The following is a 54,456-nucleotide window of genomic DNA, read 5'->3' on the forward strand; positions in this document are numbered from 1 at the left end:
CCTTCAGCGGGCCATGAACGACACCGTCGACGAGGTCATCAGGGCCGCCGGTGAGGAGGGCATCGAGGCCGACGTCCACAAGGGCGGCGTCCTCGAAGTCGCCCGCACACCCGCCCAGCTGGCCCGCCTGAAGGCGTTCCACGCGCACGAGCTGACGTACGGCGAGAAGGACCGCGAGCTGTACGACGCCCGCCGGACCGCCGAGCGGATCAGGGTGGCGGGCGCGGTCGGCTCGTCCTGGACGCCGCACGGGGCCCGCATCCACCCCGTGAAGCTGGTGACCGGCCTCGCACGCGCCGTCGAGGCCCTCGGGGTGACCCTCCACGAGTCGACGCCGGTCACGGAGATCCGCCCCAAGCACGCGGTGACCCCGTACGGCACGGTCCGCGCCCCCTACGTGCTGCGCTGCACCGAGGGCTTCACGGCGTCCCTGAAGGGCCAGCGGCGCACCTGGCTGCCCATGAACTCCTCCATGGTCGCGACCGAGCCGCTCACCCCGCGGCAGTGGGAGGCGATCGGCTGGGACGGCCGCGAGACCCTCGGCGACATGGCCCACGCCTACATGTACGCCCAGCGCACCGCCGACGGCCGGATCGCGCTCGGCGGCCGCGGGGTGCCGTACCGCTTCGGCTCCCGCACGGACAACGACGGCCGCACCCAGGAGGCCACCGTCGTGGCGCTGCGCGAGATCCTGGAGGGTTTCTTCCCGGCCCTGACCGGCGTCCGCATCGAGCACGCCTGGTCCGGCGTCCTCGGCGTACCCCGCGACTGGTGCGCCACGGTCACCCTGGACCGCGCCACGGGCCTCGGCTGGGCCGGCGGCTACGTCGGCTCGGGGGTCGCCACCGCCAACCTCGCCGCCCGCACCCTGCGCGACCTGGTCCAGCTCGACTCCGGCCAGGGCACCCGCACCGACCTGACGGACCTGCCCTGGGTCGACCACAAGGTCCGCAAGTGGGAACCGGAACCCCTGCGCTGGCTCGGCGTCCACGGCATGTACACCACCTACCGCACCGCCGACCGCCGCGAACTCACCACCCACACCCCGAAGTCGTCCCGCCTGGCCCACCTGGCGAACCGCGTGGCGGGCCGCCACTGAACGACCAAGGGGACGCCGCGCGAAACCAGTTGGTGCAGGGCTGACACGACAGCCGTCCAGACCGACGGCCAACCAGGCATGGCCGTCGTCAGAATCTGGCCACGGACGCTGGACTCACTGCACTGCTCGGCGCCGCCGTGGGCTCCCTTGCCACCCTCGACTCCGCGATGGTCACCGGGCGTGTGACGGCGCACTGCGTGTGGGCGGCGTACCGGCATGTGACGTCGGACACATGTCCCCCGTAGATGCCGAACGCCCCGGACCGGTGGCCGGGGCGTTTGTGCTGCTCAGGAGAAGAGCCCCCTGTCGGATTCGAACCGACGACCTTCGCTTTACAAGAGCGGCGCTCTGACCAGCTGAGCTAAGGAGGCCTGTCACGCGCGCGTGGCGGCGTGCCCGAGCAGTGTACCCAGCTCCCACCCCGGCCCTGTCGAAAATTTCCGCGAAGTTCACAGGGGCTGGACTACTGACAGAACAGGTGAACGCGGGGTACGGTCCTGACGCAGTTCACTCACGTGGACTAAACCACCACCTTCCTACAACGGATCGTCCGGCACGTTCCTGCCGGTAGAAGGGGGCCCATTCACCATGGCCACTGTCTCGTTCGACAAGGCGACCCGGATCTACCCGGGTTCCGACAAGCCCGCCGTCGACGCACTCGACATCGAGATCGAGGACGGGGAGTTCCTCGTTCTGGTCGGTCCGTCCGGCTGCGGCAAGTCCACCTCCCTGCGGATGCTGGCCGGCCTGGAGGACGTGAACGCCGGCGCCATCCGCATCGGCGACCGCGACGTCACGCACCTGCCGCCGAAGGACCGGGACATCGCCATGGTGTTCCAGAACTACGCGCTCTACCCGCACATGACCGTCGCCGACAACATGGGCTTCGCGCTCAAGATCGCCGGCGTCAACAAGGCGGAGATCCGGCAGAAGGTCGAAGAGGCCGCGAAGATCCTCGACCTCACCGAGTACCTGGACCGCAAGCCGAAGGCCCTCTCCGGCGGTCAGCGCCAGCGTGTCGCCATGGGCCGCGCGATCGTGCGTGAGCCGCAGGTCTTCCTCATGGACGAGCCGCTGTCCAACCTGGACGCCAAGCTCCGCGTCTCCACCCGTACGCAGATCGCCTCGCTGCAGCGCCGCCTCGGCATCACCACCGTCTACGTCACCCACGACCAGGTCGAGGCCATGACCATGGGCGACCGGGTGGCCGTGCTCAAGGACGGTCTGCTCCAGCAGGTCGACTCCCCGCGCAACATGTACGACCGCCCGGCGAACCTCTTCGTCGCCGGCTTCATCGGCTCCCCCGCGATGAACCTCGTCGAGGTGCCGATCGCGGACGGCGGTGTGAAGTTCGGCAAGAGCGTGGTGCCGGTCGACCGGGACGCGCTCTCGGCCACCACCGACAAGACGGTCACCGTCGGCGTCCGCCCCGAGCACTTCGACGTGGCCGGCGCGGAGGCCGAGCAAGGCCTCGCGATCACCGTGAACGTGGTCGAGGAGCTCGGCGCCGACGCGTACGTCTACGGCACCGCCCAGCTCGACGACAACTCCAAGGACCTGGTGGTCCGCGTCAACGGCCGTGACGTCCCGGAGAAGGGCAGCACGCTGCACGTCGTGCCGCGCTCCGGCGAGACCCACGTCTTCTCGACCTCGACGGGTGAGCGTCTCTCCGACTGAGCCGCCCGCCGGCCCGCCCGGCCGGACCGTCCGACGAAACACCCGACCCGGGTAATTCACCCAGGTTGACGAATGGGGCCCCGCAGCCTGGCCGCGGGGCCCTTTTCCGTGTCGACAAATACCCCGGCACACTGGGCCATTTCGAGCAATGTGCGTCAACCCGGCACCCGGAAGAAGTCGCCACTTCGTCACCCGTACCGGTGACCAAATGTCGCCAAATCATTACCGGGCGCTACCCTCACTCGCGTGAAGCACTCCACCACCTCACAGATGCGACGCGGCCAGAGCCCCGCCCGCCGGATCGGCCGCTCCCTCGCCCTCGTTCTGCCTGTCGTCCTGGTGCTCTCCGGGACTCTCGCGGTCACGCGGGTCAACTGGTCGGGAGACCCCGAGAGCTCGGTGCTCACCGCAGCGGACGTCTCGGCCTCCGGCCCCCACGGCCGCACCGCGCCCCGCGCCCCGCACGAGGTGCTGCGCGACCAGCTCCTCACCGAGCTCCAGGAGACCGACCCGGGCACCGCCCTCACCCACCTCCAGCAGGCGGTGGACGAGCGTCCCTCGCTGGCCCGCCACTGCACCTCGATCGCCCGCGCCCTCGGCCGTGCCGCGGTCCGCATCTACGGCCCCACGCGCGCCCAGTCCTACTCCCGCCCCGTCTGCGACACCTCGTTCGCCTCGGGCGTCCTGGCGGCCCACGGTTGACCCCCCTCGGCACCGGAAGCCACGTGAGCCCCGCCCCGGCCCCCACAGGCCGCAGGCGGGGCCCCACGCCCCGTCCAGCACGCGCACATGAGCCGCGTCGCCCCGAGGCGGGCCTCTCCGGGTCCGGGACCAGTACCGCCGCCGGCCTGACCCATGCACCCGCGTCGGCCCCCGTCCCGCCGCCGTGACGCCCCCGCGGGCCGTCGCGCACCGACACCGGCTCGCGCACCGGCACCGGTCACTTCGGCCTACCACGGCCTTCCGCGCCGCAACACGGCCCGCCCCGCTCCTCAGCGAGCCGCTCCGGCCAGGCACCCCACCAGAAACCCCAACAAGCCCGCCCCACCCCCAGCCGCCCCGCCAGGCCCCGCCCCCAGCCGCTCCCCGCCCCACCCAGCGCCCGCCCGCACCGGGCCAGGTGAACGCCCCCGGCCACCGCACCCCGCGCCCACCAGGCCCCCCGGATCACCGATGCCCGTGCCGCGTACAGTGCCGGGCATGACCGATCCGAACGCCGCCTCCCGCCCCGTCCAGGCCGTGATCCTGGCCGGAGGCCAGGGCTCCCGGTTGCGCCCCTACACCGACGACCGTCCCAAGCCGATGGTCGAGATCCCCGGCACGGGCACACCGATCATCGGCCACCAGCTGAACTGGCTCGCCGAGGAAGGCGTCACCGACGTCGTGGTCAGCTGCGGTCACCTCGCCGAGGTGCTGCAGGAGTGGCTGGACTCGGCCGACCTGCCGGTCCGTGTCACGACCGTCGTCGAGTCGGAGCCCCTCGGCCGCGGCGGCGGCCTCAAGTACGCCGCCGCCCACCTCCCCCACCCCGATCGCGCCTGGTACGCCACCAACGGCGACATCTGGACCCGCTTCTCGCTGCGCGACATGGCGGACTTCCACATGGAGCGCGACGCCATAGCGACCCTCGCGCTGGCCCGCCCCCGCATCCCCTGGGGCGCGGTGCAGACGGACGGCTTCGGCCACATCACGGACTTCATCGAGGCCCCTCCGACGACCTACGAGGTCAACGCGGGCGTCTACGTCTTCTCGCCGGAGTTCGCAGGCCTGCTCCCGGAGCGCGGCGACCACGAGCGCACCACGTTCCCGCACCTGGCCCGCGAGCACCGCCTGGCCGGCTTCCCGCTTCCCCAGGGCTCGTACTGGCGCGCCATCGACACCGCGAAGGACCTCACCGAGGCCGCGAAGGAACTGGCCGCGCTCGGCCGTTGAGCGCCGGGCCGCCGAAGCCCCCCTCGCGGCAGGCCGGTTACGCCGACGGGGCCCCGCGCCTCATGCGCGGGGCCCGTTCTCGTGTCGTCGTCCGTGACGGCCGGCCTAGCCCAACAGCCCGCCGACCAGCCCGGGCTGACCGGACGTCGACTCGCCGCCGCCTCCGGACCCCGTACCGCCCGTGGAGCCGGAACCGCCGCTCGTCGAACCGTTGCCGCCGCCCCCGGACGTGGGACCGGCGCTGGTGCTCGGCACCTCTTCCACCGGCGCCGACTGCTGCGGTGGCGCCTGCCCCGCCGTGCCCTGCGTCTCGCTCGGCGAGCCACCGGTCTCCGTGCCGGTGTCGCGGGTGGCGTCCGGAGTGGTCGCGGCGCCCGCGGTGGGCGCCGCCGAGGTCGCGCCCTGCGTCGGTGAGTCGGCCGAGGCCGACGGCGTGCTGCTCTGCCGGCGCTCACCGGGCGTGGACGGCAGCGGCGAGCCGGGCAGTTCGTTGCGCGGCGCCTCGCCGGGGCCCGGGACGACCACGCGGTCGGAGTCCCGCACCGCGCCGCCGAGCAGTGAGCCGACCAGCAGCGTGAGTCCGGTGACGACCGCCGTGACGAGGGCGCCCCGGCGCAGGACGTAACGTCGCAGGTCCCAGATGTCGGAGCGCGGCCCGAGCCGGCGCCAGGCCAGTCCGGCCAGCCGCCCGTCGATGGAGTAGACGGGCGCCCCCGCGATGATCAGCGGTGACCAGGCGGCCAGGTAGATGATGTCGGGCGCGTCGTACACGGGGACGCTCTTCCAGCTGACGGTGACGAGCAGCGCGGCGGAGAGCAGCGCGCCGCCCACCGCGGCGACCCGCTGCCAGCAGCCGAGGACCGTCAGCACGCCCACGACGACCTGGGCGAAGGCGATCACGAGCCCGGATCCGACGGGGTGCTGGAGCGCGAACTGGCGCAGCGGCTCGGCGACTTCCCAGGGGTGCAGGGTGTTGAGCCACTTGACCATCGAGCCGCGGTCGCCGCCGTCGAAGTAGACGGGGTCGCAGAGCTTGCCCATGCCGGCGTAGATGGAGATGGCGCCGAGGAAGATGCGCAGCGGCAGCAGGACGACGCCGAGGTTCATCCGGCGCCCGGGGAAGTAGGCGTGCCGCGCGGGATCGTCGGCGTGCCGTCGGGCACGCGACTCGCCGCTCTCGTCCGGCTCGGCGCCCTCCGCGTCGTCCTCGTAACCGTCGTAGTCGTCGTAGCCGTCGTGGCGCTCGGGGCCGTCGGGGCCTTCGTCGAAGCGGTCGCCGGCGTAGGCCGGCCGGTCGTACGCGCCCTCGACGGTCCGCATGGCCGGCAGGAGCCGGGTACCGGCGCCGTCATGGGTGGTGCGCTGGGCGCCGTCATGGGTGCGCTGGGCGCCGACGACGGGGGTCTCGACGGTCTGGTCGAAGTCGTCGTAGCCGTCGTAGCCCTCGTAGCGGCCGTAACCGGGGTCCGTGTCGACACGCGGGATGACCTGGGTGGCCCCGGTGTCGGCGGACGCCTCCTCCGGGTGCCGGACGCCCGCACCGCGCACGGCCTGCAGCAGGCGGTGGGCGCCGGTGTCGTCGGGAGCGGACCGGCCGCTCCACACGACCGGGCGGCGGCGGGCCTCGCCGGCCTGGGTCGCTCTGCCCGTCGTACCGACGACCGGCATGCGGGCGGTGTCCTCGGTGGCGCTCAAGTGCCGTGCGACCCGCGGCGACTGGGTGTGGCGCGAGGAGGCGCCCAACTGCACGCGGAAGCTGGCGTGATTGACGATGATCTGCGCCGGGTCGCTCGGCACCTTCACCATGCTCAGCGCGGGAGCGTCGTCGAATCCCGACGAGCGGTCCCCCGTGGGTGTGCGGGGTGTTCTGGTGTCCACACTCATCTAACCGAGTGACGTCTGTTTAGGACACTGCTTTGACCCGCCGGATCTGTCCGGACCGCGTCAAGCTTGTCCGGACAGCCCGGAACACCCCTTACGGGGGACGGCGCCGAACGGGTGTTCAGGCCCGCCGACGCGCCGCCTCGTACAGCACGATCCCCGCCGCCACACCGGCGTTGAGCGACTCGGCGCCGCCCGGCATCGGGATCCGCACCCGGTGGTCGCAGGTCTCGCCGACCAGCCGCGAGAGGCCCTTGCCCTCGCTGCCGACCACGATGACGACCGGTCCGCCCAGGGCGTCGAGCTCACCGACTTCGACCTCGCCGTCGGCGGCGAGCCCGACTACGACGACGCCCGCCTTCTTGTACGCCTCCAGGGCCCGCGTCAGGTTGGTGGCCCGCGCGACCGGCGTACGGGCGGCCGCGCCGGCCGACGTCTTCCAGGCACCGGCGGTCATGCCGGCCGCACGCCGCTCGGGCACGACGACACCGTGGCCGCCGAAGGCGGAGACGGACCGCACGACCGCGCCGAGGTTGCGCGGGTCGGTCACCCCGTCCAGGGCGACGATCAGCGGGTCCTCGCCCTCGTCGGCGGCGGCGTCGGCGAGGTCCTCGGGGTGCGCGTACTCGTACGGCGGCACCTGGAGGACGAGGCCCTGGTGGTTGAGCCCGTTCGTCATCCGGTCGAGTTCGGGGCGCGGCGCCTCCATGAGGTTGATGCCGCCGCGCTCGGCCGCGAGCTGGAGCGCCTCGCGCACCCGCTCGTCGCTGTCGATGAACTGCTGGACGTACAGCGTGCTCGCGGGCACGCCCTCGCGCAGTGCCTCGACGACCGGGTTGCGCCCGACGACCAGTTCGGACGTGCCCTTGCCCCCGGCGCGCCGCTGCGGCGGACGCCCCTGCGCGCGCCGCGACTTGGCGGCGGCGGCGCGCTGCTTGGCGTGGCCCTTGCGCATCTCGGCGGGGGGCGTCGGCCCCTTGCCCTCGAGGCCCCGGCGCCGCTTGCCGCCGCTGCCGACCTGCGCGCCCTTCTTGCCGGACATGCGGCGGTTGTTCGCGGCCATGATCTACCCGTCTGTGGTGAGTACGTACGTCTATGAAGTGTGCCGTCCGGATCCGCGGACGGCACACCGTGGTGCCGGTGCCCGGCCGCCGCTCAGCGCGGCCCGAGGCTCCAGCGCGGCCCGTGCGGGCTGTCCTCGATGACGAGCCCGGACTGTCCCAGCTGGTCGCGGATGGCGTCCGCGGTGGCCCAGTCCTTACGGGAGCGGGCCGCCTCACGCTGGTCGAGGACGAGGCGTACGAGGCTGTCGACCACGCCGTGCAGATCCTCGCTGCGGTCGCCCTCGCCCGCCCAGTGCGCGTCGAGCGGGTCCAGTCCGAGGACGCCGAGCATGGCACGGACCTCGGCGAGGCGGGCGACCGCGCTCTCCTTGTCGTCGGCGGCCAGGGCGCTGTTGCCCTGCCGGACCGTGTTGTGCACGACCGCGAGGGCCTGCGGCACGCCCAGGTCGTCGTCCATCGCCTCGGCGAAGGCGGGCGGCACCTCGGTGGCCGGCTCGACCGGACCGCCGGCCAGCTCCACCACGCGCTGCACGAACCCCTCGATCCGCGCGAACGCGGACTCGGCCTCCCGCAGGGCCTCCACGCTGTACTCGATGGTCGAGCGGTAGTGCGGCGTGCCGAGGTAGTAGCGCAGCACGATGGGCCGCCACTGCTTGACCATCTCCGACACCAGCACCGAGTTGCCCAGCGACTTGGACATCTTCTCGCCGCTCATGGTGACCCAGGCGTTGTGCAGCCAGTAGGCGGCGAAGTCGTCGCCGAAGGCCTTGGCCTGGGCGATCTCGTTCTCGTGGTGCGGGAAGATCAGGTCCAGGCCGCCGCCGTGGATGTCGAAGGCGCTGCCCAGGTACTTGTGCACCATGGCCGAGCACTCCAGGTGCCAGCCGGGACGCCCACGGCCCCACGGGGTCTCCCAGTCGGGCTCCCCCGGCTTGGTCGCCTTCCACATGGCGAAGTCGCGCGAGTCACGCTTGCCGGTGATGCCGTCCTCGGGGGGCTGGCGCATCTCGTCCAGGTCCTGCCGGGACAGCTCCAGGTACGCGGGCCAGGACCGCACGTCGAAGTAGACGCTGCCGTCGGCCTCGTAGGCGTGCCCGCGCTCGATGAGGCCGCGCATCATCTCGACCATCTCGGTGATGTGACCGGTGGCACGCGGCTCGTACGTGGGCGGCAGGCAGCCGAGCGCGCGGTAACCGTCGTCGAAGGCGCGCTCGTTCTCGTACCCGATGGACCACCAGGGGCGGTTCTGCTCGTCCGCCTTCTTGATGATCTTGTCGTCGATGTCGGTGACGTTCCTGACGAACGTCACGTCGTACCCGCGGTACTCGAACCAGCGGCGCAGGATGTCGAAGTTGAGCCCGGAGCGGATGTGCCCGATGTGCGGGGCCGCCTGCACGGTGGCACCGCACAGGTAGATCGAGACACAACCCGGCGTGAGCGGGGTGAAGTCACGGATCTGCCGGGCGCTGGTGTCGTACAGGCGAATAGTCACCACTCCAGGGTAGTGGGCCGCAGGCGATGCCTCGTGCGCCTTGTGGACAAGGTGCACGCATTCGTGACGTCCCGTTCCCGGTCCCGTCAGCCGGTGCGCACCACCAGCGCGGTGGCCACCGCCATCAGTCCTTCGCCGCGGCCCGGGAAGCCGAGCCCGTCGGTGGTGGCGCCGGAGACGGACACCGGGGCGCCGGCCGCCTCGGACAGGACCTTCTGGGCCTCGTCCCGGCGCTTGCCGACCTTCGGCCGGTCCCCGACGACCTGCACCGCCACGTTGCCGATCCGGAAGCCCGCCGCCCGCACGATCCGGGCGGCCTCGGTCAGCAGCGCCACGCCCGACGCGCCGGACCACTGCGGGCGCCCCGTGCCGAAGTGCTGCCCGAGGTCACCGAGGCCGGCGGCGGAGAACAACGCGTTGCACGCGGCGTGCGCCACGACGTCCGCGTCGGAGTGCCCCGCCAGCCCCGGCCCCTGGCCCTCCCACTTCAGGCCGGCGCACCACAGCTCGCGGCCCTCCTCGAAGGCGTGGATGTCGGTGCCGATTCCCACCTGCGGAAGCGGAGTCTCAGAAGCCATCGTTCAGCCTCCGGCGGGCGAGGACCGCCTCGGCGAGCACCAGGTCCAGCGGCCGGGTGACCTTGAAGGCCTCCTCGTGCCCGGGCACGACCACGACGCGCTCGCCGAGCTGCTCCACCATGCCGGCGTCGTCGGTGACGTCGTTCTTGACGGTCTCGTGCGCCCGCACCAGCGTGGCGCGGTCGAAGCCCTGCGGCGTCTGCACGGCACGCAGCCGCGCCCGCTCCGGCGTGGCGAGCACGGGCTCCGGCTCGCCCGGGGCCGGCGCGGGCTCGACCTCCTTGACGGTGTCCGCCAGCGGCAGCGCCGGCACCACCGCGGGCGCGCCGTCGCGGACGGCCTCGATCACCGCGTCGACGGTGTCGACCGGGACGAGCGGGCGGGCGGCGTCGTGCACCAGCACGATGTCGTAGCCCGGCGGCAGCGCGTCGAGGCCGAGCCTGACCGACTCCTGCCGCGACTCGCCGCCGGGGACGACCAGGAAATCGGTGCGCTCGGGCAGCGCGTGGGCGTCGAGCAGGGACTTGACCTCGGCGGCGCCGTCGGGCGGGGCGACGACGACCACGAGCGAGACGGCACGCGAGGCGGCCAGCGCGCGGACGGCGTGGATCAGCATCGGCGTGCCGTTCAGCGCCCGGAGCGCCTTGGGGGCGCCCGGGCCGAGGCGTACACCCCGGCCGGCGGCCGGGATGACCGCGGCGGTACGGACTCCTGCGGGCGAAGGGCGCGAAGCGTCAGACATCGTTTCCTGTCAGGTTTGTGTGCTCGGCCTACGTGGGTATGGCCTCAGCGTGCAAGAGCGCGGGCGCGCACCGCTCCGACCGGACCCTTCCGTGACCCTGGTCGAGCCGGCCGCCCGGGCACGGCACGCACAGTACCGGGGGGAGTCTCCCCGGCGTGGGGCGGTCGTACGGGACGTACGGACAGCCATCCGGCGGTGGGGGCGCGCGGATGGCTGAAATACGACCGTGACGGCCATGTGGCCCGAGTACGGCGAGGTTGTTCGGGTACGAACATGCCGCAGCGCCCGGCGACTGGGTGGTGTCATCGGGCACCGCGGCATTTCGATGTGCTGAGCGGGGCGAGCCTGCCTCGCGTCAGGAGGCGAGCACCTCGTCGAGCAGAGCCTCGGCCTTGTCCTCGTTCGTGTTCTCCGCGAGGGCGAGCTCGCTCACCAGGATCTGGCGAGCCTTGGCGAGCATGCGCTTCTCACCGGCGGAGAGTCCACGCTCGCGCTCACGACGCCACAGGTCACGTACGACTTCCGCGACCTTGATGACATCGCCGGAGGCGAGCTTCTCCAGGTTTGCCTTGTATCGACGCGACCAGTTCGTGGGCTCCTCGGCGTACGGCGCGCGCAGCACCTCGAAGACCCGGTCCAGCCCGTCCTGACCGACCACATCACGCACGCCGACGAACTCCGCATTGTCCGCTGGCACACGTACCGTCAGGTCACCCTGGGCGACCTTCAGCACCAAGTAGGTCTTGTCCACGCCTTTGATCTGGCGAGTTTCGATGGCCTCGATCAGCGCGGCCCCGTGATGGGGATAGACCACGGTGTCGCCAACCTTGAACGTCATGTGACAGGTACCCCTTCCGTGGCTATCCAGAGTAACACGGAAACGGCGGCTTCTGAATGGCGTTTTCGCAGGTCAGGGCATATCTCGGGGCTTGACAACTGCAACAGGAACGTGCTTCGGCCAACGGTCGGAACAAGGTATTCGCAGGTCGGAGCGGCTCTCCGGGCCGACTGAAACGTGCACGTCACGTCCGTCCGGCGCCCTCGCCGAGCTACTGAACGTCCCCATATGTCCGGTTCCAAACGCTCGACTTCCGCTACTCCGTTCGGCGCCGGGTGGCCGGTACGAGACGTTTCCAAAATTGATCACGACACTCCCGGAGCGACTCTCGGGTGATCAATTCCCGGGTCGGCCGCGCATTCCTTCACGTAAATTTCGCGAAGGCTTATGTGAATGCCCTACGAGCGCCGGACGCGCCCGAACAGGGAGGCTCTCCGTACCCCCTGCTGAGGGAAGCCGGGCCCTCGCGGGGGAGGGTCGGGTGCGGGCGGCGGGGAACGGCTCGGTAACCTAAGGCCGCTGACAGCCACTTAGGGCGGCTTTACCAGGAAAGCCGCCCCTGCGTTCAAGGAGTTGCCGCCGCCGTGAGCAGCAGCCTTCGACGCGGCGCCCTCGCCGCTTCCGCCATCGCGTTCTCGATCGCCTCGCTCGCCGCCTGCGGCGCCGGCAACAACTCGCAGACCCTGCAGATCGTGCCGGACAACGCGGCCACCAGTGTCGGCGACATCAAGATCCAGAACGCCGTGGTGATCACCGAGGCCGACCGGGAGGCGACCGGCCCCGCCGCCGTCTCCGCCACCGTCTTCAACTCCAGCGACCGCGCCCAGACGCTGGAGTCCATCACCCTCGACGGTGCCCAGCAGGTCACGCTCTCCCCCGCGTCGGGCAAGGGCCCGCTCAGCATCCCCGCGGGCGGCTCCGTCGTCATCGGCGGCAAGGGCAACGCCTCGGCGGTCCTGCAGAACTCCGAGTCCCTCACCGACGGCGACGCGCACAAGGTCACCTTCGCCTTCAGCGAGACCGGTGACGTGAGCCTGCAGGCGTTCATCGTGCCCGCGGAGGGCTTCTACGCCTCCTGGGGTCCGAGCGGCTCCCCCGCGGCGAGCACGTCGCCGTCCCCGTCCGCGACCGGTGAGGCCGCCGAGGGTGGCGAGACCGGTGCGCCCGGCCAGACCGGTGAGCCGGGTGACGAGGGCGCGACGGGCTCCGCGGAGGGCTCGGCGTCCGACGCCGACGCCGACGCCGGTACGCCGTCCGACGCCGCGTCCGGGTCGGCGTCCGGGTCTCCCGAGGACGACGAGGCCGGTCACTGACCGACGCATCCGGCCGACCGCGCCGTACCTACGTACACAGAAGGGCGGGACCTCACGAGGAGGTCCCGCCCTTCAGTGCTGGTGCGTGAGCGGTTTACGGCTCGAACTTGTAGCCGAGACCACGGACCGTGACCAGGTAGCGCGGCGCGCCCGGGTCCGGCTCGATCTTGGCGCGCAGACGCTTGACGTGGACGTCGAGGGTCTTGGTGTCACCGACGTAGTCGGCACCCCAGACGCGGTCGATGAGCTGCATACGGGTCAGCACCCGGCCCGCGTTGCGCAGCAGCATCTCCAGGAGGTCGAACTCCTTCAGGGGCAGGTCGACCTTGGAGCCGGCGACCGTGACCACGTGGCGGTCGACGTCCATGCGGACGGGACCGGCCTCCAGGGCCGCCGGGGTCACCTCCTCCGGCTCGCCGCGGCGGCGCAGGACGGCCCGGATACGGGCGACCAGCTCGCGCGAGGAGAACGGCTTGGTGACGTAGTCGTCGGCTCCTATTTCCAGCCCGACAACCTTGTCGATCTCGCTGTCCTTGGCGGTCACCATGATGACCGGGACATTGGAACGGCCGCGCAGCTGGCGGCAGACCTCGGTGCCCGGCAGGCCGGGCAGCATCAGGTCGAGGAGGACGAGGTCGGCGCCGTTGCGCTCGAACTCGTCGAGTCCGTCGGGCCCCGTGGTCGCGACGGCGACCTCGAAGCCCTCCTTGCGGAGCATGTACGACAGGGCGTCGGAGAAGGACTCCTCGTCCTCGACGACGAGCACACGGGTCACGGAAGGACCTCCGGGGCGGGAAGCGATGCGTACGGGGGTGTTGCGGGGGACTGGTCGGCGGACTGCCCGGCCTCGTCGTCGAGGGCGGGGTGCTGGTGCGCCCGGTCGCGGGCCAGACCCGCCTCCGGCAGCCGCAGCGTGAAGGTGGAGCCCTGTCCCTCGGAGCTCCACACCGTGACCTCCCCGCCGTGCGAGGCGGCCACGTGCTTGACGATGGCGAGCCCGAGACCCGTGCCACCGGTGGCACGGGAGCGGGCGGGGTCGACGCGGTAGAAGCGCTCGAAGATGCGCTCCTTGTCCTTGTCGGAGATGCCGATGCCCTGATCGGTCACGGCGACCTCGATGGTGTCCCCGCCGGAGCCGCTGACCCGGCGGGCGGCGATGCCGACGCGGGTGCGGGCGGGGGAGTAGTTGACGGCGTTCTCCACCAGGTTGCCGAGGGCGGCGGCCAGCTGGCTGCGGTTGCCCCAGACGTGCAGGTCGGCGGTGCCGCCGGCGGCCATGGTGATCTGCTTGGTGCCCGCCTGGTGCCGGCACCGGTCGACGGCCTCGGCGACCAGCTCGTCCACCCGGACCGGCTCGGCGTCCTCCAGCGGATCGTCGTTCTGGACCCGGGAGAGGTCGATGAGCTCCTGCACCAGGTTGGTCAGCCGGGTCGCCTCGATCTGCATGCGGCCGGCGAAGCGCTCGACGGCCTCCGGGTCGTCCGAGGCGTCCATGACGGCCTCGGAGAGCAGGGAGAGCGCGCCGACCGGCGTCTTGAGCTCGTGGCTGACATTCGCGACGAAGTCCCGCCGCACCGCCTCTATCCTGCGGGCCTCGGTGAGGTCCTCGACCAGCAGCAGCACCAGCCGGGAGCCGAGAGGGGCCACCCGGGCGGAGACGGCCAGCGCCTCGCCGCGGCCGGAGCCGCGCCGGGGCAGGTCCAGCTCGACCTGGCGTATCTCTCCGTCGCGCCGGGTGTCGCGGGCCATCTGGAGCATGGGGTCGACGGCGAGCTTGCCGCCGCGCACCAGCCCGAGGGCGTAGGCGGCGGAGCTGGCCTTGACCACCGCGTCGGCCTCGTCGAGGACGACGGCCGAGGAGCGCAGCACGGACAGCACCGTGTCCACGCCGGGGGGCAGCACGGGGTCGGTGTGCAGGGAGGTGCGGGTGGGGCGTTTCAGGTCGCGTTCGCTCCAGCGGAACGCCAGCATGGCGATGACACCGGTGAGCACACCGGCGATCGCTGCCGCTGCGGCGACCGCCGCGTTCACGTCCATGCACCCAGGTTAGGCATGCGCTACCCCTTACCCACAGCCGTCCGAGTGGGACCTCGAACACTCGTCGCCCAGAGTTCACCTTGGAGCCAGTACTGATTCATTTGGGGTGGCCGAAACGGACGCGTAGGGACCCGAACGTGGGAGCGTGGGGTTCGCACCACCGGTTCACGACGGGGCCCGGGCACGACCGGCGCTGCGTACGGGGTATCGGAGCGTACCGGGTATCGGACGGGGTATCGGCATGTCCGGCACTTCGGCAGGCCCCCATGAATCCCCTGAAACCCCGAGGACATCGCACGAGAGGGAAACCCAATGCGGGACGCGTACCACGAGGAACTTGACTCGATCGGCGACGGCCTGGTCGAGATGGCCCGGCTGGTCGGGTCGGCGATCGGACGCGCCACGACGGCCATGCTCGACGCCGACCTGAAGCTGGCCGAAACCGTCATCGAGGGTGACAAGAAGGTCGACGACCTGCAGCACGACCTGGAGGCGCGGGCGATAGCCCTGCTGGCCCGCCAGCAGCCGGTCGCGACCGACCTGCGGATAGTGGTCACCTCGCTGCGGATGAGCGCCGACCTGGAGCGTTCCGGCGACCTCGCCCAGCACGTCGCCAAGCTCGCCCGCCTGCGCTTCCCCGAGCGCGCGGTCCCCAATGACCTGCACGCGACGCTGCTGGAGATGGGTCAGCTCGCGCAGCGCCTGATGGCGAAGACGGCCGAGGTCATCATCACCAAGGACATCGACCTGGCGATGCAGCTGGAGCAGGACGACGACGAGATGGACCAGCTGCACCGCACGCTGTTCCAGCACCTGATGGACGACCGCTGGAAGCACGGCATCGAGACGGCGGTCGACGTGACGCTGCTCGGCCGCTACTACGAGCGGTTCGCGGACCACGCGGTGGCGGTGGCCAAGCGCGTGGTGTTCCTGGTGACGGGCGAGCACGCCGATGAGCTCCAGGCGGATGTCGTGCCGGGGGTGGAGGGGGCCTGAAGGCGGGGCGGGGGAGCCTGAAAGGGGCTTCCGAGGTCCGTCAGGGGCGCGTTTCCGCCTCCGTGCGCCGTTGATGCGCCCGGAGAAGCGGGCATGGAATGAGCACAGGCACAGTGCCTTGAGGAGGGACCCATGGCTGAATCCCCCAGCACGCCCCGCACGACCACGCCCGACCCCACGCAGGAGCGCCCCACCGAGCAGCCCGCCGACATCAGGAGCCTGAACCTGATCGGCGCGTGCGGCTGCGGCTCGGGGTGCACGTGCGGGTGCCAGCAGGGCAATCCCTGCCAGTGCGGCTGAAGTCGTACCTGGAGTTCTCACGACGATGAAGGGCCCCCGGCGAGAGTGCCGGGGGCTCTTCGCGTCGCCGAGGGCGCTGTTCCCTCGCTTTCGGCGTCCTCGTAGGGTCCGGTGATCAGCCGTACTTCTGGTGATCAGCCGTACTTCTGGTGATCAGCCGTACTTCTGGGGGGCGCGTGGCAGTTCCTACGGCCTTGGTCCGCTGCGGGCGCGGGCTGCGCCGCTTCGTTTCGTTCTTGCGGGAATGCGTGATCGAGGCTGTCGTCGAGGTGGTCCTGACGGTGATCTGCTGTCTCGCCGTGGCGGTGCTGGTGGTGACGTTCGTCATGGGCTGGGAGCTCAACCGGCTCGCGGCCGGGGGCGCGGGAGGCGCGGTCCTGGTCTTCCTCGGCTACGGCGGCTGGGAGCTGATGCGTTCCTCCGAGACGACGAGGCGGCCCGGCCGCTTGGCCGGTGCGGCGGTCGTCACGTTCGTCGCCGCCGTCGTGTTCGTCGTCTACGGCCTGTCCTGCGGCTGCTCATGAGCGCTCCGGGCCGCCTGGGACCTCGACCTGAGCGAGATGTCACAACGGGCGGGGCTGTCTTGTCCCCAAGGGGCACTGTCTCTCTTGGGAGGAACACATGAGCGCTGAGCACGCCCACCTGCCCCCGGGCGTAGAGATACTCGCCACCCTGCCCGAGGCCGCGGCCCGCATCCCGGCCGGTGCCGAAGCCAGGACCGTCCGGGTCACCCTGTCGCCCGGTGACCCCGGCGCCCCGCCGCACCGCCACCCCGGCCCGCTCTTCGGCTACGTCACCCAGGGCGAGATCCTCTTCGAACTGGAGGGAGAGCCGCCCCGGGTACTCAAGGCCGGCGACGCCCTGTTCGAGCCCGGCGGCGACGTGATCCACTACCAGGGCGCCAACAACCTCCCGGACGCACAGTCCCAGCTGGTCGTGACCATGTTCGCGCCGCCCGGTTCCCCGGTCCTGACGGTGGTCGGCCCGGAGGAACTGGCCGAACGCCGACACCTACGAGCCCCTCAGCCCTGACATCGACCCCGCACTCCGGCAGCCGCGTGGACCCGAAGGAGGCCGTCGCTCTCAGCCCGGCGTCCTTTCCGGCCATCCATGACCTGCTGGAGTGCGAGATCGTCGCCAGGACGGAGTAAACCTTGGCGAGCCGCAGCCCGTGGCCGCCGTCTTCGGCACGGCCCGTTCCGTCCCAGCCCCGCCAAGAAGCCCCCGCCCCGCGAAGAAGGCCCGTGCCTGTCCGGCGTCTCGGCAGGTCAGCGCTTTCCCTTGACGTCCACCGGTACGGCCGACGTGTGGCGAGCGTCCGTGAAAAATGGTGAGCGGGCGAGGCAACCCTGCCCCCGCCCCATGAGTCACACAGGCGTCGCCGTTTCACATGCTTTCCCTTGGTCCAGAAGGGGCTCACTCTCTGTGATGACTCGCACCCGCCTGTCCGCGCTGGCCGCGACAGCGGCGCTCGCCACCACCGGCGGCCTGATCACCGCCGCCCCCGCCTCCGCGGCGGTCACCTGCGCCTCTCCCGCCTGGAGGGCGCAGTACTTCGGCAACACCACCTTCAGCGGCACGCCGAAGCTCACCGCCTGCGACACCGCCATCAGCGAGAACTACGGGTACGGCGACCCGGCCGGCGTCACGCTCCCCAAGGACAACTTCTCCGTCCGTTGGTCCCTCACCCGTGACTTCGGCTCCGGCGGCCCCTTCCGGCTCTCCGCCGCCACGCAGGACGGCATGCGCGTCCACGTCGACGGGGTGCGGAAGATCGACCTGTGGAAGAACGTCTCCACCACAGCCCGCAAGACCCTCGACCTGACGATCCCGGCCGGCAAGCACACGATCCGCGTGGACTACGTCGCGTGGACCGGCGTCGCCAACGCCGCCTTCACGTACACCCCGCGCACCGAGGCCGCCGTCGACACGGTCAAGCCGCTCGCCCCGACCGGCCTCACCGCCGCGTACGACCGGACGACGGCCAGGACCACCCTGCGCTGGACCGCCAACAAGGAGATGGACCTCGCCGGGTACCGCGTGTACCGCCGGCTGAGCGCCACCAGCTGGGCCAAGGTCAGTGGGACGTCCCTGCTGACCACCCGGTCCTTCGTCGACGCCCCGCCCGCCACCGGCCAGACCTTCCTGTACGAGGTCCGCGCCGTCGACAAGGCCGGCCGCGAGTCCACCGGCAGCCCGGACGTGACGGCGACGACCGTCGACCGCACCGGTCCGGCCGCCCCCGCCGGACTCACGGTCGCCACCGGCGACGGGTGGTGGGACACCCTGAACTGGCAGGGCGTCTCCGACGCGGCGAAGTACGAGGTGTACGCCTCGTCCGCGGCTGCCGGACCGTTCGAGCTGCGCGGTACGACGACCACGACGTCGTACCGGACCAGCGGCGGCGTGAACACGAACACGTACTACCGGGTCCGGGCCCTCGACGCAGCCGGCAACCCGGGGGCGTACGCGACGGTCACCAGCGACGGCGTCGACCGGATGCCACCGAAGTCCCCGACCGGCGTCACCGCCGGCGCCCGTCCCGGCTACACCAACGTGCACTGGAGCCAGCCCGACGGTTTCTACGAGGACTGGGACAACGGCGGGCACTACCGCGTGTACCGCTCGCCCGGCAAGACGTTCGACCCGACCGCGCGCACCCAGGTGACCTGCGTCGCGGAGGAGAGCGACGAGGCGAGCAACGGCGGCAACTGCTACGACGTGGACATGCCCGCGAACACGTACGTGACGTACGCCGTCACGGCGGTGGACCCGTACGGCAACGAGTCGGCGTACTCCGCGCCGGTCGTCGTCCGCACCGGCGACACCGTGGCGCCCGGCCCGGTCACCGGCGTGAAGGTCACCCCGCGCAACGACGGCATGCTGGTGAGCTGGGCCGCCTCGCCCGAGGACGACATCGACGAGTACGTGGTGTGGAAGGGCGTCCGGCAGGCCGACGGCACGGTCAAGTGGCTCGGCCCCGACACCTGCTCGGAGGGCACGAGCAACTGGCTCGCGATCCTCTGCGGCGACCTGCCGGACGGCGAGGCGCACGTGTACGCGGTGTTGGCCAAGGACCACTGGGGCAACACGCTGCACCCGAGCGACCCGAAGGTCACCGTGGTCGAGGCCACCGAGCTCGACGTCCGGCCGTCCGTGACCGTCACCCGGGACTGGAGCCTCGGCAGCCTGGGCCACAACCGGACGACCACTCGTCCGTCCGTCGACTGGCAGTGCACCGACACGGCCCGCTGCGCCACGGTCACCGGCTACCGCGTGAGCCGGTGGAACCCGGTGACCAAGGCGTACGAGCCCCAGCACGACGGACTGCTCCCGGCGGACGCCCGGACGTGGGAGGACGCCACGGCGACGAAGGGGAACACGTACTTCTACACGCTCGAGGCCGTGACGGCCGACGGCGCCGTGGTGGGGACGTACCCCTGGTACACCGTCTTCCAGGACCGCGTCTAGCTACAGGTCATACACCTACGCCCACCTCATGAAAATGCCTCCCATCCGCGCTATATGCGCAGCTGGGAGGCATGATCACAAAGGCTACTTCTTCTTGCCTTGGGTCTTGCCGGGGATCTTGGTGACCTGGGTTTTCCCTGCTCAGGAGCGGTGGGCTCGTGCGCCTGGTGGTCGTCATTGGCCACTGTTGAGCGACCTCGGACGGCCCAGGGACGGCCCACCAATCCACCCGACGGCCCTATGAGCTGATGGGCAACTCACGTGCCCGTAGGCGTGCATGGGCCCGTACCTCCTTCAAGCGACTGTGGAACGCGTTATGGCGGTTCTGGTCGAGGTTCAGCGGGAGGTCGAGCTGAGAGATGAGCTGGGACTCCAGATCCCACGGTTCGCTCTGCTCGATCCAGCACACTCGTGCGTTGTCTGCCATCCACTGGCTCACGGTGGCTTCACCAGCCTTGCCGAAGGTCATCCGCTTGCCGCTGCCCACGCGGCGCAGCTCAAGGCCGAGCAGGCAGCCGAGGGTGAGTCGCAGCGTCGAGCCGGCCGCGTTGCCTCGATAGTGGTAGCGCACCCGCTTGCGCAGGTTCTGGGTGCTGGTCCGGTTCGCCATGTACCGCGGGGCTATGCCGACGTAGAGCAAGCGCCCGGCGTCCAGGTCCGGGTGGGGTGATTGCTTGAAGTGCCACCCGTAGACCCCTGCTGCCGCCGGAATAGGGCTTGGACGCGCCAAGACCTCCTGCGCCGACCACAATCTGTCAGGACTGACGAGAGCGGTAGCTTCCACGAAGCCTCCAGGCGTGCCACGGCTGATCGTCGCAGGCTACTGGTCGGCGCTGACATGTGGCATCAGCTTGGGAAGCTGCGATCAGGTGAGGTCGATCGGGGCGCTGAAATGGGCCAACGGCCGAGGCATGGCGTCGTCGGGCCCGGCTGCTTTCACCGTGGTTCCCCGCTGTTCCCCGCTCGATCTGGTGCGCCTGTGGTGCAGCCGTGACTCGCGCGCCACGACCGCACCTTCTGACCCGAGCTCTACAGAGACCGGTCGTTGGAGGCCATACAGGCTGCGGTACAGCTCGTGAGAGTCAGTGAGGGACCCAGCCGGTTGCTGGGGTTGCTACGTTGCTGCTGAACTTCGAGCATGCGCCGGGGGGCCGCGATGGATGAGCGTACCTACGCGATCATGGAAACGATGAGGTCTGCGCAAGCGGACACGATGGTGCGCGCCGTCAAGAAGGCTGTCGACGACGAGCCCGGCATCTCCGGGCGTGAGGTTTTGGCCCTACTTGAAGAACTGGCCCAAGAGGCTCAGAAGCGCGCCACTGAGGCGATGGCGGACAGTGAGCCCGATCGGGACACATGCGCTAAGTGTGGGCAGCCTATTCAGACGGACTCCCGGGACCGGGAACGTTGGTTGCACAGCTCTGATCGAAGCCGGGGCTGCCGAGCAGCCACCTTCGACCAAGAGAACGGTTGGAGCGACGACATCCCGAGGTCTTGGATGGCCATGGCCAGTCGGCGTCACCCCTGACGGGCAGGTAACTCAACGGCCCGGCGTCTCCGGCGGACGCGGAACAGACCAGCACGCTTTCCAACTGTGGTGGTGGGGCGGTGGGCGTCGTCCGGGGACGTTCACCTGGGTTCATGGGCGGCTGGCCGTCGGCAAGGTGGCGGCTCGGGGCCTCGGCTGAACGGTCGTGAACGGGGCTGAATGAGACGGAAACTGAGACGGCGCCCGCGCATAACTCGGGTGACGGTTGGCAGCGGCCGGCGCTAGCGTGCGGCGGTGATCGGCAATGAGGGAGTACGCCTGGGTGCGGAGGCCGCACATCGCCTGGCACAGACAGGCCTCTATGAGTTCGAGGCGGGGCATGACGGAGGCCGAGTTCACGCGCATCGAGCGCGAGTACGGCTTCGAGTTCGCGGACGATCACCGAGCATTCCTTGCGGCCAGGCTCCCGATCAACGTCCCTCCCGAGGACGGGCAGACCTGGTCCAGGCCTTGGCCGGAGTGGCGCGGCGGCGACTTGGACAGCTTGCGTCGACAGCTCGACTGGCCGGTCGAGGGTGTTCTACTCGACGTTGAGCACAATGCGTTCTGGTACGAGGGTTGGGGTGAGCGTCCAGCCGACGGAACGGCGGCTCTGGATAGGGCGCGGCGTCATCTGGCGGAAGTGCCGGTAATGGTGCCCGTGTATGCCCACCGATACCTGCCTGCAGGCCGGGGGAGCTTCGGGCATCCGGTGCTCTCGATGTGGCAGATCGACATCATCTATTACGGCTTGGACCTGGCCGACTACATGCACCAGGAGTTCGACGAGATGCGGGGCGAGGTCGACGACAGCTGGAAGCCGCGAGCGACGGCACCCTTCTGGCGGGACCTTCTCTGACTCTTCGAGGAGCCCGGACACGCGGCGGACGCTTTCAGCTTGGGAAGCTAAGGTGATTTGGGGTTCTCTGTGGGGCTGACCTGCGTCCGAGCCGCGTCGGCGCTTAGATGAACGGGTCTTCGCGGTCCGGGCCGGCATGCCCGAGCGCTACCGAGCCATGGTCGACCTGGGCGGCGGGTGCGGCCTCCGTCAGGGCGAGATCCTCGGCATCGCCGTCGACGCGATCGACTTCGCGTCGCACACGCTCCACGTGGTCCAGCAACTGAAGCTGAGCCGCAGCAAGCCCGTGTTCGCCCCGCCCAAGGGCGGCAAGCTCCGGGATGTCCCACTCCCCCAGCCGGTCGCGGATGCCCTCCGGGCCCACATGACGCGGTTCCCGCCCGTCGAGATCACGTTGCCCTGGAAGGTGGCGGACGGTCCTCCCGTGACCAAGCGGTTGATCTTCACGGGACCGCGCGGCGGGCATGTATGGCGTACGTCACTCAACGAGGAGGCGTGGAAGCGAGCACTCGTGAGCGCCGGAGTGATCCCGGACCGGAAGCCCGGCCAGCCGTACGCCGAGTCCCGCGAGAACGGCATGCACGCCCTCCGCCACTTCTACGCCTCGGTCCTCCTGGACGCGGGCGAGAACATCAAGGCCCTCGCCGAGTACCTCGGCCACTCGGACCCCGGCCTGACGCTCCGCGTGTACGCGCACCTCATGCCGTCCAGCCAGGAGCGCACCCGAAAAGCCGTGGCTGCGGTCTTCGAGGGCGCATACGCTCCGGGACGCTGAGGCAGGAGGGCGAGATGTCCGACGAGGAGTCCACCGAGTACTGCACGCTGCTCTGCGACGACCCGTCCCACGAGGTGGTGCTCGTCGACTGTGGGCCCCGCGAGATGGATGTGATCCTGGCAGTGCGCAAGGTGACCGGGCTGAGCTTGTGGCACAGCCGGGTCCTGGCGCGCCAAGCGCCGGTCACCCTCAAAGGGGGTCTGTCCGCGTACAGGGCCCAGTCAGCTGTCGCTGTGCTCCAGGGCGCTGGCGCCCGAGCAGAGTGGAGACAGGAGCCGGAGCCCCGAGAGCGCACGGCCCCATCGCCCTGACGGCCCGGAGACGGCCCAGAGGCAGCGAAAAGCCCCCTCCCGGTGGAGAACCCGCAGGTAGGGGGCTTATTCGCGCGGGCTTACTTCTTCTTGCCCTGGTTCTTCACGGCCTCGATCGCCGCCGCTGCCGCGTCCGCGTCCAGGTACGTGCCGCCGGGGACGACCGGCTTGAAGTCGGTGTCGAGTTCGTAGGAGAGGGGGATTCCCGTCGGGATGTTCAGGCCCGCGATGTCGGCGTCCGAGATGCCGTCCAGGTGCTTGACCAGGGCGCGCAGGCTGTTGCCGTGGGCGGCGACCAGGACCGTGCGGCCGGTGAGGAGGTCGGGGACGATGGCGTCGAACCAGTACGGGAGCATGCGGACGACGACGTCCTTCAGGCACTCCGTCTGCGGGCGGATCTCCGGCGGCAGGGTCGCGTAGCGCGGGTCGGAGAACTGCGAGAACTCGGCGTCGCGGTCCAGCGCGGGCGGCGGGGTGTCGTAGGAGCGGCGCCACAGCATGAACTGTTCCTCGCCGAACTCGGCGAGCGTCTGCGCCTTGTCCTTGCCCTGCAGGGCGCCGTAGTGGCGCTCGTTCAGGCGCCACGAGCGGTGGACCGGGATCCAGAGGCGGTCGGCGGCCTCCAGGGACAGCTGCGCCGTGCGGATGGCACGCTTCTGGAGGGACGTGTGGACCACGTCGGGCAGCAGGCCGGCGTCCTTCAGCAGCTCACCGCCGCGCGTCGCCTCCTTCTCGCCCTTCGGGGTGAGATTGACGTCCACCCAGCCGGTGAACAGGTTCTTCTCGTTCCACTCGCTCTCGCCGTGGCGGAGGAGGATCAGCTTGTACGGTGCGTCGGCCATGGCTTCGAGCCTACCGAAGCCCCGAACGGGGTGAGCGGCCCGAGGGGCGGCGGCCGAAACGGGTGCCCTGTGGCCGGGAGCACGCACCCGCCGTGTCCACCTTCCGGGCGAATTTTTGGTTAACTCCTACGCAACCTTCCCCCACAGTCGGCTGTCTGGTAATCGCAGGACGGGTGTGGGGGTCCACGAAGAGGAGCTCTGAACGTGACCGTGCGTTCCTTTGCGCGGCGGATGAAACCGCGAGTCGAGCGGAAGGCCGCCGAGCAGGTGTGGCAGCTGCGTACCATGCGGCGGCGCCGCAGAGCGGCGGTCGGCGATCCCGTCCTGCGCCCGGTGGCCGTGCGTGGCCAGCAGCTCTACGGCCGGGTCGTGACGCGGTTCAGCGCCGCCGAGGCCGCCGCCGCCAACCTCGACCTGGTGGTCTCGGCGCTGGAGCAGGAGGGGATCTCGTACTTCCTCGTGCCGGTCTCCCGTACCCGTCACACCGTGGGTGTGAACGCCGACGACCGCGAGCGGCTCCTCACCGCCCTGGAGACGCGGTACGCCGGGCAGGCCGTGTTCATCGGCAGGCCGGTGTCCGGAGGCCAGCTCAAGCACCCCGCGATGTTCCTGGACGGCGTACTGCCGGCCAAGCTGCGCAAGGCCCCCGTGCTGCGGATCGGCGAGAACCACCTCGGTCCCGCCGGCCAGCTGCTCGCCGGACCCGAGCTGGCCTGCGACATCGAGTTCTGGGAGGACGGGGCTGCGCTGCTCGCCACCGAGGAGGGCGAGCAGCGGCTGGCGAAGGTGCAGCCGCAGGCCTCCGAGGAGGTCTTCCGCGAGTCCCTGATCACGCCGCGCAACAACGGCGTCACGGACGTGCTGCCGGCCTCCGAGCAGCAGCCGGTGACGATCCGGGTCGGCGACCGGGAGCTCCCGAGCTTCGCCGCGCTCACCCTGCCGACCGTGAATCGCGTCACGTTCCCGGTGGACGTCGTCTACACCTGGGTGGACGGGGAGCAGCCGGAGATGCGGGCCAAGCGGGCCCGGTACCAGGAGCGCGGCACGGCCGAGATCCTGGACAAGGAGACCAACGCCTCCCGCTACACCAGCCATGACGAGCTGAAGTACTCGCTGCGCTCGCTGGCGATGTACGCGGACTTCGTCCGGCACATCTACATCGTCACCGACGGCCAGAAGCCGCACTGGCTCGACGACTCGGCCGAGGGCATCACGGTCGTCGACCACCGCGACATCTTCCCCGAGGACGTCCTGCCGGTCTTCAACTCGCACGCGATCGAGACCCGGCTGCACCACATCCCGGGCCTGTCGGACCACTACCTCTACTTCAACGACGACGTGTTCGTCGGCCGCCGGATCACCCCGGAGCACTTCTTCCACGGCAGCGGCCTGATGAAGGTCCCGGTGTCCCCGCTGAAGATCGGTATCGGCAAGCCGCACTCCGAGGAGACGGCGACCAACTCCGCCAGCAAGAACGTGCGCGCGCTGCTGCTGGAGAAGTTCGGCCGGATGACGACGAACAACTTCATGCACACCCCGCTGCCGCAGCAGCGCGAGACGCTGCTGGCGCTGGAGGAGCTGTTCCCCGAGGACGTCACGCGCACCATGTCGTCCCGCTTCCGCTCGCCCACCGACATCGCCATGACGGCCCCGCTGCTGTACCAGTACGCGCTGATGACGGGCCGGGGTGTGCCGGGCAGGTTCGGCTTCCGGTACGTGAACATCAGCCGCCCGGACGCCGAGAGCCGTCTGGACGACCTGCGGGAGAACCGCCGCTTCGACTTCTTCTGCCTGAACGACGTCGACGTGCCGCCGGCGGAGCGGGAGCGGGTCAGCGTCCGGATGCACCAGTTCCTGGAGAACTACTTCCCGTTCCCCAGCCCGTACGAGAAGCAGGACGGGCGGCGCGGCGAGCAGCAGGCCGCGGAGCCGGCGCAGGAGCCGGCCGTGTCCTCCGAGCAGCAGAGCTGACCGGGCCACGGCCATGGGAATCCGTCACCGTCTCGCGGCGCCCCCGGGTCTGAGGGCCGCCCGGGACCTCGCGCTGCGCCTTGGGCGCCGGCTGCCGGCCCGGCTCTGGGCCCTGCGCGTGTCCCCGGCCCGCCGACGGCTGCGCGCCGACGTCCCCGGTCTGCGCCGGGTCGTCTGCGGCCCGGTGCGGCTGTACGGGCGCACGGTCACCGGTTACACGGCGGCGGAGGCCGCCGCCGCCGACCTCGAGCGGGTGTGCGCCCTGCTGGAGGCGGCCGAGGTGCCGTACTTCCTGGTGCCTTCCGGCCTCGGGTACGCCGGTCCACGCCGGGTGGTCGGGGTCGCGGAGTCGCATCGCGGCACGGTGCTGGACGCGGCCGCGCGGCAGTTCGCCGGCACGGCGGTGTTCGCCGGTGCCGTCGCCCCGGACGGCACGGTCACCACGGCGGTGCTGTGGGCCGACGGAGGGCTGCCGCGCGCGCTGCGGCGGGCGCCGGTGCTGCGGACCGGCGAGATACGCCTCGGCCCGCAGGGGCAGGTGCTCGGCGGTCCGGAGTCGGGGTGCGACATCGAGTTCTGGCGGCACGGCCGGGACCTGGGCGCGGACCCCGGCCATCTGACCGTGCCCGGCGTACAGCTGCCGGACGCCTTCGGGACGGCGCTCGTCGCGCCGCGCCGCAATCCGGTCTCCGAGGTGCTTCCGCTGTCGGCGCAGCGGCCGGCCGTGGTGGAGGCCGGGCGCCGCAGCGTGCCGACGTTCGCCCCGTTCGCCGGGCCCCGCGTCGACGAGGTGTGCTTCCCCGTCGACGCCGTGTACACCTGGGTCGACGGCGCGGACCCGGCGATGGCCGCCAAGCGCCGCGCCCACCAGGCGGCGTCCGAGAACGTCATCGCCCCGCGCGAGACCGGCGACTCGCGCTACACCAGCCATGACGAACTGAAGTACGCGCTGCGCTCGCTGGAGATGTACGCCGGGTTCGTCCGGCACGTCTACCTCGTGACCGACTCGCAGGTCCCCGACTGGCTGGATCCCGAGGCCGAGGGCCTGACCGTCGTCGACCACCGGGACATCCTCCCGGCCGAGGCGCTCCCGGTCTTCAACTCGCACGCGATCGAGAGCCGGCTGCACCACATCCCGGGCCTGTCGGAGCGCTACCTCTACTTCAACGACGACGTCTTCATCAACCGCCCGGTGGGGGCCGAGCACTTCTTCCACGGCAACGGCATCGCGCGCATCCCGCTGTCCCCGCTGAAGCTCGGGGTCGGCGACCCGCACCCGCTGGAGCCGGCCCCGAACTCCGCCGGGAAGAACACCCGCGAGGTGATCCGGCGCTTCCACGGCCGACAGATCACGCACAAGTCGCTGCACACCCCGCATCCGCAACTGATGGCGGTGATGCGGGAGATGGAGCAGCTCGGCATCGAGGAGCTGGAGCGGACCTCGTACTCGCGCTTCCGTTCCACCGCCGACGTCGCCCCGGCGTCCACGCTGCACCACCACTGGGCGATCGCCACCGCTCGCGCCGTACCGGCCGACTACCGCTTCCGCTACGTCCAGCTGGGCACGCCGGACATGCGGCGGCGGCTGGCCCGTCTGGAGGCGGGCGAGGAGGTCGACTTCTTCTGCCTCAACGACGTGGACACCGACCCCGGTCAACGGGCGTCGGCCCAGGCGGCCATCCATGCCTTCCTGGAGCGGAAGTACCCGTTCGCCAGCCGCTTCGAGCGGGCGGCGGACGTCGCCCCGCGGCCCTCTCGATTGACGCTCCCCGTCAATTGAGTGGCGGGGGCGCGGATCCCGTTTGTAAGTTGTGGGCTCCGCTTGCGCCGCTTACAGCTGTGGGGGATCCGCGATGTCGTCAGCCACCCTGAGACGTGTCGTCCGGGAGAGCGTCTCAGGGCTCCCCCGCGAGTTCTGGTGGCTGTGGACCAGCACCCTGATCAACCGGCTGGGCGGGTTCGTGGCCACCTTCATGGCCATGTACCTGACCATCGACCGCGGCCACTCCGCCTCGTACGCCGGACTGGTCGCGGCCCTCTACGGCCTCGGCGGCGTCGTCCTCTCCCTCGGCGGCGGCGTCATGGCCGACCGGCTGGGGCGGCGGCCCACGCTGCTCATCGCCCAGTCGTCGATGGCGGTGTCCGTCGCGCTGCTCGGGTTCGTGCGGCACCCGGTGGCCATCGCCGCCGTCGCCTTCCTGGTGGGCGCCGCCTCCAGCGCCTCCCGGCCCGCGGTGCAGGCGATGATGGCGGACATCATCCGCCCCGAGGACCGGGTCCGCGCGTTCTCGTTGAACTACTGGGCGATCAACCTCGGCTTCGCGATCTCCTCCACGGCCGCCGGCTTCGTCGCCGAGGTCAGCTACCGCGCCGGCTTCCTGATCGAGGCCGGGATGACCATGGCCTGCGCGGTCGTCGTCTTCGTGAAGCTGCCGGAGTCCCGGCCCGAGCGGACGGCCACGGCGCGGCAGGCGGACGCCGTGTCCCTCGTCACCGTGCTGCGCGACGGCCGCTTCATGGGCGTCGTCGGGCTGTCGTTCCTGCTCGCGCTGATCTTCCAGCAGGGCTCGGTCGGCCTGCCGATCGCCATGGGCGAGGCCGGGTTCACGCCCGCCGACTACGGCATGGCCCTCGCCGTCAACGGGCTGCTGATCGTCGCGCTCCAGATCCCGGTCACCCGCTTCATCGAGCACCGCGACCCCCGGCGACTGCTGATCATCTCCTCGCTGCTGGCCGGGTACGGCTTCGGCCTCACGGCGTTCGCCGGATCGGTCGCCCTCTTCGCGCTGACCGTCTGCGTGTGGACCCTCGCCGAGATCGTCATGGCGCCCACCCAGACCGGCCTCGTCGTCGCCCTCTCCCCGGACCACGGGCGCGGCCGCTACCAGGGCATGCACACCATGTCCTGGTCGGTCGCGGGCCTGATCGCGCCGCTGATGTCGGGCCTCGTCATCGACCGGTACGGCGCGCAGTGGCTGTGGGGGATCTGCGCGGTGGTCGGTACGGCGGCGGCGCTCGGGTACGCCGTCCTGATGCGCCGCCTCCCCCGGCGCGAGCCGGCCGTCCTCGCGGTGCCTTCCCCGGCGAAGTCCGAGGTCGCCGCCTGACCCGGCGCTACGGGTGCATCCGCGCGCCCTTGAGCGCCTTGTCCACGGCGTTGCGCGGGCCGTGGACGGCGAGTCCCACGAGGTCCAGCTCGCCGGTCCGCACGGCCCGTACCGCCGCCCGGTTGTCGCGGTCGTTGCCGGTGGCGAAGAGGTCCGAGGTGAACACCGCGCGCGGCAGGGCGCGTGCGAGCACGCGCGCGTGGGCCGCGGTCAGCGTCTCCTTGGTGCCCTCGAAGACCAGTACCGGCTGGCGGAACATCGGCAGGTAGGGCACGCCGTCGGCGTCCGCGTAGGGCTCGCCGATCACCTCGGGGACCTCCCGGCCGAGGCCGCTGACCAGGAAGGCGGTGACGTTCAGCCGCTGCCAGGTCTCCAGGTCCTCGCGGAGCAGGACGGCGATCTTGGTGTCGAAGCGGCCGGCGCGGTCAGGTGCGGAATCGTTCATGGGAGCAGCCTGCCGACCGTCGTGCGGGCCGGTCTTGTACGTTTTTTGCATGGCCCAGCAGCGGGAGGTCTCCGCCTGGCGACCACCCGTCGCGGGCGTCGTCGAGGTCTTCCACGCCCACTTCACCGAGTACGCCTATCCGATGCACGTCCACGAGGCGTGGACGCTGCTGATCGTGGACGACGGCGCCGTGCGCTACGACCTGGACCGGCACGAGCACGGCACCCCGCACGACACCGTGAGCCTGCTGCCGCCGCACGTCCCGCACAACGGCTCGGCCGCCACCGCGCACGGCTTCCGCAAGCGGGTGCTGTACCTGGACGGCCCGCTGCTCGGCGACGAACTGATCGGGCCCGCCGTCGACGCGCCCGACCTGCGCGACCCGGTGCTGCGGCGGCGCGTCGGGCAACTGCACGCGGCGCTCCGCGACCCCGGGGACGAGCTGGAGGCCGAGAGCCGGCTGGCGCTCGTCGGGGACCGGCTGCGCGCCCATCTGCGCCCACGGCTCGCCACCACCGGTCCGCGCACCGACCCCGCCCTCGCCCGCAGGCTGCGGGAGCTCCTCGACGAGCGGGTCGTGCACGGACTGTCGCTGGACGAGGCGGGCGGGCTCCTCGACGCCCATCCCGCCCACCTGGTACGGGCGTTCAGCGGCGCGTACGGCATCGCGCCCCACCAGTACCTGAACTCCCGGCGCGTCGAGCGGGCCCGGCGGCTGCTGCTGGCGGGTGTCCGCCCGGCCGAGGCGGCGGCCGCGACCGGGTTCTACGACCAGGCGCATCTCACCCGGCATTTCCGGCGGTTGGTGGGCGTGCCCCCGGGCCGTTACCGCGCGGGCCCGCCGTCCTCAGGTCCCTCGCGAGGTCCCTCGCGCTGAGTCAGGTGCGCGAACGCGTCGAGGTTGCGGGTCGACTCGCCGCGCGCGACGCGCCACGCGTACTCCTTGCGGATCGCGGAGGCGAAGCCCTTCTCCAGCAGGGTGTTGAAGGCGCCGTCGGCGGCCTGGAGGATCTGGCCGAGCAGCCGGTCGATCTCGTCGGAGGTGACGGCGGCGAGCGGCAGCTTGCCGGTGACGTAGATGTCGCCGAGCGGGTCGACGGCGTAACTCACGCCGTACAGCTTGAGGTTGCGCTCCAGGAGCCAGCGGTGGACGGCCGGTTCGTTCTCGTCGGGGTGGCGGATCACGAAGGCGTTCAGCGACAGGGAGTGGCGTCCGGCGATCAGGGAGACCGTCGTCGACAGCTTGCGGGTGCCGGGGAGCTTGACCACGTAGTGGCCGGGAGCGGGACTCTCCCACTCCAGCTCGGCGCCCTTGAACACGCCCTCGATGACCTGCGCGGCCCGCTGCTCTGCATCGCCCATGGCGGCAGCGTACGTCAGCCGTGGTGGGCCCGGGAGCGGCGGCGGTGGGACTGCAGGGCCGCCGTGTAGACCTCCGCGGTGGCGGCCGCCGAGGCGTCCCAGCCGAAGGAGCGGGCGTGCTGGGCCGCGGCCTCGCCGAGCCGGTCGCCCAGGTGCGGATCGTCGGCGAAGCCGCGCAGCACGCGCGCGTACGCCGCCGGATCGTGGCCCTGGACGAGGAACCCGGTCCCGCCGTCGCGCACGGCCACCGGCAGCCCGCCGACCGCGGCCGCCAGCACCGGCGTACCGGCCGCCTGCGCCTCGATGGCGACCAGCCCGAACGATTCGCTGTACGACGGCATGACCAGCACGGACGCGGCCCGGAACCAGTCCGCGAGCTGGTCCTGGCCGACCGGCGGGCGGAACCGCACGACGTCGGCGATGCCCAGCCGCGCGGCCAGCTTCTGCAGGCCCTCCGGCTTGGCGAGGCCGCTGCCGCTCGGGCCGCCGACGACCGGGACGACCAGCCGGGAGCGCAGGCCGGGTCGCTCGTCGAGCAGCACGGCGACCGCGCGCAGCAGCACGTCGGGGGCCTTCAGAGGCTGTATGCGGCCCGCGAAGAGGGGGATCAGGGCGTCCTGCGGCAGGCCCAGACGGGCGCGGGCGGCGGCCCGGCCGTCGGCGGGGTGGAAACGGTCGAGGTTGACGCCCGGATGGACCACGGCGACCTTGGCGCGGGCGGCGGCGTAGTGCCGCACCAGCTCGTCGGCCTCCTCGGCGGTGTTGGCGATCAGCCGGTCCGCGGCGGCCACGATCTGGGTCTCGCCGATGACCCGGGCGGCCGGCTCGGGGGTGTCGCCGTCGGCGAGGTTGGCGTTCTTGACCTTGGCCATGGTGTGCATGGCGTGCACCAGGGGGACGCCCCAGCGCTGGGCGGCGAGCCAGCCGACATGGCCGGAGAGCCAGTAGTGCGAGTGGACGAGGTCGTAGTACCCGGGGCGGTGGCCGGCCCAGGCCTGCATCACGCCGTGCGTGAAGGCGCACAGCTGGGCCGGGAGGTCCTCTTTGGCGAGGCCCTCGTAGGGACCGGCGTCGACGTGCCGGACGAGGACGCCGGGGGCCAGCTCCACGGCGGGCGGGAGGGCGCCGGTGGTCGCGCGCGTGAAGATCTCGACCTCGATGTCGAGGGCGGCGAGGCGCTGCGCGAGTTCCACGATGTAGACGTTCATGCCGCCGGCGTCGCCGGTGCCGGGCTGGTGGAGCGGAGAGGTGTGCACGGAGAGCATGGCCACGCGGCGTGCGCGCCGGTGCCCCAGACGGAGCCGCGAGGGGGACACCGGCGAGCGGCGACCGAGCCTGCTGACGTAATGGCTCACGTGCCGTCCTCCTTGCCGTGGGCATGCCTGCCGGAGGACGCCGGGGCCCTCTGAACCTGTGCAACACCGGAGGTCGGTGCTCCATTTCCAGAGACTGGTTTTTTGCTGAATCATTACCGCTCATCGCTCAACCGTTCGAGGCTGAAGCGCGTTCTGTCCGGACCGGGGCGGAACATCCGGCGGGACGCCCGGCCGGACACCCGCCGGGCGCCCATACCCTCGTAGGTATGTCGGCCCGCACCACTCCCCTCCCCCGCCCTCGGCCCCGTCCGGCCGGTGGGGCACCCGTCGTGGGCACGGTGACGCGCGGAACGACCAATCCGAACCGGCTGCGGCGCATGGACCGCTGGATCGCCGCCACGCACGGTCACGAGCTGCGCCGCGCCACCGCCCCGATCGCCGTCGACCTCGGCTACGGCGCCGCCCCCTGGACCGCCGTGGAGCTGCTCACCCGCCTGCGCGCCACCGCGCCGCACGCGCGCGTGGTCGGCGTCGAGATCGAGCCCGCGCGCGTGGCCGCCGCGCAGCCGTACGCGCGCGAGGGCCTCGCCTTCCGGCACGGCGGCTTCGAGGTGCCGCTCCCGGGGCGGCCCCACCTCATCCGCGCGGCGAACGTGCTGCGCCAGTACGACGAGGCGCAGGTCGCCGGCGTGTGGGAACGGCTGTGCGCGCGGCTCGCGCCCGCCGATCCGGCGACCGGCTCGCGCGGCGGGCTGCTGGTCGAGGGGACCTGCGACGAGATCGGCCGGCGGCACGTGTGGGTCGCGCTCGGCCCGGAGGGCCCGCGCACGGTGACCTTCGCGACCCGCCTCGGCTCCCTGGCACGCCCCTCGGACCTGGCGGAACGCCTGCCCAAGGCGCTGATCCACCGCAACGTCCCCGGTGAGCCGGTGCACGCCTTCCTGCGCGACTTCGACCGCTCCTGGGCGGCCGCCGCGCCCTACGCGTCGTACGGCGCCCGCCAGCGCTGGATCCGGGCCGTGCGGGACCTCACGGCCGACTGGCCGGTCACGGACGGTCCGACGCGCTGGCGCCAGGGGGAAGTGACCCTCGCCTGGGGGGCGTTGGCGCCGCGCGTCTGAGGCGTCGGCGCCGCGCGTCCGAGAGGTCCGCGCGCCGGCCGGCGTGAACGGCGCCCCAACGGCGCGCGCACTGAAGCCGTTCGGCCTTTTCCCTTCGTTTCCCCGGCGCGCCGGATCACACGGAACGATCTCGGTGAGTCGTTCGTCACAAAAGGCGGGGGGTTCGTCGCTCGACGGCCGGAATGGGGGAGGGAGTCACTGCCTCTGTCGTTTTGCGCCACGGCATGGCACGATCGCCCGGGCGTTCCATGTTACTGACGGGCCATCAGTTTGGGGGCAGGGGTATGGCAAGGGGCAAGCGCGGCCTGATCGCGGCGGCGGTGACGGTGGTCTGCGCCGTCACCGTGCTGGGAGCACCCGGCGTGGCCTTCGCGGCACCCGCACCGCCCCCCGCCCCGTCCACGACCCCCGGCACGGGCGCGGGTTCGCCCCCCGCCACCAACGCGGAGCTGGAAGCGGTCCGCGAGCGGCTCGACACCCTCTACCGCGAGGCGGCCTCGGCCACCGACGCCTACAACGCGGCCGAGGAGAAGGCGGAGCGGCAGTCCGCCGAGATCGTCGCGCTGGCGAAGCGGATCGTCGAAGGCAAGGAGAAGGTCGCCGAGTTGCGGAAGCGCGTCGGCTCCGCGGCCGCCGCGCAGTACCGCACCGGCGGACTGCCGCCCGAGGCCCGTCTGATGCTCAGCGACGACCCGGGCGAGTTCCTCGACGGCAGCAGCCGGGTCAGCCAGGGCGAGCGCGCCACCCGGCATCTGCTGCGGGAGCTGACCCGTACCCAGCAGGACTTGGAGCTGTACGCCAAGGACGCCTCGGCCCAGTGGAAGAAGCTGGAGGCGGGCCGCAAGGCCAAGGCCACCGCCCGCAAGAAGATCGAGCAGCGGATCGCGGCGGCCAGGAAGCTGGAGTCCCAGCTGGAGAAGGAGGAGAAGAAGCGCCTGGCGGAGCTGGAGGAACGGGCCGCCTACGAGGCGCAGACCGCCTGGCTGGACTCCGGCGTCCTCGACGGGATCGACGGCACCGCCACCGAGCAGGGCAGCGCGGCCGTGAAGTTCGCGACCCGGCAGATAGGCAAGGCGTACGAATGGGGCGCCGAGGGCCCGAAGACGTACGACTGCTCCGGACTGACCTCGCAGGCCTGGGCGGCGGCCGGCAGCGCCATCCCGCGCACCTCGCAGCAGCAGTGGAAGCAGCTCGAGCGCGTCGCCGTCCAGGACATGCGCCCCGGCGACCTGATCATCTACTTCGACGACGCCAGCCACGTCGGGATGTACGTGGGGGACGGCGCGATGGTGCACGCCCCGCGCCCGGGGCGGACGATCACGATCGCGGGGGCCGGTTCGATGCCGATCCTCGGAGTGGTACGCCCGCACACGCAGTGAGCGGACGGGGCGGCAACGCCCCGTGAACTCCGGTGACGTGGCCCACGTGACCCACCCCACGCCCTGCTCCGCCGAACCGGCGACCGACGTGACCTTCGTCATCAGGCCCCGGGCGGCGTCCTGTCCAACTGCGATAGGGATCGCGGCATATGACAGTGGCCGATCACCGAGCGGCGTGCCTCACACCATTCCGTTGCGGCGCCGACACCCGCTATGGTCCCGGTCGGTGGGTCGAGGTCCCTCGCACCCGCCATGCCCTCGGGGGGAGGGAAGGAACCCAGGACAATGCCCGTACCCGTACCGCGGCAGAGAGCGATCCCGGCCGTGGAAAGTGGTCAGGCGCAGGCCGCGCCCGCAGTCCGCGGCCTCTCCGGTGCATCCGGTGATCCCGGTACCGAGGCTCCGCGCAACGAAGCGCACAAGGAAGACAAGGCCCACAAGAACGCCGGCACGACCACGGACACCAACCTCACGCTGCTGCTGATCGAGGACGATCCCGGCGGCTCACCGATCGTGCCCGAGCTGCTCGACCAGTCCGGCAAGCCGATCCGTATCCGTACCGCCCGCAACCTCACCGAGGCCGCGCGGCTGCTGACCGACGACGTCCACTGCATCCTGCTGGACCTCGCGCTGCCCGCACCCGGCCGCACCGACGACGGCGACGAGGAGCTGTACGTCCTGCGGCACGTGCTGGAGCTCGCGCCCCGGCACGCCGTCCTCGCCCTCACCGCGTCCGGCGACGCCGAGCGCGGCGCCGAGGCGGTGCGCGTGGGCGCCCAGGACTATCTGTTCCGCGACGAGCTGGACGGCCGGCTGCTGAGCCGCGCGATCCGGTACGCCGTGGAGAGGAAACGTTCCGACACGGCCGAGCGACGGCTCGCCGAGGGCCGGCTGCGGGCCCAGGAGAACCGTCGGCTGGAGCGCGGCCTGCTGCCCACGCCGCTGCTGCACGGCTCTTCCCTGCGCTTCGCGGCCCGCTACCGCCCCGGCCGCTCGCGCGCGCTGCTCGGCGGCGACTTCTACGACGTCGTGCGCACACCGGACGGCACCGTGCACGCCATGATCGGCGACGTCTGCGGGCACGGCCCCGACGAGGCCGCGCTCGGCGTCGAGCTGCGTATCGCGTGGCGCGCGCTGACGCTGGCGGGCCTGTGCGGCGACCAGCTGCTGGACACCCTCCAGCAGGTGCTGGAGCACGAGCGCTCCGACGACGAGATCTTCGCGACCCTGTGCACGGTCGACATAGCGCCGGACGGCCGCCGGGCCGGCCTGTGCCTGGCCGGGCACCCGGCCCCGCTGGTCGCCCGCCCCGGTCGCCCGCCGCGGCTGCTGCCGTACGACAACAACGGCCCCGCTCTCGGTCTGCTGCCGGGCGCGCGCTGGCCGCGGATGCAGGTGGAGCTGGGCCGGGAGTGGAGCCTGATGCTCTACACCGACGGCCTGATCGAGGGCCATGTCGGCGCGGGCCGCGAGCGGCTCGGCCAGGACGGCATGGTGGAGATGATCAGCCGCCAGCTCTCCCAGGGACTGCGCGGGGAGCGGCTGCTGCGCGAGGCGGTCAACGAGGTGCGGGAGCTGAACGGCGGCGAGCTCACCGACGACGTGGCGGTCCTGCTGCTGGACCGGGTGCCGTAACGGCGGCACCCGTGCGGGGTGGGGCGCACCGGGGCGCCCGGCCGAGCGAGGGCGCCCTCAGGCGCCGCGGGCCGCGAGGCCGCCGCTCACCGTCCGCCGTTGTACGGGCCGTACGGGCCGTCGCTGCTCGAACCGCGGTGGGCGCGGCCCCCGCCCGGGAGACCGCGCAGGGCGGGGCGGACGTCGACCATGTACACGATCGTCGCGATGAGGCCGATGATCGGCAGGAACGACAGGATGTTGAAGATCAGGTTCACCACGAAGGCGAGCCCGAGGATGATCAGCCAGAAGGGCTTGCTCTGCTTGTCGGCCGCGCGGTAGGCGTCCTCACGGCGCGTGGCGGCGTCGATCATCGCGAAACCGCTGAAAAGGATCAGGGCCATGCTCAGCAGCCACATGAACCCGGCGAATCCCTGCATCAGCACAACGTCCACCACCCGTATCGGCTAGTCCCTACGCGGCCACCGTACCCGCAACCGTCGGACCGCTACCCGAAGAACGGGCCGGGCACCCAAGGAGTGCCCGACCCGTTACCGATCGCCCGTCCGTGTCACTTGCCCGACGGCGTCGTCTTCTTCGCCGGGGTGGCCTTGCGAGCGGCCGGAGCCTTCTTCGCGACGGGCTTCTTCACCGCGGCGGGCTGGGCCGGGGCGGCGGCCGGCTTGGCCGGAGCCGCGGCGGGCCTGGCCTCGGCCGGCTTGCTCTCCGGCTCGACGGCGATCGCCAGCTCCTCGATCTCCTCGGCGGCCTCGCCCCGCCAGGTCCGCACGGCCTGCTCACCGTGCTCGGCGACCTTCTCGTAGGTCTCGCGGGCCTTCACGGCGTACTCGGCGGCCATGCCGACACCGCGCAGGGCGAGGTCCTGGGCGGTCTCGCCCAGCTTCTTGATGTCCGAGTCGAGGGAGCCGATGAACTCGTTGACCCGGGTCTGGACGTTCTCCTGCGTCTCCTTGACGCGGGCGGTGGCCTTCTCCTGGACGGCCTTGGGGTCGGTGTTGCGCACGGCCTCGATGCGGGCCGGAGCCTCGTTGCGCAGCTGGTCGACGAGGCCGGGCACCTTCTTGGCCTGCTGCAGGGCGAGGTCGGCGGTGCCGGCGGCGAAGTACAGCGGCCGCGGGTCGGTGAGGGTCTTGCGCAGGTCTTCGGTGATGGCCATGGTGCTGGTCCTCCCGGTGGCTTTCTGTGAGGGTTGGGGTCCCGCCGCGTCCGCCCGGCTCAGCCGGCGGATCGCCGCCGCGGGTCGGCGTCGCCGCCGTCGTCGTCGCTGCCGTCGGCGGCCTGGGTGTCACGTACGGCGCCGTCGCCGTGTCCGGAGCCGCCGCGATCACGGGGACCGCCGGGATCGCGGGCGTCGCGCCCGGCCAGGCTGTCGTCCCCGGGGCCGTCGTCGCCGCCGGAGCCGTCGTCGCCGGTGTCGCTCGGGGCCCCGTCCTGCGCCGCGGACGCCTTGCCGGACTCGAAGCCGTTCTCCTTGCGGAACGACTCGTAGACCTGGAGCAGCACCTGCTTCTGCCCCTCGTTGAGCGTGGGATCGGCGAGGATGACGGCGCGCGTCTCGACCTCGTCCCGGTCCCGCTCGGCGTCGAGGATCCCGGCCCGCACGTACAGCGTCTCGGCGGAGATCCGCAGCGCCTTGGCGACCTGCTGCAGCACCTCCGCGCTCGGCTTGCGCAGCCCGCGCTCGATCTGGCTCAGATACGGATTGGACACCCCGGCGGCGTCGGCGAGCTGCCTGAGCGACAGCTGCGCGTTGCGCCGCTGTTCACGCAGATACTCACCGAGATTGCCGACGTTGAGCGATGCCATGTCTCCACCATGCCGCGCACTGCTAACAATTGCAAGCAACCTGCTTGCAAGAGTGCGCCATGCCACTCGTACGGCAGCACCGGGAGCGCCGGGAGCACCGCCCGCCCCACACGGCAGACTGAGCGCCATGACCGCAACGGACGTCAAAGCCGATCTTCACTTCTATCTGCAGTCCGCCCGCGACGCCCTGCTGTGGAAGCTGGAAGGGCTCTCGGAGTACGACATCCGCCGCCCGCTCACCCCGACGGGTACCAACCTGCTGGGCCTGGTGAAACATGTGGCGAGCATGGAGCTCGGCTATCTCGGCGAGACCTTCGGGCGGCCCTCCGCGGAGCCGCTGCCCTGGCTGGACGCGGACGCCGAGCCCAACGCGGACATGTGGGCCACCGCCGACGAGTCCCGCGAGTTCGTCGTGGGGCTCTACCGCCGGGCGTGGGCCCACGCGGACGCGACGATCGACGCGCTGGCGACGGAGACCGTCGGCAAGGTGCCGTGGTGGCCCGAGGGCAAGGACGAGGTGACGTTGCATCACGCCGTCGTCCGGGTCATCGCCGACACACAGCGGCACGCCGGGCACGCCGACATCGTCCGCGAACTCATCGACGGGGCCGTGGGGATGCAGGACGGCAACACCAGCATCCCGCCGGGCGGGACGGCGTGGTGGGAGGAGTACCGGGACCGGCTGGAGCGGGCTGCCCGTGAGGCGGACGGGGGCGGGTAGGGCAAAGGGAAGGGGACGGCGTACGCGCGCGTGCCGCCGCCCCCCTTCCGGTTCCCGCGTCAGCTGGACGTCCGTCCGTCGAGCGTCTCGCGCAGGATGTCCGCGTGCCCCGCGTGCTGGCTGGTCTCGGAGATGACATGCAGCATCACCCCGCGCACGCTGCGCACCGCGCCCGGCTCGTTCCACGGCGCCCGCGGCAGCGGATGCGTCACCGACAGGTCGGGGACCGAGGCGAGGGTCTTCTCGGTCACCGCGGCGACCTCCTCGTAGCGCCGCAGGATCCCGGCCAGCGTCTCGCCGGGCAGCATCGCGAAGTCGTTGCCGTGGTCGATCATCCACTGCGGGACCTCGCGTGCGGTGCCGGCCGCGATGTCGGCCCAGGTGACGCCCTCGGGCAGGTCGAAGTTCATCGCCGAGGGGCCTTCGACGGCGAAGCGCAGCCATGCCTCCTCCATGGACGCGACGTGCTTGATCAGCCCGCCCAGGCACAGCGCGCTGACCGTCGGGCGCTCGCCGGCCTGCTCGTCGCCGAGGTCGTCCGTCGTCCGGACGAGGGCGGCCCGCGCGTTCGCGAGGGCGGTGAGCAGGGCGGTCCGCTCGTCGTCGAGCGGGGAGGTGGGGTGGGTCGCGGCAGTCACGGTGATCGGGTCCTTCCGGGGTCGTGGACGTGCGGTACGAGTTCACCGTCGCAGCCATAGCGGTCAGATCGTGTCCGCTACTCCGGGCAGGGTGCGGGACATGCCCAAGACCTCAGCCCGACTGCTGTCCCTGCTCTCCCTGCTCCAGGCGCGCCGGGACTGGCCGGGCGCGCTCCTGGCCGAGCGGCTGGAGATCAGCCCCCGTACCGTGCGCCGCGATGTCGAACGCCTGCGTGAGCTGGGCTATCCCGTCCTGGCCGTCAAGGGCCCCGAGGGCGGCTACCGGCTCGCCGCCGGCAGCGATCTGCCCCCGCTGCTCTTCGACGACGAGCAGGCCGTCGCTCTCGCCGTGGCCCTGCGGATCGCCACCACCGCCGGTGCCGGCATCGAGGAGGCCGCGGCCCGCGCGCTGACCACCGTCCGGCAGGTCATGCCCGCGCGGCTGCGCCACCGCATCGACACCGTGCGGGTCACCGCCGTGGACCGGCCCGGGAACCGGCCCCGACCCGTCGTCGACAGCCGCGTGCTCCTGGCGCTCGGCGCGGCCACCCACGCGCGGGAGGTGCTCCGCTTCGACTTCGCGCCCGGCGCGCACGAGGACGGCGCCCCGCGCGGCCCGCGCCGGGTGGAGCCGCATCACGTGGTCACCTGGGGCGGCCGCTGGTACCTCGTCGCCTGGGACCTCGACCGCGCGGACTGGCGCACCTTCCGCGCCGACCGCATCACCCCGCGCGTCCCCACCGGCCCCCGCTTCACCCCGCGCGACCTGCCCGGGGGCGACGTGGCCACCTTCGTCACCGACCGGTTCCACGGCTTCGGCGCGGCAGGTGGGGTGGGCGGCGTCGGCGGCGCCGGTGAGTGGCCGTGCCGGGGCGAGGTGATCCTCGATCTGCCGGCCTCCGTCGTGTCCCGGCACAGCCACGACGGTCTCGTCGAGGAACTGGGCCCCCACCGCTGCCGGCTCGTCCTGGGCTCATGGTCATGGACCGGCCTCGCCGCCCTCGTCGGCAGGTTCGACGCCGGCATCGAGGTCGTCGGCCCGCCGGAGCTCCGGGACGCCTTCGCGCGGCTGGCGCGGCGCTTCGCCGACGCCTCGGGCACCCGCCGGGACGCCGGCTGAGAGAGCGGTGAGCCGGCCGCCGTACCACCCACTTATTTGTGCGTACTTGGCACCGCGCGCCCCCGGGGAGAGGCTGGTCGCGGGTGGTCAGGAGGCCGGCGAGGTCGCGGTGAGGCGCTCCAGACGGCGGTGGCCCCAGTCGGAGACGGGGGCCAGTGCCGTGGAGAGTTCACGGCCGAAACCGGTCAGGGAGTAGACGGTCTTCAGGGGCATCACGTCGTGCACCTCACGGTGGACGAGGCCGTCCGTCTCCATCTCGCGCAGCGCCTGGGTCAGCACCTTCTCGGTCAGGCCCGGCAGCTTCCGGCGCAGTTCGCCGGGGCGGTGCGGGCCCGACTCCAGGAGCCACAGCAGGGACGTCTTCCACTTGCCGTCGATCACCGCGATCGCGGCGGTCACTCCGCAGACGTTCGGATCCTGGGCCTGCCTGCGCGTCATTGCCGCCCCTTTGTGATGAATTTTTCGAATCGTTCTCAAGGGAGTTGAACAAGCATGTCCACGTACGACGACCAGTCTGCCGTCACCGTGCTCGGTCTGGGGCCGATGGGCCGCGCCCTGGCCGGCGCCTTCCTGGACGCCGGTCTGCGCACCACCGTCTGGAACCGCACCCCCGGCCGGGACGGCGACCTGGCCGCCCGGGGAGCCGCCTGCGCCAGGACGCCGGAGGAGGCCGTCGCGGCGAGCGACCTCGTCGTGGTCTGCGTGGTGAACTACGACGCCTGCGACGCGATCCTCCGGCGGCCCGCCGTCGCCGACGCCCTCAAGGGCCGCACCCTCGTGAACCTCACCGCCGACACCCCGGCCCGGGCCCGCGACACCGCCGCCTGGGCCGCGGCGCACGACATCCGCTACCTGGACGGCGCGATCATGACGCCGACCACCAGCATCGGCACCCCCGAGGCGGTGTTCCTGCACAGCGGCCCCGAGCAGGTGTACCGGGCGCACCGGCCCGCCCTGGACACGCTCGGCGGCACGCACACCCACCTCGGCGAGGACGTCGGACGGGCGGCCGCGTACGACGTGGCACTGCTCGACATCTTCTGGACGGCGATGGCGGGCTACGCGCACGCCCTCGCCGTGGCTCGCGCGGAAGGCATCAGCGGGCGGGAACTCGCGCCCTTCGCGCAGGGCATCGCCGCCATCCTGCCGCCGCTGTTCGAGGAGTTCGCGGGCGACGTCGACGACGCCACCTACTCCGGGGAGCTCAACCCGATCACCTCGGCGGTCTCCTCGATGTCCCACGTCATCGAGGCCTCCGAGGGCCACGGCATCGAGGCGGGCGTGATGCGCGCGGCGGAGGGCCAGGCCCGCCGCGTCATCGGCCTCGGCCACGGAACGGACGGGTTCATGCGGGTGACGGATCTGCTGAGCGGGGGCGCGCGCCGGGCGTGAGCGCCCGGGAGGCGGGCCGCGCCCGCCTGTCGCGGAACCTCACCTCCGGAAAGCGGGCCCGCGCGCCCCCTGCCACGGCCCTCACCTCCGGAAAGCGGGCCCGCGCGCCCCCTGCCACGGCCCTCACCTCCGGGATACGGGCCGCGCGGCCCCCGCCACGGCCGTCACCTGCGGGAAGACAGGGCGCGCGTCCCCTGCCACGGCTCACCTTCGGAAAGCGGCCCCCGCGACCCCCGCCACGGACCTCACCTCCGGGATGCGGCCCCCGCGACCCCCGCCCATGGCCGACACCTGCGGAGAAAAGGACGGGAGGCTCCCGCCACGGCCCTCACCGCCGGAAACAGGCCGCGCGCCCCCGCCGGCCCTCACCTCCGGGAAACGGCCCCCGCGACCCCCGCCACGACCCTCACCCGCGACTCACCCACCCCGCCACTGCCGCGAAGTCCGCCGGAGTGAGCCCCACCCGGTGGTTCACGCGGTGCAGCAGGGCCCGGCCGGGGTGGTGGGCGGTCACCCAGTCCCGGTCGGACGCCCTGATCTCGTCGTCCAGCCACACGAAGGGCCGGCCCGCCGCCCAGGCCACGAGCGGCCGGGTCTTCCAGTGCAGCGGTCCGGGCCGCCCGGCCTCCTCCGGCCAGTCCACGGCCGGGAGCGGGGGCAGACCGAGCCAGGGCGCCATGAGCTCGTTCGCCTCGTCCAGCCAGGTGGTGGCCCACACCAACTCGCAGCCCAGCGCCCGCAGCCGGGGGCCGAGCGCCGGATCGACCCTGCTCAGCAGCGGGTTCCCGGAGCTCCGGCCGCGCGGCGTCCCGTACACCGGATACGGGTCCGCCGACCCGAAGGGCAGCAGCGTCCCGTCGATATCCAGGAAGAGAAGCATCGCGCCTAGGCTACTGTTCCTCTCATGACTGCCGGGTTTGCGGCCAAGTGCCGCGAGCGAGTTGGGTGCCCGGCCTCTGAATGAGGCTGAGGCGGGCCAGGAGTCCGCCGCTCTCTCTCCGCGCGATCACGCGCGTTCGTCCACCGATCACCAGTGACGAGCACGGCCGGAGAGAGAAGAGAACACCGAGCATGCCCAACGACACCATCGACGACTTCAACCATCAGGTCATCGAGGAGTTCCGCGCCAACCGGGGCCGCGTCGGCGGCTATTTCGAGGGCGCCCGCCTGATCCTCCTCACGACCACCGGCGCCCGTACGGGCACCGAGCACACCACCCCTGTGGCCTACCTCCCCGACGGCGGCGACCGCATCCTGGTCATCGCCTCCGCGGGCGGCGCCCCCAGACACCCCGCCTGGTACCACAACCTCCTCGCCCATCCCGAGGTGACCGTGGAGAGCGGCGCGTTCACCTACCAGGCGCGCGCCGAGGTGCTGAGCGGCGCCGCGCGCGACGAGGCCTTCGCGCGGGCCGTCGAGACCGACGCGGGCTGGGCGGAGTACCAGGAGAAGGCGGGCCGGGTGATACCGGTCGTGGCCCTCCACGAGATCGCCGGTGGGCCGCCCCGCATCGCCGCCGGCTCCATGGGCGAGGCCATCAAGGTGGTGCACGACGCCTTTCGGCGCGAACTCGCGCTCATCCGGGGCGAGATGGACCAGGCCGCCGGGAACGGCGGTCGTCTCGGCGCCCAACTGCGCGTCAACTGCCTCACGTTCTGCCACGGACTGCACAACCACCACACCGGCGAGGACCTCGGCCTGTTCCCCTTCCTCGCCGACCGCCACCCGACGGCCGCACCCACCGTCGAACGGCTCCGCGAGGAGCACGAGCACATCGCCGCCCTGGTGGAGGACCTGCGCACGGCCATCGCAACGGAGGATCCGGCCACCGCCCGCTCGGAGGTCGCACGCCTCACCACCGAACTGGAGGCGCATCTGACCTACGAGGAGGAACACCTGATCCCGCTGCTCGACGCCTGACACCCCTGGCGCGCGACCCGTCCGACCGCGTCGCCCTCTCGCCCCCCGCGGCGCCATACGGGCGGCGCGGGTCAGGCGGCGTCGAGCAGACGGGTCGTGCGCTTCAGGGTGTGCGCGTACCGGTCCGCCGCCTGGCGCACGGCCGGTACGTCGAGGCTCATGCCATGGACGATGCGGTCCAGGTCCACGTACGCGGAACGCACGATCTCGATCAGCTGGTACACCCGCCGGTCGCGCTGCCAGCCACGGCTGTGCTCGGGGCCGACGCGCTCCTCCCAGCGGGCGAACATGCGGTGCCGGATCTCGCTGCGCGCCGGTGTCAGGTGGAGGTGCCGGACGAGGTCGTGGAGGGGATCACCGATCAGGGCCATCTCCCAGTCGATGAGGGCGAGTCCGGTCCCGTGGCGGGGGTCGTCGGTGCGGACGAGATTCCAGGGGTTGAGGTCTCCGTGCAGCAGCGCCGGCCGACGGGGGGTGACTCGGTGGCGGGCGAGCAGTTCGGCCAGTCGCGGCGCGTCGGGCAGCCCCAGGCGCCGGGCGGCGAGCAGGGTCCGCTCCGGGAGCCCGGCGACCATCGTGGCCACGCGGTCGGCGAGCCAGGGGTGGAAGTCGCGTGCCGCGTGCGCGGCCAGCGGATCGAGGGTGGCGCAGTCGAGTGCGGTCAGCGCGCAGAGCTGGTCGACGAGCAGATCCGCCTCGTGCGGCAGCAGACCCTCCACCGGGTGCACGCAGGGCCGTCCGTCCGGGGCGGGCTCGCCGGGCAGCGGGCCGAGGTAGGTGAGGACCGCGAACGGCTCGGCGGGCTCGCTCTGGCCCCGCGCCAGGACCCTCGGTGCCGCCACCTCCACGCCGGCCTCCTCGATGGCCCTCAGCACCGGGTACTCCTCCAGCGTCGTGAAGACGCTCTCGTGGCGGTGGGCCGGTGCCGCGTCACGGCGTACCAGGACCGCGCCGAAGCCCGGGGCGCTGACCACGGTGTTGCGATGGGCGGTGCCCCGGAAGACGTGATCGGCGCTCGCACGGTCCTCGGCGGCCAGCACGGCGCCCACCAGGTCGTGCGGGAAATCGGCCCGCTCCGGCACTCGCGGGTCGGGGACGAAGGGAAGGGCCGCGGCACCGCGACGGCCGAACCAGGGGCGCCGGACCGTATGCCCGGCCGCCTGCCGGGCGTGCGGGACCAGGGGGACGCCGGGCCGGTCCGGCGGATCGGTGAACGGAACGGGGTCGGCCGCCGCGGTCCGCAGCGCACGGTGCAGCGACGAGGCGGCCAGGCCGAGGTACGCCTCGGGGTCCGGGCCGGTGGCGAGGTACCGGGCGGTATGCATCACAGCCCAGTAGACGGACTGCGCCCACTCGAAGTCCACATGACGGCGAAGATCTCCCTCCAGTCCGTCGGCCGCCCGGGCCGGCGCTCCGGAGACGGCCTGCGTCCACGTCCGGAAGACCTCGCCCCGGCGGGCTTCCGGATACCGCGTGCGGACGAGATGAGTGGCCAGGTCGTGCAGGGGATCGCCGTACGCCGCCGTCTGCCGGCCCGCGCGGCCGGGCACCGGCGGGTCGGCCGCCGGAACCATCAGGTCGCAGCGGTGTGCGTCGGTGTGGAGGAGCCGGTACGGCAGAACTCCGGGTGCGGCGTTCCCTGCTGGGGGGAGCCCGCGGAGGCCGGGCCACATGCGGACATCGACGGCCGCCGGTCGGAGGCCGCCGGGCAGGCAGTCCCATCTGTGCGCGAGCGGTACCACCAGTCGTCGCTCCTGTCACGCAAGGATGACGGGAGGACCACCATAGCCGTGAGAAGGTGCCGTTCCGGGGCAGATCACCTGACGATTGGTTTACTTGGCGAGGTTCTTCCACAGGGAGTCGAACCAGGCCTGCGTGCCCTCCACGAGCAACGCGTGGTTCGGATCGTCGCTGTCCTTGACGAAGTGTGTGAACTTGGCGATGAGGCCGAGGGCGTCGAGTGCCTGGATCTCGGTCTCCAGCCTCTTCAGGACCAGCGGGCGTTCACCCACCACGTAGTAGGCCTGGAGCATCTCCTCGCCGTTCATCAGATAGACCTTGAACGGCGGGGTCAGGGGCACATGACGGATCTCCACGTCGACGGTCTCGACCGACCCCCGGGCCTTGAAGGTCAGGAGCCGCCCCTTGACCTCGCCGGAATGCCACTCGGCGAGTTCCCGCTGACGCTCGCGCATCGCCTCCCGGTACTGCGGGTCCAGCGACTGCGGATACGGCATGTCCAGCTCGGGGTCGGGAAGCATCATCCGCAGCACGATCCGCTGCGGGGCCTCCAGCTTGCCGCGCTGGATACGCTCGTCCAGTCTGCGGAGCTGGTTGTTCAACGACTCGGCCGTGAGCGTGAAGACGTCGAGGGTGACCTCCGCGCGGGCGAAGGCCTGGTCCATGAACCACTCGAGGCTGGCCGGCTGACCCGACTGGTCCGTCGACCGCGCCGAACGGATGCCCTCCGGAACGCGGATCACCCGGGTCCCGCTGCCCTGCCGCCGCTCCACCCAGCCCTCGTTGGCCAGCTCCGTCAGCACGCTGCGCACGGTGTCCCGGGCCACGCCGAGCTCGGCGGCCAGGTCACGCTCCGCCGGCAGCAGGCTGTGGAGCGGGTACTCACCGTCGAGCAGCCGGCTCCGCAACGTCGACATGACGTCGTCGAACCGCTGCCTGCGCCCGGTCGTACCGCTCCGCTCATCGCTCACCCTACGACCCTACCGCCATTCCTCCAATAGTGGACCTCTCTCCACCACTTCACCCAACCATCACCGAAGAATGGTTGGAGATGAGCCCCAGAGGGAACCAACCAATTAGACCAACCAATCCAATTGGTCGGGGAGTTGACGGACAGCCAGGGAGTGACGGAGGTGACCATGCGAGCGTCAACCGGCGGTGAGTACGGACAACACGTCCTGCAGAGTGGGCACCAGATACCCGGCCCCGGCGTCACGCAGGATCTTCTCCTTGCGCTCGTTGCGCACGTACCCGAGGAAGCCGACACCGGCGCTGCGCGCGGCCATCAGGTCCGTGGGCGCGTCGCCGATCATGAGGGCGTCCTCCGGCGCGGCACCGAAGGCCCGCAGGGCCTGATCGAGGCAGTGCGGGTCGGGCTTGAGCAGGCTCAGGTCCCGGGAGCGGCCGTAGAGATGGGGGCCGAAGACGCTCTCCAGGCCACGTCCTGCGAGGTACTGCCGCGCGGCGCGGGGCGAGTTGTTCGTCGTCACGGCCAGGCCGGCGCCCTGAGCCGCCCAGGTGCGCAGGAGCCGATCCGCGTACGGAGTGGGTGCGGCGCAGGCGGCGGCCTTCAACTCCTCCTGGGTGAGCCGCTCCTCCAGCGCGGCGACGAGCGCGCCGGGACGGGGGTGCCGGCTGTCCACGGCGCGCAGGACGTCCCAGGGGTCCGTCGACCACTGCTCCTCGTCCGTGAGCAGGTCACGCAGGCCGCGCGCCTCCAGCCAGCCGACCAGCACGCGCGTCACGTCCTGCGCGGAGTGCCCGGCGAACAGACGGCAGATCGGACCGTCGAAGTCGAAAAGCACGTACCGGGCACGCGTGATCAGTCCCGGGAGGTTCTCCGTGTGCGTTGTCACCGGTTCAGTCTGCGACACGATGGGGTGGTCGCGCGGCCACTGGGTCCCATGACACTACTCCGGGGTCAACTCGGAGGTGACGGTGCTCCAGAGCGCGTCGAACCACTTCTGCGACTGCTCCACGAAGGCCGCGTCACGGCGCCCCGTCTCCTGCTCGAAGGAGAAGAGGAGGGCCTGGGTGCCCAGGACGTCGAACATCTCCTGGGACGCCATGTCGTCGTCGGCGGCACGCCGGGTGACCATGTAGTACGCGATCAGCGCCTCGCGGCCGTTGAGAAGGTACAGCTTCACCGGAGGGGTGAACGGGAGCGCGCGGAAGGTGACGCTCACGTCGATGCCGTGCGTGGCGCGCAGGGCGCGAAGGTTGTGCCTCAGGACCTGGACCTGGGCGTTGCGCATCATCAGCCAGCGCTGGTGGACCGGGTCGCCGTCGCCGCTGCCCTCTACCGAGGTGGGGAACGCCAGGTCGATGTCACGGGAGGGCAGCAGCACCCTGACGTCGATCGACTCCGGGCCGAGCCGGCCCTCGTGGATCGCCCGGAGCGGCTCCCCGAGGCCCAGCATCATCGTTTCGGCGGTCAGACAGACGGCGTCCACGCGTACGTGACGCGCGGAGAACGCCTCCGTGAGGCGGGGGCCGAGGCCCACCATCGTCGGCTGCGGCTCCCGCCAGGCGGGTTCCGGTTCCGCGATGCGCGGCGGGCTGCCCTTGCTGACGTTGCTGAGGAGCCCGTCGCTCTGGAGGGCGCGGAGTGCCTGACGGACCGCGCCGCGCTCGACCCCGAACTCGTCGGCGAGTTCGGCCTGGGTGGGCAGCCGGTCGCCCGCCTTCAGCCGTCCGTCCCGGATCCGCTCCCGCAGGGAGTCCGCGATCTCCTCAGGCGTGGACCTTCTGCTGCCGACCACCGTCGCCATCTCCTCCCGCACCCGGAAACCGAAGGGCTGCATCCCACTTGTAGGGGGTGCCCGGAAAGTTGTTTATCCATCCCTGCCAAGTTGGAACAACTTAAGCAGAGTTGGTTCCAACTAGCGCCAAGTCAGCACCGTACTCGACCACTTCTGCCGAAGGGGGGTGTTCCCTCCCCATGTCAAGGAGACATCACCGTGTCATGGATCAAGCCCGCCGCCACCGTCTTACTCCTCACCGTCGAGGAACTGGCCCAGTGGAGATACGGCACCACAGGCCTCGTCGCCCTCGTCCTGCTCCTCATCGGGCTGCACCGCCGCAACCACACCTGCAGCGCGATCGGCGCCGTGGCGCTGAGCCTCTCGGTCACCGGGCCGGCGCTGTGACCAGGGCGCGGTCAGGCCCCCAGGTCCAGTTCCGTGCTGATCGTCTCCCAGAGGCGGTCGAACCACAGTCGGGACTGTTCCACGAAGGACTTGTCCCGCACTCCCCCGTCGCCCTGCCGGAAGGCGAACAGCGGCGAGGAGCCCCCCTGCACCTCGTACGTCTCCGGGCCCTCTCCAGCGGTGCCCTCCGCACGCCTGCTGGGCGTGTAGAAGGCGAAGAGCGCCTCGGTGTCGTTCAGCAGGTACAGCTTCACCGGCGGGGTGAAGGGCAGTGCGCGGAAGCGCACCTGGACGTCCACGCCGTGTGTGGAGCGCAGTGCCGTCAGATTGTGGCTCAGCACCAGGCCCTGGGCGTTGCGCAGGGCCACCCAGCTCCGGTGCGCCGGGGAGTCGCCGCCGGGGTCGGCGGAGGCGGGGAAGGCGAGGTCGATGTCCCGGGACGGCAGCAGAACCCGCAGGTGGACCGTGGCCGGTTTCGGCGCCCCGGTGTGCAGTCGGCGCAGCGGTTCGCTGAGGGCCAGGCTGAGCGAGGCCGAGGTGAGGCACAGCGCGTCGATCCTGACGTGCTTGGCCTCGAACGCGGCAGCCACCCGGGCGGGCAGTGCGGCCAGGGTGGACTCCGGCTGCGCGGCGGGGCCGAAGAAGGCCGTCGCCCCGTCGGGCGCGACCGTCGCCGGCGCCCCGCGGGACACGTTGGTGAGCAGACCCTCCGACTGCAGGATGCGCAGGGCCTGCCGGACGGTGCCGCGCTCCACGCCGAACTCCTCGGCCAGGGCGGCCTGGGTGGGCATGCGCCGGCCCGCCTGGAGCGTGCCCGACCTGATCCGGCCGCGGAGCTCGTCGGCCACCTCCTGGGGCGACAACGGGGCCCTTCCCCGTTCGTTCACGGCTACTTGTTCCGACGTCACATCGGAACCCTACAACTTTGAGCCATCTTGGGGCAGTTGCCTGACAGATGGTTACCGGACACTTCAAAGACGCCCCAACCGGGAATAAGTTGGCAACCAACTGAACGAATGTGGTTGCACTTACCGATGGTTGGTAGCGCTGGAAGGACGCACCCCATGCCGTTCATCGCCCTCGTCGTCGCCGCCCTCGCCATCGGATTCGAGCAGTTCGTCCAGTCGAAGCTCGGCGCCATGGGGATCATCGCCCTCGTCGCCATGACCCTCGGCATCAAGGCCAAGAACATCACTCTCGGCGGCATCGGAGCAGTGATCCTCGTGTTGCTGCTCACCCAGTCCGGCTGACCGGGCTCCCTTCCGGAGGGGAGCCGGGAGCCTGGTCAGTCTGCACAGAGACAACTGAATACCGACAACCGAACAGCGGCACGCGCACAGCCACAACCGAACAGGCACAGCCACAACTGAAGAGCACGCTACGGATAGCGAGACCGTCCACCGTCGCCGGCAGAGGGGAGCACTAGAACAGGTCCGGGCACCACGGTCGCCTGGACGTGCGCAGCAGGGCGTCGGCCGAACGGGCGGCGCCCGCTCGTTCTTCCCGGACCCGCCCCAGCGCGGCCAGCCGTACCGCCGACTCGTCGCCCAGCCACAGCGCCGCCAGGTCGGCGACGTCCAGCGTGAGATCGGCGCTCCGGTCGCTCGGCGCGCAGGACGCGCCCTGCTCCGACGCCTCCAGCCGGTACCGTCCGCCGGAAAACCCGGCGGCGTCGACGATCTCCAGCACCAGCTCCCCCGAGCCCTCGTACGTCCGCGCCTCCAGCGCCCGTACGACGTCCAGGATCCGCAACCACAGCCAGTCGCCCTGCGCGAGCAGACGGGCGGCGCGCGGGTCCGGCAGCAGCAGCGGGAGCAGGTCGTCCGGCGCCCGCCAGCCCGACTTCACGTGCGCGATCCAGTCGATCGAGCACAGGAAGTGCCACAGGGCGCGCTCGGCGGCCGGCGTCGCCGCGATCAGCCAGTTCACGTCGGCCGTGTTCTGCGGCTGCTTGCCCTGCCATTTGTCGTCCGACTCGTAGGAGACCAGGCCCTCGACCTCCCCGGCGGCCGAGCGGTACAGGGCGTAGTAGGGCTCGGTCCACGACCTGCCGAAGCGGGCCGCGCCGGTGTTGATGCGCCACCACAGCTCGTCGCGGCTGACCGCGCCCGGCTGTGTCCGCCGCAGGCGTTCGTGCAGTTCGGGACCGAGCTTGCGGACGTCCTCGGGGTCGACCAGGTCGATCCGTCCGCCGTCCTCCGGACCCGACCAACGGCGGTCCAGGCCGGTGCGCGCCACCTCGACGGTCCATTTGGTGGCCGTGGTCACGGGGCCGAAGCCGTAGCGGCCGTAGATCGGGTACTCGGCGGCTATGAGCGTCGCGACGACGTCCCCGCGTTCCTTCGCCCCCGTGAGGTCCTGGCTCATCATGCGGCTGAGCAGGCCGCGGCGGCGGTGCGTCGGGCTGACGGTGACGTTGGAGACGGCGTCGGCGGCCACGAAGGCGCCGCCCACGGCGGTGAGCTCCTGGGCGAAGGAACGGAACGTCGCCACGCATCGGCCCCCGTCGAACGCCCCGAGCAGCCGCCCCGGCACGAAGTGGGCGCGCCGCGCCTCCAACTGCTCCTCGGTCAGCGTGGGCCGCTGCAGGAAGCCGACGCTCATGGCGCGTTGCCAGTCCTCGAACTCGGCTTCGGTGATCGGGCGTACGGGCAGCTCGTCGCGACGCGTCATGAGTGCACGGTAGGCATACGAAGGCCCAGGTGTCGCGGGGTTTTCCCGCCCGGGGCGGTGCGCGTGCGCGCCGCCCCGGGCGGGACCCGGGGTGACCAGGTCCTCCCGCCTCACATCAGCAGGTCGTCGACCTGTGCCTCCCCCTCCCGGTAGCGCCGCGCGATCTCCGCGCTGCACTCGTCCGCGATCCGCTGCAACCGCTGCCGGCGCCGGGACACCTGCTGCTCGTACCGGACGAGGCGCCCCATCGCGGTGGTCAGCTCGACGTCGGTGCGGGCGTCCAGCGCGGACAGTTCGACCTCGGCCAGCATCTCCGCAGCCAGCCGCCGGTACTCCTCGTTGTGCGGAGTGCCCAGCGTGACGTGGCGCGCGGAGGAGCGGTGCCGGGCCGGGGCGTCCGTGAGGATCTCCGGCAGCCGCTGGACGACGGACGCCTCTGCCGCGCCCGTGTCCACCAGCGACCCCGGCCCCCGGCGCGCGAGCTCCGCGCGCAGGATGTCGATGCGGCCCTGCAGCAGCCGTCGTACGTAACTGAGATCCGCCTCGTCGCGCTGCGCGTCCCTGCGCAGGGAGCGCAATTCGGCCAGACTCAGCGTGGCCAGATCGTGCGCGGGCGGATCGGGCGGCAGCTGTGGACTGTCCGTGCGTTGCACGGGTGGCCGGAGTGACTCCCCGGCTCCCGCTCGGGTCAACGAGACAGCCCCAGGCGGCTGCCCGGTACTCGGTGTTCTCATGTGCCTCAACCGTCCCCTCGACCGGCGTGTGGCAGCATCGTGCCACCCCAAGTGGCCGCTATGTGACCGAGTGCCCCCGAACGGCCCCAGATGGGGGGTTAGGGATCAAAAAGAGCGCTGGTACGGACCACCCGCGAAGCGGGATGACGCCGCCGGGCATGATGGGTCGCATGCGTGCAGTGGTGCAGAGGGTGGACGGCGCGAGCGTCGTCGTCGACGGCGAGGTCGTCGGGGAGATCACCGGCGAGGGGCTGTGTGTCCTGGTCGGCGTGACGCACGAGGACACCGAGGGGAAGGCGGCCCAGCTCGCCCGCAAGCTGTGGTCGCTGCGGATGCTGCACGACGAGAAGTCGTGCAGCGACATCGACGCCCCGCTCCTGGTGATCAGCCAGTTCACCCTTTACGGCGACGCCCGCAAGGGCCGCCGCCCCACGTGGAACGCGGCCGCCCCGGGTGACGTGGCCGAGCCGCTGGTCGACGAGGTGGTCGCGCAGTTGCGCGCGCTCGGCGCCACGGTGGAGACGGGCCGGTTCGGCGCGCGCATGCGCGTGGGCCTGACGAACGACGGCCCGTTCACGGTCCTGCTGGAGATGTAGCCCGCCGCCGGTAGGCGGGTGGGGCCTACGGCTCGACGACGACTTCCTGAGCGGCGGCCGTCGTGTCGGCCACCAGACGGGCGTCCACCGGCACGTTCCGCTTCACCAGCGCCAGCGCCACCGGACCCAGCTCGTGATGGCGTACGGAGGTCGTCACGAAGCCGATCCTGCGGCCGTCGGGGCCGTCGTCCGCGAGCCGCAGCTCGGTGCCGGACGGAGGCAGGTGCACCTCGCTGCCGTCGAGGTGCAGGAAGACCAGCCGGCGCGGCGGCTTGCCCAGGTTCTGCACCCGGGCGACCGTCTCCTGGCCCCGGTAGCAGCCCTTCTGCAGATGCACCGCGGTGCCGATCAGGCCCAGCTCGTGCGGGATGGTGCGGTGGTCGGTCTCGAAGCCGAGCCGCGGCCGGTGCTGCTCGACGCGCAGCGCCTCGTACGCCAGGATCCCGGCCGCCGGTCCGTTCTGCGCGGCGTACGACTCCAGGTCGGCGCGCGGCAGGAAGAGGTCACGGCCGTGCGCCGTCTCCCGTACGGCGACCCCTTCCGGCACCTCGGCGATGGAACCGGCCGGCAGATGGACCACGGCGATGTCGGCGGTGCGGTCGGCGACCTCGACCCGGTAGAAGAACTTCATCGACTCCAGGTACGCGATCAGGGCGTCCTGGGTGCCGGGTTCGACATGGGCCCAGACGGTCGTGCCGTCGTCCACCAGATAGAGCGCGTGTTCGATGTGGCCGTTCGCGGACAGCACCAGCGCCTCGGTGGCCTCGCCGGTGGGCAGGTCGCTGACGTGCTGGGTGAGCAGCAGGTGCAGCCAGCTCAGCCGGTCGTCGCCGGTGACGGTGACGACCCCGCGGTGCGAGAGGTCGACGAAACCGGTGCCGTCGGCGAGGGCGCGCTGCTCGCGGAACAGGTCGCCGTAGTGGGCGGCGACACCTTCGTCCGCCCCTTCGGCGGGGACGGCGCCGGGCAGGGACAGCAGGGGGCTCTTCATACGCTAAGCCTACGACTCGGTACTTGAATCCTTGCCGGTCGCCGCCGCGCAGTCCGCGCAGCGACCGAAGATCGCGAAGTGCTTCATGTCGGTGTCGAAGCCGAACGTCTCCCGCAGCTTGGCCGTGAACTCGGCGGCCACGGAGACGTCGGCCTCGATGACGTTGGTGCAGTCGCGGCAGACGAGGTGGAGGTGGTGGTGCCGGTCGGCCAGGTGGTACGTCGGCGCCCCGTGCCCGAGGTGGGCGTGGCTGACCAGCCCGAGCTCCTCCAGGAGCTCCAGGGTCCGGTAGACGGTGGAAATGTTGACCCCCGACGCCGTCCTGCGCACTTCGGCGAGGATTTCGTCGGGGGTCGCGTGCTCCAGGTTGTCCACGGCTTCGAGCACGAGTTGCCGCTGCGGCGTCAGCCGGTAGCCGCGCTGCCTGAGATCACTCTTCCAGTCGGTGCTCACCACACCCACGAGTCTATGGCTACTTGAAGAAAGCGATCCCGTCGTCGGGCAGGTCGCCCGGCAGGGCCTTCGCCCAGCGCTCGACGTCCTCCGGGGTGACGACCTTCTTCAGCTGCGCGGACATGTACGGCCGCAGCTCGACCTCGGGGGTCTGCTTCTCGCCGACCCACATCAGGTCGCTCTTGACGTAGCCGTACAGCCGCTTGCCTCCGCTGTAGGGGCGGGAGGCCGCGGTGCGCGCGACGGCGTCCGTGACCAGGTCGATCTGCGGCTTCTGGTCGGCCAGCTCGCCGTACCAGATCTCGATGACGCCGTCGTCGCGGGTCATCGTGACCTCGACCTTGCGGGCGGCGTCGATACGCCAGAAGCCGTGCTCGGACTCCAGCGGCCTGACCTTGTTGCCGTCCTGGTCGAGCACCCAGCTGTGGGACTGGTACTCCAGGAAGTCCCGG

Annotated in this window: 55 protein-coding genes, 1 tRNA gene and 1 pseudogene (2 of these 57 only partly in view); 27 read left to right on the forward strand and 30 right to left on the reverse strand. The window is 71.5% G+C overall.

Going from position 1 to position 54,456, the window contains the following annotated elements:
- Positions 1-1,099: the 3' portion of an NAD(P)/FAD-dependent oxidoreductase gene (locus ACIP2X_RS36860; protein ID WP_401682404.1), read on the forward strand. Its footprint begins 308 nt before the window's first position; the window shows 1,099 of its 1,407 coding nt (coding positions 309-1,407); its start codon lies off the left edge, out of view; it ends in the stop codon at positions 1,097-1,099.
- A 297-nt stretch (positions 1,100-1,396) separates the two neighbouring features.
- Here the strand turns inward: ACIP2X_RS36860 and ACIP2X_RS36865 are convergent.
- Positions 1,397-1,470, reverse strand: a tRNA-Thr gene (locus ACIP2X_RS36865).
- A gap of 217 nt (positions 1,471-1,687) precedes the next feature.
- Between ACIP2X_RS36865 and ACIP2X_RS36870 the strand changes: the two genes are divergently transcribed.
- The 3 genes from ACIP2X_RS36870 to ACIP2X_RS36880 all read left to right on the forward strand — a co-directional run bounded on the left by ACIP2X_RS36870 (position 1,688) and on the right by ACIP2X_RS36880 (position 4,708).
- Complete coding sequence (locus tag ACIP2X_RS36870) at positions 1,688-2,776, forward strand: ABC transporter ATP-binding protein (protein WP_401682407.1); 1,089 nt, start codon at positions 1,688-1,690, stop codon at positions 2,774-2,776.
- A 246-nt stretch (positions 2,777-3,022) separates the two neighbouring features.
- Positions 3,023-3,478 (forward strand): hypothetical protein, encoded by a 456-nt coding sequence (locus ACIP2X_RS36875; RefSeq protein ID WP_401682410.1) that lies wholly within the window; start codon positions 3,023-3,025, stop codon positions 3,476-3,478.
- 498 nt (positions 3,479-3,976) lie between these two features.
- Positions 3,977-4,708, forward strand: a complete 732-nt coding sequence (locus ACIP2X_RS36880) for an NDP-sugar synthase (RefSeq protein ID WP_401682412.1) — start codon at positions 3,977-3,979, stop codon at positions 4,706-4,708.
- 105 nt (positions 4,709-4,813) lie between these two features.
- Here the strand turns inward: ACIP2X_RS36880 and ACIP2X_RS36885 are convergent, their stop codons facing one another.
- From ACIP2X_RS36885 to ACIP2X_RS36910, 6 genes are all read right to left on the reverse strand, one after another.
- Positions 4,814-6,592 (reverse strand): DoxX family membrane protein, encoded by a 1,779-nt coding sequence (locus ACIP2X_RS36885; RefSeq protein WP_401682414.1) that lies wholly within the window; start codon positions 6,590-6,592, stop codon positions 4,814-4,816.
- A 118-nt stretch (positions 6,593-6,710) separates the two neighbouring features.
- Positions 6,711-7,652: a 23S rRNA (guanosine(2251)-2'-O)-methyltransferase RlmB gene (rlmB, locus tag ACIP2X_RS36890; RefSeq protein ID WP_401682417.1), complete on the reverse strand. Its 942-nt coding sequence runs from the start codon at positions 7,650-7,652 to the stop codon at positions 6,711-6,713.
- 92 nt (positions 7,653-7,744) lie between these two features.
- Positions 7,745-9,145 (reverse strand): cysteine--tRNA ligase, encoded by a 1,401-nt coding sequence (gene cysS, locus ACIP2X_RS36895; RefSeq protein ID WP_401682420.1) that lies wholly within the window; start codon positions 9,143-9,145, stop codon positions 7,745-7,747.
- A gap of 86 nt (positions 9,146-9,231) precedes the next feature.
- Positions 9,232-9,723, reverse strand: a complete 492-nt coding sequence (ispF, locus tag ACIP2X_RS36900; RefSeq protein WP_401682423.1) for a 2-C-methyl-D-erythritol 2,4-cyclodiphosphate synthase — start codon at positions 9,721-9,723, stop codon at positions 9,232-9,234.
- Complete coding sequence (gene ispD, locus ACIP2X_RS36905; RefSeq protein WP_401682426.1) at positions 9,713-10,465, reverse strand: 2-C-methyl-D-erythritol 4-phosphate cytidylyltransferase; 753 nt, start codon at positions 10,463-10,465, stop codon at positions 9,713-9,715. The genes ispF and ispD overlap by 11 nt, the downstream gene beginning before the upstream one ends.
- Positions 10,466-10,820: 355 nt before the next feature.
- A complete protein-coding gene (locus tag ACIP2X_RS36910; RefSeq protein WP_003953493.1) occupies positions 10,821-11,303 on the reverse strand; it encodes a CarD family transcriptional regulator in 483 nt (160 codons plus the stop codon).
- A 584-nt stretch (positions 11,304-11,887) separates the two neighbouring features.
- Here ACIP2X_RS36910 and ACIP2X_RS36915 point away from each other — a divergent pair.
- Positions 11,888-12,616, forward strand: coding sequence for a copper chaperone PCu(A)C (locus ACIP2X_RS36915; RefSeq protein ID WP_401682429.1), 729 nt, complete (start codon positions 11,888-11,890; stop codon positions 12,614-12,616).
- A 94-nt stretch (positions 12,617-12,710) separates the two neighbouring features.
- On the opposite strand, the gene ACIP2X_RS36920 is transcribed toward ACIP2X_RS36915, so the two are convergent.
- Together ACIP2X_RS36920 and ACIP2X_RS36925 are read right to left on the reverse strand one after the other, a co-directional pair.
- Positions 12,711-13,391, reverse strand: a complete 681-nt coding sequence (locus tag ACIP2X_RS36920) for a response regulator transcription factor (RefSeq protein ID WP_109496890.1) — start codon at positions 13,389-13,391, stop codon at positions 12,711-12,713.
- Positions 13,388-14,653: a sensor histidine kinase gene (locus ACIP2X_RS36925; protein WP_401682433.1), complete on the reverse strand. Its 1,266-nt coding sequence runs from the start codon at positions 14,651-14,653 to the stop codon at positions 13,388-13,390. The genes ACIP2X_RS36920 and ACIP2X_RS36925 overlap by 4 nt, the downstream gene beginning before the upstream one ends.
- Positions 14,654-14,965: 312 nt before the next feature.
- Between ACIP2X_RS36925 and phoU the strand changes: the two genes are divergently transcribed.
- The 5 genes from phoU (at position 14,966) to ACIP2X_RS36950 (ending at position 19,420) form a co-directional block, all read left to right on the forward strand.
- Complete coding sequence (gene phoU, locus ACIP2X_RS36930) at positions 14,966-15,649, forward strand: phosphate signaling complex protein PhoU (RefSeq protein WP_401682436.1); 684 nt, start codon at positions 14,966-14,968, stop codon at positions 15,647-15,649.
- 132 nt (positions 15,650-15,781) lie between these two features.
- Complete coding sequence (locus tag ACIP2X_RS36935) at positions 15,782-15,949, forward strand: hypothetical protein (RefSeq protein ID WP_365444482.1); 168 nt, start codon at positions 15,782-15,784, stop codon at positions 15,947-15,949.
- Between the two features lie 248 nt (positions 15,950-16,197).
- Complete coding sequence (locus ACIP2X_RS36940; RefSeq protein ID WP_401682439.1) at positions 16,198-16,473, forward strand: hypothetical protein; 276 nt, start codon at positions 16,198-16,200, stop codon at positions 16,471-16,473.
- Positions 16,474-16,570: 97 nt separating this feature from the next.
- Positions 16,571-16,981: a cupin domain-containing protein gene (locus ACIP2X_RS36945; RefSeq protein WP_401682442.1), complete on the forward strand. Its 411-nt coding sequence runs from the start codon at positions 16,571-16,573 to the stop codon at positions 16,979-16,981.
- Between the two features lie 396 nt (positions 16,982-17,377).
- Complete coding sequence (locus tag ACIP2X_RS36950; RefSeq protein WP_401682445.1) at positions 17,378-19,420, forward strand: PA14 domain-containing protein; 2,043 nt, start codon at positions 17,378-17,380, stop codon at positions 19,418-19,420.
- Positions 19,421-19,658: 238 nt separating this feature from the next.
- Here the strand turns inward: ACIP2X_RS36950 and ACIP2X_RS36955 are convergent, their stop codons facing one another.
- The gene (locus ACIP2X_RS36955; RefSeq protein ID WP_401682448.1) at positions 19,659-20,030 is read right to left on the reverse strand and encodes a GIY-YIG nuclease family protein; all 372 of its coding nucleotides are present in this window, start codon (positions 20,028-20,030) and stop codon (positions 19,659-19,661) included.
- Positions 20,031-21,288: 1,258 nt separating this feature from the next.
- Here ACIP2X_RS36955 and ACIP2X_RS36960 point away from each other — a divergent pair.
- The 3 genes and pseudogenes from ACIP2X_RS36960 (at position 21,289) to ACIP2X_RS36970 (ending at position 22,893) form a co-directional block, all read left to right on the forward strand.
- Entirely contained in the window at positions 21,289-21,807 is a 519-nt protein-coding gene (locus ACIP2X_RS36960) for a hypothetical protein (RefSeq protein WP_401682451.1), read from the forward strand.
- Positions 21,808-21,916: 109 nt separating this feature from the next.
- Positions 21,917-22,582, forward strand: a pseudogene (locus ACIP2X_RS36965) (tyrosine-type recombinase/integrase); the annotation flags it as partial.
- Between the two features lie 14 nt (positions 22,583-22,596).
- Positions 22,597-22,893: a ribosomal protein L7/L12 gene (locus ACIP2X_RS36970; protein WP_401682454.1), complete on the forward strand. Its 297-nt coding sequence runs from the start codon at positions 22,597-22,599 to the stop codon at positions 22,891-22,893.
- Between the two features lie 80 nt (positions 22,894-22,973).
- Here the strand turns inward: ACIP2X_RS36970 and ACIP2X_RS36975 are convergent, their stop codons facing one another.
- Positions 22,974-23,735: a phosphoglyceromutase gene (locus ACIP2X_RS36975; RefSeq protein WP_401682457.1), complete on the reverse strand. Its 762-nt coding sequence runs from the start codon at positions 23,733-23,735 to the stop codon at positions 22,974-22,976.
- Between the two features lie 204 nt (positions 23,736-23,939).
- Here ACIP2X_RS36975 and ACIP2X_RS36980 point away from each other — a divergent pair, with 204 nt between their 5' ends.
- From ACIP2X_RS36980 to ACIP2X_RS36990, 3 genes are all read left to right on the forward strand, one after another.
- Complete coding sequence (locus tag ACIP2X_RS36980; RefSeq protein WP_401682460.1) at positions 23,940-25,706, forward strand: stealth family protein; 1,767 nt, start codon at positions 23,940-23,942, stop codon at positions 25,704-25,706.
- 13 nt (positions 25,707-25,719) lie between these two features.
- Positions 25,720-27,486: a stealth family protein gene (locus tag ACIP2X_RS36985; RefSeq protein WP_401682462.1), complete on the forward strand. Its 1,767-nt coding sequence runs from the start codon at positions 25,720-25,722 to the stop codon at positions 27,484-27,486.
- A 73-nt stretch (positions 27,487-27,559) separates the two neighbouring features.
- Positions 27,560-28,813, forward strand: coding sequence for an MDR family MFS transporter (locus ACIP2X_RS36990; RefSeq protein ID WP_401682465.1), 1,254 nt, complete (start codon positions 27,560-27,562; stop codon positions 28,811-28,813).
- 7 nt (positions 28,814-28,820) lie between these two features.
- Here ACIP2X_RS36990 and ACIP2X_RS36995 read toward each other — a convergent pair whose 3' ends face one another.
- The gene (locus tag ACIP2X_RS36995; protein ID WP_401682468.1) at positions 28,821-29,258 is read right to left on the reverse strand and encodes a DUF2000 family protein; all 438 of its coding nucleotides are present in this window, start codon (positions 29,256-29,258) and stop codon (positions 28,821-28,823) included.
- Between the two features lie 49 nt (positions 29,259-29,307).
- Here ACIP2X_RS36995 and ACIP2X_RS37000 point away from each other — a divergent pair, with 49 nt between their 5' ends.
- The gene (locus tag ACIP2X_RS37000) at positions 29,308-30,135 is read left to right on the forward strand and encodes a helix-turn-helix domain-containing protein (protein ID WP_401682470.1); all 828 of its coding nucleotides are present in this window, start codon (positions 29,308-29,310) and stop codon (positions 30,133-30,135) included.
- Here ACIP2X_RS37000 and ACIP2X_RS37005 read toward each other — a convergent pair.
- Positions 30,084-30,620, reverse strand: coding sequence for a YbjN domain-containing protein (locus ACIP2X_RS37005; RefSeq protein WP_401682473.1), 537 nt, complete (start codon positions 30,618-30,620; stop codon positions 30,084-30,086). The genes ACIP2X_RS37000 and ACIP2X_RS37005 overlap by 52 nt on opposite strands.
- Positions 30,621-30,634: 14 nt before the next feature.
- A complete protein-coding gene (mshA, locus tag ACIP2X_RS37010; protein ID WP_401682476.1) occupies positions 30,635-31,975 on the reverse strand; it encodes a D-inositol-3-phosphate glycosyltransferase in 1,341 nt (446 codons plus the stop codon).
- Positions 31,976-32,265: 290 nt separating this feature from the next.
- On the opposite strand from mshA, the gene ACIP2X_RS37015 reads away from it, so the two are divergent.
- The 3 genes from ACIP2X_RS37015 (at position 32,266) to ACIP2X_RS37025 (ending at position 36,071) form a co-directional block, all read left to right on the forward strand.
- Entirely contained in the window at positions 32,266-33,057 is a 792-nt protein-coding gene (locus ACIP2X_RS37015; RefSeq protein WP_401682478.1) for a class I SAM-dependent methyltransferase, read from the forward strand.
- Between the two features lie 284 nt (positions 33,058-33,341).
- Positions 33,342-34,436: an NlpC/P60 family protein gene (locus ACIP2X_RS37020; protein ID WP_401682481.1), complete on the forward strand. Its 1,095-nt coding sequence runs from the start codon at positions 33,342-33,344 to the stop codon at positions 34,434-34,436.
- Positions 34,437-34,721: 285 nt separating this feature from the next.
- The gene (locus ACIP2X_RS37025; RefSeq protein WP_401682484.1) at positions 34,722-36,071 is read left to right on the forward strand and encodes a PP2C family protein-serine/threonine phosphatase; all 1,350 of its coding nucleotides are present in this window, start codon (positions 34,722-34,724) and stop codon (positions 36,069-36,071) included.
- Positions 36,072-36,157: 86 nt separating this feature from the next.
- Here the strand turns inward: ACIP2X_RS37025 and ACIP2X_RS37030 are convergent, their stop codons facing one another.
- The 3 genes from ACIP2X_RS37030 to ACIP2X_RS37040 all read right to left on the reverse strand — a co-directional run bounded on the left by ACIP2X_RS37030 (position 36,158) and on the right by ACIP2X_RS37040 (position 37,877).
- A complete protein-coding gene (locus ACIP2X_RS37030) occupies positions 36,158-36,490 on the reverse strand; it encodes a DUF2516 family protein (protein ID WP_401682487.1) in 333 nt (110 codons plus the stop codon).
- A gap of 131 nt (positions 36,491-36,621) precedes the next feature.
- Positions 36,622-37,227: a hypothetical protein gene (locus ACIP2X_RS37035; RefSeq protein ID WP_401682490.1), complete on the reverse strand. Its 606-nt coding sequence runs from the start codon at positions 37,225-37,227 to the stop codon at positions 36,622-36,624.
- Between the two features lie 59 nt (positions 37,228-37,286).
- A complete protein-coding gene (locus tag ACIP2X_RS37040) occupies positions 37,287-37,877 on the reverse strand; it encodes a helix-turn-helix domain-containing protein (RefSeq protein ID WP_401682493.1) in 591 nt (196 codons plus the stop codon).
- A gap of 127 nt (positions 37,878-38,004) precedes the next feature.
- On the opposite strand from ACIP2X_RS37040, the gene ACIP2X_RS37045 reads away from it, so the two are divergent.
- A complete protein-coding gene (locus ACIP2X_RS37045; protein WP_401682495.1) occupies positions 38,005-38,598 on the forward strand; it encodes a DinB family protein in 594 nt (197 codons plus the stop codon).
- Between the two features lie 59 nt (positions 38,599-38,657).
- On the opposite strand, the gene ACIP2X_RS37050 is transcribed toward ACIP2X_RS37045, so the two are convergent.
- On the reverse strand, positions 38,658-39,236 hold the full coding sequence (locus ACIP2X_RS37050; protein ID WP_401682498.1) for a DinB family protein: 579 nt from the start codon (positions 39,234-39,236) through the stop codon (positions 38,658-38,660).
- A gap of 100 nt (positions 39,237-39,336) precedes the next feature.
- Here ACIP2X_RS37050 and ACIP2X_RS37055 point away from each other — a divergent pair, with 100 nt between their 5' ends.
- On the forward strand, positions 39,337-40,356 hold the full coding sequence (locus ACIP2X_RS37055) for a helix-turn-helix transcriptional regulator (RefSeq protein ID WP_401682501.1): 1,020 nt from the start codon (positions 39,337-39,339) through the stop codon (positions 40,354-40,356).
- Between the two features lie 87 nt (positions 40,357-40,443).
- On the opposite strand, the gene ACIP2X_RS37060 is transcribed toward ACIP2X_RS37055, so the two are convergent.
- Positions 40,444-40,794, reverse strand: coding sequence for a winged helix-turn-helix transcriptional regulator (locus ACIP2X_RS37060; RefSeq protein ID WP_401682504.1), 351 nt, complete (start codon positions 40,792-40,794; stop codon positions 40,444-40,446).
- 54 nt (positions 40,795-40,848) lie between these two features.
- Here ACIP2X_RS37060 and ACIP2X_RS37065 point away from each other — a divergent pair, with 54 nt between their 5' ends.
- On the forward strand, positions 40,849-41,748 hold the full coding sequence (locus ACIP2X_RS37065; RefSeq protein WP_401682507.1) for an NAD(P)-dependent oxidoreductase: 900 nt from the start codon (positions 40,849-40,851) through the stop codon (positions 41,746-41,748).
- Positions 41,749-42,154: 406 nt separating this feature from the next.
- On the opposite strand, the gene ACIP2X_RS37070 is transcribed toward ACIP2X_RS37065, so the two are convergent.
- Positions 42,155-42,628 (reverse strand): HAD domain-containing protein, encoded by a 474-nt coding sequence (locus ACIP2X_RS37070; protein ID WP_401682510.1) that lies wholly within the window; start codon positions 42,626-42,628, stop codon positions 42,155-42,157.
- Between the two features lie 191 nt (positions 42,629-42,819).
- Here ACIP2X_RS37070 and ACIP2X_RS37075 point away from each other — a divergent pair, with 191 nt between their 5' ends.
- On the forward strand, positions 42,820-43,668 hold the full coding sequence (locus tag ACIP2X_RS37075) for a nitroreductase/quinone reductase family protein (RefSeq protein WP_401682513.1): 849 nt from the start codon (positions 42,820-42,822) through the stop codon (positions 43,666-43,668).
- A 71-nt stretch (positions 43,669-43,739) separates the two neighbouring features.
- On the opposite strand, the gene ACIP2X_RS37080 is transcribed toward ACIP2X_RS37075, so the two are convergent.
- The 4 genes from ACIP2X_RS37080 to ACIP2X_RS37095 form a co-directional block, all read right to left on the reverse strand.
- The gene (locus ACIP2X_RS37080) at positions 43,740-45,242 is read right to left on the reverse strand and encodes a phosphotransferase family protein (protein WP_401682515.1); all 1,503 of its coding nucleotides are present in this window, start codon (positions 45,240-45,242) and stop codon (positions 43,740-43,742) included.
- Positions 45,243-45,500: 258 nt separating this feature from the next.
- Entirely contained in the window at positions 45,501-46,379 is an 879-nt protein-coding gene (locus tag ACIP2X_RS37085; protein ID WP_401682518.1) for a GntR family transcriptional regulator, read from the reverse strand.
- Between the two features lie 177 nt (positions 46,380-46,556).
- On the reverse strand, positions 46,557-47,264 hold the full coding sequence (locus ACIP2X_RS37090; protein ID WP_401682521.1) for an HAD family hydrolase: 708 nt from the start codon (positions 47,262-47,264) through the stop codon (positions 46,557-46,559).
- Between the two features lie 54 nt (positions 47,265-47,318).
- On the reverse strand, positions 47,319-48,212 hold the full coding sequence (locus tag ACIP2X_RS37095; RefSeq protein WP_401682524.1) for a FadR/GntR family transcriptional regulator: 894 nt from the start codon (positions 48,210-48,212) through the stop codon (positions 47,319-47,321).
- Between the two features lie 156 nt (positions 48,213-48,368).
- Here ACIP2X_RS37095 and ACIP2X_RS37100 point away from each other — a divergent pair, with 156 nt between their 5' ends.
- Positions 48,369-48,557: a hypothetical protein gene (locus tag ACIP2X_RS37100; protein WP_401682527.1), complete on the forward strand. Its 189-nt coding sequence runs from the start codon at positions 48,369-48,371 to the stop codon at positions 48,555-48,557.
- Positions 48,558-48,568: 11 nt separating this feature from the next.
- On the opposite strand, the gene ACIP2X_RS37105 is transcribed toward ACIP2X_RS37100, so the two are convergent.
- Positions 48,569-49,405, reverse strand: a complete 837-nt coding sequence (locus ACIP2X_RS37105; protein ID WP_401682530.1) for a GntR family transcriptional regulator — start codon at positions 49,403-49,405, stop codon at positions 48,569-48,571.
- Positions 49,406-49,621: 216 nt separating this feature from the next.
- On the opposite strand from ACIP2X_RS37105, the gene ACIP2X_RS37110 reads away from it, so the two are divergent.
- Positions 49,622-49,807, forward strand: coding sequence for a hypothetical protein (locus ACIP2X_RS37110; protein ID WP_401682533.1), 186 nt, complete (start codon positions 49,622-49,624; stop codon positions 49,805-49,807).
- Positions 49,808-49,979: 172 nt separating this feature from the next.
- On the opposite strand, the gene ACIP2X_RS37115 is transcribed toward ACIP2X_RS37110, so the two are convergent.
- Together ACIP2X_RS37115 and ACIP2X_RS37120 are read right to left on the reverse strand one after the other, a co-directional pair.
- The gene (locus tag ACIP2X_RS37115) at positions 49,980-51,230 is read right to left on the reverse strand and encodes a GNAT family N-acetyltransferase (RefSeq protein ID WP_401682535.1); all 1,251 of its coding nucleotides are present in this window, start codon (positions 51,228-51,230) and stop codon (positions 49,980-49,982) included.
- Between the two features lie 110 nt (positions 51,231-51,340).
- Positions 51,341-51,964 carry an aerial mycelium formation protein gene (locus tag ACIP2X_RS37120; protein ID WP_401682538.1) on the reverse strand — a complete coding sequence of 208 codons (624 nt, stop codon included), beginning with the start codon at positions 51,962-51,964 and terminating at the stop codon, positions 51,341-51,343.
- A gap of 170 nt (positions 51,965-52,134) precedes the next feature.
- Here ACIP2X_RS37120 and dtd point away from each other — a divergent pair, with 170 nt between their 5' ends.
- On the forward strand, positions 52,135-52,560 hold the full coding sequence (gene dtd, locus ACIP2X_RS37125) for a D-aminoacyl-tRNA deacylase (RefSeq protein WP_401682541.1): 426 nt from the start codon (positions 52,135-52,137) through the stop codon (positions 52,558-52,560).
- 25 nt (positions 52,561-52,585) lie between these two features.
- Here dtd and ACIP2X_RS37130 read toward each other — a convergent pair whose 3' ends face one another.
- The 3 genes in view from ACIP2X_RS37130 to ACIP2X_RS37140 are tightly spaced (at most 16 nt apart) and all read right to left on the reverse strand, a layout consistent with a single transcriptional unit that may run on beyond the window.
- Positions 52,586-53,551: a YgfZ/GcvT domain-containing protein gene (locus ACIP2X_RS37130; RefSeq protein ID WP_401682543.1), complete on the reverse strand. Its 966-nt coding sequence runs from the start codon at positions 53,549-53,551 to the stop codon at positions 52,586-52,588.
- A 9-nt stretch (positions 53,552-53,560) separates the two neighbouring features.
- Positions 53,561-54,007 carry a Fur family transcriptional regulator gene (locus ACIP2X_RS37135; protein ID WP_401682546.1) on the reverse strand — a complete coding sequence of 149 codons (447 nt, stop codon included), beginning with the start codon at positions 54,005-54,007 and terminating at the stop codon, positions 53,561-53,563.
- 16 nt (positions 54,008-54,023) lie between these two features.
- A protein-coding gene (locus ACIP2X_RS37140) for an FABP family protein (protein ID WP_385379804.1) crosses the window boundary here: on the reverse strand, positions 54,024-54,456 show its 3' portion. 143 nt of this gene lie beyond the right edge of the window; 433 of the gene's 576 nt are visible here — the last part of the coding sequence; its start codon lies beyond the right edge, outside the window; its stop codon occupies positions 54,024-54,026.

The organism is Streptomyces sp. NPDC089424 (assembly GCF_044749345.1).
Classification (GTDB): Bacteria; Actinomycetota; Actinomycetes; order Streptomycetales; family Streptomycetaceae; genus Streptomyces.

Excerpts from the sequence above, each read along its gene's own strand:
- ACIP2X_RS36870 (WP_401682407.1), top strand. The coding sequence starts at position 1,688 with ATGGCCACTGTCTCGTTCGACAAGGCGACCCGGATCTACCCGGGTTCC.
- ACIP2X_RS36880 (WP_401682412.1), top strand. The coding sequence starts at position 3,977 with ATGACCGATCCGAACGCCGCCTCCCGCCCCGTCCAGGCCGTGATCCTG.
- ACIP2X_RS36885 (WP_401682414.1), bottom strand. The coding sequence starts at position 6,592 with ATGAGTGTGGACACCAGAACACCCCGCACACCCACGGGGGACCGCTCG.
- rlmB (WP_401682417.1), bottom strand. The coding sequence starts at position 7,652 with ATGGCCGCGAACAACCGCCGCATGTCCGGCAAGAAGGGCGCGCAGGTC.
- ispF (WP_401682423.1), bottom strand. The coding sequence starts at position 9,723 with ATGGCTTCTGAGACTCCGCTTCCGCAGGTGGGAATCGGCACCGACATC.
- ispD (WP_401682426.1), bottom strand. The coding sequence starts at position 10,465 with ATGTCTGACGCTTCGCGCCCTTCGCCCGCAGGAGTCCGTACCGCCGCG.
- ACIP2X_RS36910 (WP_003953493.1), bottom strand. The coding sequence starts at position 11,303 with ATGACGTTCAAGGTTGGCGACACCGTGGTCTATCCCCATCACGGGGCC.
- ACIP2X_RS36925 (WP_401682433.1), bottom strand. The coding sequence starts at position 14,653 with ATGGACGTGAACGCGGCGGTCGCCGCAGCGGCAGCGATCGCCGGTGTG.
- phoU (WP_401682436.1), top strand. The coding sequence starts at position 14,966 with ATGCGGGACGCGTACCACGAGGAACTTGACTCGATCGGCGACGGCCTG.
- ACIP2X_RS36935 (WP_365444482.1), top strand. The coding sequence starts at position 15,782 with ATGGCTGAATCCCCCAGCACGCCCCGCACGACCACGCCCGACCCCACG.
- ACIP2X_RS36945 (WP_401682442.1), top strand. The coding sequence starts at position 16,571 with ATGAGCGCTGAGCACGCCCACCTGCCCCCGGGCGTAGAGATACTCGCC.
- ACIP2X_RS36950 (WP_401682445.1), top strand. The coding sequence starts at position 17,378 with ATGACTCGCACCCGCCTGTCCGCGCTGGCCGCGACAGCGGCGCTCGCC.
- ACIP2X_RS36955 (WP_401682448.1), bottom strand. The coding sequence starts at position 20,030 with ATGGCGAACCGGACCAGCACCCAGAACCTGCGCAAGCGGGTGCGCTAC.
- ACIP2X_RS36960 (WP_401682451.1), top strand. The coding sequence starts at position 21,289 with ATGACGGAGGCCGAGTTCACGCGCATCGAGCGCGAGTACGGCTTCGAG.
- ACIP2X_RS36970 (WP_401682454.1), top strand. The coding sequence starts at position 22,597 with ATGTCCGACGAGGAGTCCACCGAGTACTGCACGCTGCTCTGCGACGAC.
- ACIP2X_RS36975 (WP_401682457.1), bottom strand. The coding sequence starts at position 23,735 with ATGGCCGACGCACCGTACAAGCTGATCCTCCTCCGCCACGGCGAGAGC.
- ACIP2X_RS36985 (WP_401682462.1), top strand. The coding sequence starts at position 25,720 with ATGGGAATCCGTCACCGTCTCGCGGCGCCCCCGGGTCTGAGGGCCGCC.
- ACIP2X_RS36990 (WP_401682465.1), top strand. The coding sequence starts at position 27,560 with ATGTCGTCAGCCACCCTGAGACGTGTCGTCCGGGAGAGCGTCTCAGGG.
- ACIP2X_RS36995 (WP_401682468.1), bottom strand. The coding sequence starts at position 29,258 with ATGAACGATTCCGCACCTGACCGCGCCGGCCGCTTCGACACCAAGATC.
- ACIP2X_RS37000 (WP_401682470.1), top strand. The coding sequence starts at position 29,308 with ATGGCCCAGCAGCGGGAGGTCTCCGCCTGGCGACCACCCGTCGCGGGC.
- ACIP2X_RS37005 (WP_401682473.1), bottom strand. The coding sequence starts at position 30,620 with ATGGGCGATGCAGAGCAGCGGGCCGCGCAGGTCATCGAGGGCGTGTTC.
- ACIP2X_RS37020 (WP_401682481.1), top strand. The coding sequence starts at position 33,342 with ATGGCAAGGGGCAAGCGCGGCCTGATCGCGGCGGCGGTGACGGTGGTC.
- ACIP2X_RS37025 (WP_401682484.1), top strand. The coding sequence starts at position 34,722 with ATGCCCGTACCCGTACCGCGGCAGAGAGCGATCCCGGCCGTGGAAAGT.
- ACIP2X_RS37030 (WP_401682487.1), bottom strand. The coding sequence starts at position 36,490 with ATGCAGGGATTCGCCGGGTTCATGTGGCTGCTGAGCATGGCCCTGATC.
- ACIP2X_RS37035 (WP_401682490.1), bottom strand. The coding sequence starts at position 37,227 with ATGGCCATCACCGAAGACCTGCGCAAGACCCTCACCGACCCGCGGCCG.
- ACIP2X_RS37040 (WP_401682493.1), bottom strand. The coding sequence starts at position 37,877 with ATGGCATCGCTCAACGTCGGCAATCTCGGTGAGTATCTGCGTGAACAG.
- ACIP2X_RS37045 (WP_401682495.1), top strand. The coding sequence starts at position 38,005 with ATGACCGCAACGGACGTCAAAGCCGATCTTCACTTCTATCTGCAGTCC.
- ACIP2X_RS37055 (WP_401682501.1), top strand. The coding sequence starts at position 39,337 with ATGCCCAAGACCTCAGCCCGACTGCTGTCCCTGCTCTCCCTGCTCCAG.
- ACIP2X_RS37060 (WP_401682504.1), bottom strand. The coding sequence starts at position 40,794 with ATGACGCGCAGGCAGGCCCAGGATCCGAACGTCTGCGGAGTGACCGCC.
- ACIP2X_RS37065 (WP_401682507.1), top strand. The coding sequence starts at position 40,849 with ATGTCCACGTACGACGACCAGTCTGCCGTCACCGTGCTCGGTCTGGGG.
- ACIP2X_RS37070 (WP_401682510.1), bottom strand. The coding sequence starts at position 42,628 with ATGCTTCTCTTCCTGGATATCGACGGGACGCTGCTGCCCTTCGGGTCG.
- ACIP2X_RS37075 (WP_401682513.1), top strand. The coding sequence starts at position 42,820 with ATGCCCAACGACACCATCGACGACTTCAACCATCAGGTCATCGAGGAG.
- ACIP2X_RS37080 (WP_401682515.1), bottom strand. The coding sequence starts at position 45,242 with ATGGTTCCGGCGGCCGACCCGCCGGTGCCCGGCCGCGCGGGCCGGCAG.
- ACIP2X_RS37095 (WP_401682524.1), bottom strand. The coding sequence starts at position 48,212 with ATGCAGCCCTTCGGTTTCCGGGTGCGGGAGGAGATGGCGACGGTGGTC.
- ACIP2X_RS37110 (WP_401682533.1), top strand. The coding sequence starts at position 49,622 with ATGCCGTTCATCGCCCTCGTCGTCGCCGCCCTCGCCATCGGATTCGAG.
- ACIP2X_RS37115 (WP_401682535.1), bottom strand. The coding sequence starts at position 51,230 with ATGACGCGTCGCGACGAGCTGCCCGTACGCCCGATCACCGAAGCCGAG.
- ACIP2X_RS37120 (WP_401682538.1), bottom strand. The coding sequence starts at position 51,964 with ATGAGAACACCGAGTACCGGGCAGCCGCCTGGGGCTGTCTCGTTGACC.
- dtd (WP_401682541.1), top strand. The coding sequence starts at position 52,135 with ATGCGTGCAGTGGTGCAGAGGGTGGACGGCGCGAGCGTCGTCGTCGAC.
- ACIP2X_RS37130 (WP_401682543.1), bottom strand. The coding sequence starts at position 53,551 with ATGAAGAGCCCCCTGCTGTCCCTGCCCGGCGCCGTCCCCGCCGAAGGG.